Source organism: Mesorhizobium silamurunense (assembly GCF_014843905.1).
GTDB lineage: Bacteria > Pseudomonadota > Alphaproteobacteria > Rhizobiales > Rhizobiaceae > Mesorhizobium > Mesorhizobium silamurunense.
Genome location: NZ_LPVS01000083.1, coordinates 1 through 52,081, shown reverse-complemented (window position 1 = coordinate 52,081; position 52,081 = coordinate 1). Strand labels below are relative to the sequence as shown.

Annotated in this window: 54 protein-coding genes; 27 read left to right on the top strand and 27 right to left on the bottom strand. The window is 64.5% G+C overall.

The window, feature by feature from the left end; translation table 11 throughout:
• Positions 1–170: 170 nt before the first annotated feature.
• The 9 genes from coaA to hisB are packed head-to-tail and all read right to left on the bottom strand — an operon-like array spanning position 171 to position 5,888.
• Positions 171–1,130, bottom strand: a complete 960-nt coding sequence (gene coaA, locus AU465_RS24765) for a type I pantothenate kinase (RefSeq protein ID WP_192254160.1) — start codon at positions 1,128–1,130, stop codon at positions 171–173.
• Between the two features lie 23 nt (positions 1,131–1,153).
• Positions 1,154–1,477 (bottom strand): phosphoribosyl-ATP diphosphatase, encoded by a 324-nt coding sequence (locus AU465_RS24760; RefSeq protein ID WP_192254158.1) that lies wholly within the window; start codon positions 1,475–1,477, stop codon positions 1,154–1,156.
• Positions 1,478–1,486: 9 nt separating this feature from the next.
• The gene (gene hisF / locus AU465_RS24755; RefSeq protein ID WP_192254162.1) at positions 1,487–2,281 is read right to left on the bottom strand and encodes an imidazole glycerol phosphate synthase subunit HisF; all 795 of its coding nucleotides are present in this window, start codon (positions 2,279–2,281) and stop codon (positions 1,487–1,489) included.
• Entirely contained in the window at positions 2,278–3,117 is an 840-nt protein-coding gene (locus AU465_RS24750; RefSeq protein WP_192254156.1) for an arginase family protein, read from the bottom strand. The genes hisF and AU465_RS24750 overlap by 4 nt, the downstream gene beginning before the upstream one ends.
• Positions 3,117–3,860, bottom strand: a complete 744-nt coding sequence (gene hisA / locus AU465_RS24745) for a 1-(5-phosphoribosyl)-5-[(5-phosphoribosylamino)methylideneamino]imidazole-4-carboxamide isomerase (protein WP_192254154.1) — start codon at positions 3,858–3,860, stop codon at positions 3,117–3,119. The genes AU465_RS24750 and hisA overlap by 1 nt, the downstream gene beginning before the upstream one ends.
• Positions 3,861–3,862: 2 nt before the next feature.
• Positions 3,863–4,153, bottom strand: coding sequence for a DUF1330 domain-containing protein (locus AU465_RS24740; protein ID WP_192254152.1), 291 nt, complete (start codon positions 4,151–4,153; stop codon positions 3,863–3,865).
• Between the two features lie 2 nt (positions 4,154–4,155).
• Entirely contained in the window at positions 4,156–4,806 is a 651-nt protein-coding gene (gene hisH / locus AU465_RS24735; RefSeq protein ID WP_192254150.1) for an imidazole glycerol phosphate synthase subunit HisH, read from the bottom strand.
• 1 nt (position 4,807) lies between these two features.
• Positions 4,808–5,284, bottom strand: a complete 477-nt coding sequence (locus AU465_RS24730) for a DUF2628 domain-containing protein (RefSeq protein ID WP_192254148.1) — start codon at positions 5,282–5,284, stop codon at positions 4,808–4,810.
• Positions 5,285–5,288: 4 nt separating this feature from the next.
• Entirely contained in the window at positions 5,289–5,888 is a 600-nt protein-coding gene (hisB, locus tag AU465_RS24725; protein ID WP_192254146.1) for an imidazoleglycerol-phosphate dehydratase HisB, read from the bottom strand.
• Between the two features lie 204 nt (positions 5,889–6,092).
• Here hisB and hslV point away from each other — a divergent pair, with 204 nt between their 5' ends.
• The 5 genes from hslV (at position 6,093) to AU465_RS24700 (ending at position 10,338) form a co-directional block, all read left to right on the top strand.
• The gene (gene hslV, locus AU465_RS24720) at positions 6,093–6,641 is read left to right on the top strand and encodes an ATP-dependent protease subunit HslV (protein WP_192254144.1); all 549 of its coding nucleotides are present in this window, start codon (positions 6,093–6,095) and stop codon (positions 6,639–6,641) included.
• A gap of 50 nt (positions 6,642–6,691) precedes the next feature.
• Entirely contained in the window at positions 6,692–7,216 is a 525-nt protein-coding gene (locus AU465_RS24715) for a GNAT family N-acetyltransferase (protein WP_192254142.1), read from the top strand.
• Positions 7,217–7,220: 4 nt separating this feature from the next.
• On the top strand, positions 7,221–7,820 hold the full coding sequence (locus AU465_RS24710) for a DUF2585 domain-containing protein (RefSeq protein WP_192254140.1): 600 nt from the start codon (positions 7,221–7,223) through the stop codon (positions 7,818–7,820).
• Positions 7,821–7,825: 5 nt separating this feature from the next.
• Complete coding sequence (gene hslU / locus AU465_RS24705; RefSeq protein ID WP_192254138.1) at positions 7,826–9,139, top strand: ATP-dependent protease ATPase subunit HslU; 1,314 nt, start codon at positions 7,826–7,828, stop codon at positions 9,137–9,139.
• A gap of 239 nt (positions 9,140–9,378) precedes the next feature.
• Entirely contained in the window at positions 9,379–10,338 is a 960-nt protein-coding gene (locus AU465_RS24700) for a DUF1402 family protein (RefSeq protein WP_192254136.1), read from the top strand.
• Between the two features lie 18 nt (positions 10,339–10,356).
• Here the strand turns inward: AU465_RS24700 and AU465_RS24695 are convergent, their stop codons facing one another.
• Genes AU465_RS24695 through AU465_RS24680 form a run of 4 tightly spaced genes read right to left on the bottom strand, consistent with a single transcriptional unit; the run spans position 10,357 to position 13,904 of the window.
• Positions 10,357–11,166: a 3-methyl-2-oxobutanoate hydroxymethyltransferase gene (locus AU465_RS24695; RefSeq protein WP_192254134.1), complete on the bottom strand. Its 810-nt coding sequence runs from the start codon at positions 11,164–11,166 to the stop codon at positions 10,357–10,359.
• 36 nt (positions 11,167–11,202) lie between these two features.
• Entirely contained in the window at positions 11,203–12,432 is a 1,230-nt protein-coding gene (locus tag AU465_RS24690; protein WP_192254132.1) for an NAD(P)/FAD-dependent oxidoreductase, read from the bottom strand.
• Positions 12,433–12,437: 5 nt separating this feature from the next.
• On the bottom strand, positions 12,438–12,752 hold the full coding sequence (locus tag AU465_RS24685) for a MocE family 2Fe-2S type ferredoxin (RefSeq protein ID WP_192254130.1): 315 nt from the start codon (positions 12,750–12,752) through the stop codon (positions 12,438–12,440).
• Positions 12,753–12,797: 45 nt separating this feature from the next.
• Positions 12,798–13,904: a fatty acid desaturase family protein gene (locus tag AU465_RS24680; protein ID WP_192254128.1), complete on the bottom strand. Its 1,107-nt coding sequence runs from the start codon at positions 13,902–13,904 to the stop codon at positions 12,798–12,800.
• Between the two features lie 175 nt (positions 13,905–14,079).
• On the opposite strand from AU465_RS24680, the gene AU465_RS24675 reads away from it, so the two are divergent.
• The 7 genes from AU465_RS24675 to AU465_RS24645 all read left to right on the top strand — a co-directional run bounded on the left by AU465_RS24675 (position 14,080) and on the right by AU465_RS24645 (position 21,581).
• Positions 14,080–15,111 (top strand): LacI family DNA-binding transcriptional regulator, encoded by a 1,032-nt coding sequence (locus AU465_RS24675; protein ID WP_192254127.1) that lies wholly within the window; start codon positions 14,080–14,082, stop codon positions 15,109–15,111.
• A gap of 371 nt (positions 15,112–15,482) precedes the next feature.
• Positions 15,483–16,424 carry a sugar ABC transporter substrate-binding protein gene (locus AU465_RS24670; RefSeq protein WP_192254125.1) on the top strand — a complete coding sequence of 314 codons (942 nt, stop codon included), beginning with the start codon at positions 15,483–15,485 and terminating at the stop codon, positions 16,422–16,424.
• 115 nt (positions 16,425–16,539) lie between these two features.
• Complete coding sequence (locus tag AU465_RS24665) at positions 16,540–17,616, top strand: ABC transporter permease (RefSeq protein ID WP_192254123.1); 1,077 nt, start codon at positions 16,540–16,542, stop codon at positions 17,614–17,616.
• A 2-nt stretch (positions 17,617–17,618) separates the two neighbouring features.
• Positions 17,619–18,389 carry an ATP-binding cassette domain-containing protein gene (locus AU465_RS24660; protein WP_192254121.1) on the top strand — a complete coding sequence of 257 codons (771 nt, stop codon included), beginning with the start codon at positions 17,619–17,621 and terminating at the stop codon, positions 18,387–18,389.
• 82 nt (positions 18,390–18,471) lie between these two features.
• Positions 18,472–19,464 (top strand): inositol 2-dehydrogenase, encoded by a 993-nt coding sequence (gene iolG / locus AU465_RS24655; RefSeq protein WP_192254119.1) that lies wholly within the window; start codon positions 18,472–18,474, stop codon positions 19,462–19,464.
• 30 nt (positions 19,465–19,494) lie between these two features.
• A complete protein-coding gene (locus AU465_RS24650) occupies positions 19,495–20,289 on the top strand; it encodes an SDR family oxidoreductase (RefSeq protein ID WP_192254117.1) in 795 nt (264 codons plus the stop codon).
• Positions 20,290–20,489: 200 nt separating this feature from the next.
• On the top strand, positions 20,490–21,581 hold the full coding sequence (locus AU465_RS24645) for a 3-deoxy-7-phosphoheptulonate synthase (protein ID WP_192254115.1): 1,092 nt from the start codon (positions 20,490–20,492) through the stop codon (positions 21,579–21,581).
• 22 nt (positions 21,582–21,603) lie between these two features.
• On the opposite strand, the gene AU465_RS24640 is transcribed toward AU465_RS24645, so the two are convergent.
• Entirely contained in the window at positions 21,604–22,239 is a 636-nt protein-coding gene (locus AU465_RS24640) for a LysE family translocator (protein WP_192254113.1), read from the bottom strand.
• A gap of 126 nt (positions 22,240–22,365) precedes the next feature.
• Here AU465_RS24640 and AU465_RS24635 point away from each other — a divergent pair, with 126 nt between their 5' ends.
• Positions 22,366–23,067 (top strand): helix-turn-helix transcriptional regulator, encoded by a 702-nt coding sequence (locus AU465_RS24635; RefSeq protein WP_192254111.1) that lies wholly within the window; start codon positions 22,366–22,368, stop codon positions 23,065–23,067.
• A gap of 12 nt (positions 23,068–23,079) precedes the next feature.
• Here the strand turns inward: AU465_RS24635 and AU465_RS24630 are convergent, their stop codons facing one another.
• Positions 23,080–24,189, bottom strand: coding sequence for a Gfo/Idh/MocA family protein (locus AU465_RS24630; RefSeq protein WP_192254109.1), 1,110 nt, complete (start codon positions 24,187–24,189; stop codon positions 23,080–23,082).
• A 249-nt stretch (positions 24,190–24,438) separates the two neighbouring features.
• Between AU465_RS24630 and AU465_RS24625 the strand changes: the two genes are divergently transcribed.
• The 9 genes from AU465_RS24625 (at position 24,439) to phnN (ending at position 33,979) form a co-directional block, all read left to right on the top strand.
• Positions 24,439–25,284 carry a MurR/RpiR family transcriptional regulator gene (locus tag AU465_RS24625; RefSeq protein WP_192254107.1) on the top strand — a complete coding sequence of 282 codons (846 nt, stop codon included), beginning with the start codon at positions 24,439–24,441 and terminating at the stop codon, positions 25,282–25,284.
• A gap of 150 nt (positions 25,285–25,434) precedes the next feature.
• Entirely contained in the window at positions 25,435–27,369 is a 1,935-nt protein-coding gene (locus tag AU465_RS24620) for a bifunctional 5-dehydro-2-deoxygluconokinase/5-dehydro-2-deoxyphosphogluconate aldolase (RefSeq protein WP_192254104.1), read from the top strand.
• Between the two features lie 51 nt (positions 27,370–27,420).
• Entirely contained in the window at positions 27,421–29,265 is a 1,845-nt protein-coding gene (iolD, locus tag AU465_RS24615; RefSeq protein WP_192254102.1) for a 3D-(3,5/4)-trihydroxycyclohexane-1,2-dione acylhydrolase (decyclizing), read from the top strand.
• Between the two features lie 42 nt (positions 29,266–29,307).
• Positions 29,308–30,225 (top strand): myo-inosose-2 dehydratase, encoded by a 918-nt coding sequence (gene iolE / locus AU465_RS24610; RefSeq protein WP_192254100.1) that lies wholly within the window; start codon positions 29,308–29,310, stop codon positions 30,223–30,225.
• 64 nt (positions 30,226–30,289) lie between these two features.
• Positions 30,290–30,502, top strand: coding sequence for a DUF3329 domain-containing protein (locus tag AU465_RS24605; RefSeq protein ID WP_192254098.1), 213 nt, complete (start codon positions 30,290–30,292; stop codon positions 30,500–30,502).
• Between the two features lie 15 nt (positions 30,503–30,517).
• Positions 30,518–31,330 carry a 5-deoxy-glucuronate isomerase gene (iolB, locus tag AU465_RS24600; RefSeq protein WP_192254096.1) on the top strand — a complete coding sequence of 271 codons (813 nt, stop codon included), beginning with the start codon at positions 30,518–30,520 and terminating at the stop codon, positions 31,328–31,330.
• Between the two features lie 147 nt (positions 31,331–31,477).
• Positions 31,478–32,185 carry a DUF1045 domain-containing protein gene (locus AU465_RS24595; protein ID WP_192254094.1) on the top strand — a complete coding sequence of 236 codons (708 nt, stop codon included), beginning with the start codon at positions 31,478–31,480 and terminating at the stop codon, positions 32,183–32,185.
• Between the two features lie 31 nt (positions 32,186–32,216).
• A complete protein-coding gene (locus AU465_RS24590; protein WP_192254092.1) occupies positions 32,217–33,356 on the top strand; it encodes an alpha-D-ribose 1-methylphosphonate 5-triphosphate diphosphatase in 1,140 nt (379 codons plus the stop codon).
• Positions 33,353–33,979 (top strand): phosphonate metabolism protein/1,5-bisphosphokinase (PRPP-forming) PhnN, encoded by a 627-nt coding sequence (phnN, locus tag AU465_RS24585; protein ID WP_192254090.1) that lies wholly within the window; start codon positions 33,353–33,355, stop codon positions 33,977–33,979. Before AU465_RS24590 ends, phnN begins: the two co-directional genes overlap by 4 nt.
• A 2-nt stretch (positions 33,980–33,981) precedes the next feature.
• On the opposite strand, the gene AU465_RS24580 is transcribed toward phnN, so the two are convergent.
• The 3 genes from AU465_RS24580 to AU465_RS24570 all read right to left on the bottom strand — a co-directional run bounded on the left by AU465_RS24580 (position 33,982) and on the right by AU465_RS24570 (position 37,614).
• Positions 33,982–34,977 (bottom strand): ABC transporter permease, encoded by a 996-nt coding sequence (locus AU465_RS24580; RefSeq protein WP_192254088.1) that lies wholly within the window; start codon positions 34,975–34,977, stop codon positions 33,982–33,984.
• Entirely contained in the window at positions 34,974–36,545 is a 1,572-nt protein-coding gene (locus tag AU465_RS24575) for a sugar ABC transporter ATP-binding protein (protein ID WP_192254086.1), read from the bottom strand. Before AU465_RS24575 ends, AU465_RS24580 begins: the two co-directional genes overlap by 4 nt.
• A gap of 106 nt (positions 36,546–36,651) precedes the next feature.
• Positions 36,652–37,614 (bottom strand): sugar-binding protein, encoded by a 963-nt coding sequence (locus AU465_RS24570; protein WP_192254084.1) that lies wholly within the window; start codon positions 37,612–37,614, stop codon positions 36,652–36,654.
• Between the two features lie 603 nt (positions 37,615–38,217).
• Between AU465_RS24570 and AU465_RS24565 the strand changes: the two genes are divergently transcribed.
• The 4 genes from AU465_RS24565 (at position 38,218) to AU465_RS24555 (ending at position 41,461) form a co-directional block, all read left to right on the top strand.
• Positions 38,218–39,333 (top strand): LacI family DNA-binding transcriptional regulator, encoded by a 1,116-nt coding sequence (locus tag AU465_RS24565; protein WP_192254082.1) that lies wholly within the window; start codon positions 38,218–38,220, stop codon positions 39,331–39,333.
• A gap of 65 nt (positions 39,334–39,398) precedes the next feature.
• The gene (locus AU465_RS37215) at positions 39,399–39,836 is read left to right on the top strand and encodes an NAD(P)H-dependent flavin oxidoreductase (RefSeq protein WP_281396879.1); all 438 of its coding nucleotides are present in this window, start codon (positions 39,399–39,401) and stop codon (positions 39,834–39,836) included.
• A 14-nt stretch (positions 39,837–39,850) separates the two neighbouring features.
• Positions 39,851–40,477 (top strand): NAD(P)H-dependent flavin oxidoreductase, encoded by a 627-nt coding sequence (locus tag AU465_RS37210; protein ID WP_312891308.1) that lies wholly within the window; start codon positions 39,851–39,853, stop codon positions 40,475–40,477.
• A 183-nt stretch (positions 40,478–40,660) separates the two neighbouring features.
• Positions 40,661–41,461 (top strand): class I SAM-dependent methyltransferase, encoded by an 801-nt coding sequence (locus AU465_RS24555; protein ID WP_192254080.1) that lies wholly within the window; start codon positions 40,661–40,663, stop codon positions 41,459–41,461.
• Between the two features lie 135 nt (positions 41,462–41,596).
• On the opposite strand, the gene AU465_RS24550 is transcribed toward AU465_RS24555, so the two are convergent.
• The 7 genes from AU465_RS24550 to iolE (AU465_RS24520) form a co-directional block, all read right to left on the bottom strand.
• Positions 41,597–42,535: a sugar phosphate isomerase/epimerase family protein gene (locus tag AU465_RS24550; protein ID WP_192254078.1), complete on the bottom strand. Its 939-nt coding sequence runs from the start codon at positions 42,533–42,535 to the stop codon at positions 41,597–41,599.
• 36 nt (positions 42,536–42,571) lie between these two features.
• On the bottom strand, positions 42,572–43,564 hold the full coding sequence (gene iolG, locus AU465_RS24545) for an inositol 2-dehydrogenase (RefSeq protein WP_192254076.1): 993 nt from the start codon (positions 43,562–43,564) through the stop codon (positions 42,572–42,574).
• A gap of 65 nt (positions 43,565–43,629) precedes the next feature.
• Positions 43,630–44,448 carry a carbohydrate ABC transporter permease gene (locus AU465_RS24540; RefSeq protein WP_192254074.1) on the bottom strand — a complete coding sequence of 273 codons (819 nt, stop codon included), beginning with the start codon at positions 44,446–44,448 and terminating at the stop codon, positions 43,630–43,632.
• Positions 44,445–45,350 (bottom strand): carbohydrate ABC transporter permease, encoded by a 906-nt coding sequence (locus AU465_RS24535; RefSeq protein WP_192254072.1) that lies wholly within the window; start codon positions 45,348–45,350, stop codon positions 44,445–44,447. Before AU465_RS24535 ends, AU465_RS24540 begins: the two co-directional genes overlap by 4 nt.
• Positions 45,350–46,663, bottom strand: a complete 1,314-nt coding sequence (locus AU465_RS24530; RefSeq protein WP_192254070.1) for an extracellular solute-binding protein — start codon at positions 46,661–46,663, stop codon at positions 45,350–45,352. Before AU465_RS24530 ends, AU465_RS24535 begins: the two co-directional genes overlap by 1 nt.
• A complete protein-coding gene (locus AU465_RS24525; RefSeq protein WP_192254068.1) occupies positions 46,660–47,757 on the bottom strand; it encodes an ABC transporter ATP-binding protein in 1,098 nt (365 codons plus the stop codon). The genes AU465_RS24530 and AU465_RS24525 overlap by 4 nt, the downstream gene beginning before the upstream one ends.
• Positions 47,758–47,784: 27 nt before the next feature.
• Positions 47,785–48,696, bottom strand: coding sequence for a myo-inosose-2 dehydratase (gene iolE, locus AU465_RS24520; RefSeq protein WP_192254066.1), 912 nt, complete (start codon positions 48,694–48,696; stop codon positions 47,785–47,787).
• A gap of 560 nt (positions 48,697–49,256) precedes the next feature.
• On the opposite strand from iolE (AU465_RS24520), the gene AU465_RS24515 reads away from it, so the two are divergent.
• Positions 49,257–50,852: an aminotransferase-like domain-containing protein gene (locus AU465_RS24515; RefSeq protein WP_192254064.1), complete on the top strand. Its 1,596-nt coding sequence runs from the start codon at positions 49,257–49,259 to the stop codon at positions 50,850–50,852.
• 291 nt (positions 50,853–51,143) lie between these two features.
• Here AU465_RS24515 and AU465_RS24510 read toward each other — a convergent pair whose 3' ends face one another.
• Positions 51,144–51,629: an SRPBCC family protein gene (locus tag AU465_RS24510; protein WP_192254062.1), complete on the bottom strand. Its 486-nt coding sequence runs from the start codon at positions 51,627–51,629 to the stop codon at positions 51,144–51,146.
• The gene (locus AU465_RS24505) at positions 51,626–51,943 is read right to left on the bottom strand and encodes an ArsR/SmtB family transcription factor (protein WP_192254059.1); all 318 of its coding nucleotides are present in this window, start codon (positions 51,941–51,943) and stop codon (positions 51,626–51,628) included. The genes AU465_RS24510 and AU465_RS24505 overlap by 4 nt, the downstream gene beginning before the upstream one ends.
• Between the last annotated feature and the right edge of the window lie 138 nt (positions 51,944–52,081).

Here is a 52,081-nt window from a genome sequence, read left to right as displayed (position 1 = left end):
TACCCCCGAGTCATAACGCCGCGGCCGCCACCGGTTTTGCCCCGGTTACATGTCGCCCAAAAGTGCGCAGCGGTCTTGGGAGAACGACATGCGTCAAAGCAAAGACTTGAAGCACGTCGCCTGAACCGCACCAGCGCGACGCGCCGGTCCGTGGCATTCCACGCCCTCGATCAGAGTTTCCGCAGCGCCACTTCTTCGACCAGGTGGTTGGTGCCTTTGCGCAGGATGAGGTCGGCGCGCGCCCTGGTCGGCAGGATATTCTCGCGCAGGTTCTTCAGGTTGATGTTGCTCCACAGGCCCTCGGCGATGGCGCGGGCGGCATCCTCCGAGAGCTGTGAATAGCGGTGGAAGAAGGAGTCCGGATTGCGGAAGGCGGTTTCGCGCAGGCGCATGAAGCGCTGGATGTACCACTGGTGGATCAGCTTCTCGTCGGCGTCGATATAGATGGCGAAATCGAAGAAGTCGGACAGGAACGGCACGATCTTGCCGTCCTTCGGCAGCTTGCCCGGCTGCAAGACATTGATGCCTTCGAAGATCAATATGTCCGGTCTGTCGATGGTGACGAATTCGCCCGGAATGACGTCATAGGTCAGGTGCGAATAGACCGGCGCCCGGACGTCGCGTTGCGCCGACTTGATGCCGGACAGGAACCTCAACAGCGCGCCGACATCGTAGCTGTCCGGAAAGCCCTTGCGCTCCATCAGGTTGTCGCGGCGCAGGATCTCGTTGGGCAAAAGGAAGCCGTCGGTGGTGATGAGATCGACCTTAGGGCTCGACGGCCAGCGCGCCAGCAATTCCTTGAGCACGCGGGCCGTGGTCGATTTGCCGACCGCGACCGAGCCGGCGATGCCGATGATGAAGGGCGTCTTGACGACATCCTGCGCCTTGAAGAAGGCCTGCCGCTGCCTGAACAGCAGCTGGCTAGCCTCGACATGCGCCGAAAGCAGGCGGGAAAGCGACAAATAGATGCGCTTCACCTCTTCGAGGTCGACCGGGTCGTTGAGCGACCGCAGCCGGTCGATCTCGTCTTCGGTGAGCGTGAGCGGCGTGTCGGCGCGGAATTGCGACCATTGCTCGGCGGAGAAGAAACGAAAGGGGGAGTATTTCTCGGTCGGAGCAAGCTGGTCCATCGAGTCTCCTGCCCTCCTCGCCGTCAGCCCCTGGGCCGGGACGCCTTTTCGGCGATGCCCGAGCGGCTGGTGCGGCCTTCGAGCTCCTTCAGCACGTCGTCCAGCGGGATGCCCGCGATGCCGAGGACGACCAGCCAATGATATAGGAGATCGGCGCTTTCCGAAACGAGGGCCTGCCGGTCGCCGCGAATGGCGGCGATCACGGCTTCGATCGCCTCCTCGCCGAGCTTCTGCGCCGCCTTGTCCATGCCCTTGGCGAACAGCTTCGCCGTCCACGACTCAGGGTCGCCGGAATGGGCGCGCTGATGGATGATCGTTTCCAGCTCGGCGAGGGAAAATTGAGCCATGGCAGCGGTTTAAGTCCGATGGGCGGCCGAGTCCAGCCGCATCGGCAGGCCGGCCTTGGCCATATGCGCCTTGGCCTCGGCGATGGTGTAGGTGCCGAAATGGAAGATCGAGGCGGCAAGCACCGCGCCGGCATGACCGTCGCGAATGCCTTCGACCAAGTGATCGAGCGTGCCGACGCCGCCCGAAGCGATCACCGGCACGCGCACCGCGTCGGCGATGGCGCGGGTGAGCGCGATGTCGTAGCCGGCCTTGGTGCCGTCCCGGTCCATCGAGGTAAGCAGGATCTCGCCGGCGCCGCGATCGACCATCTTCTTGGCGAATTCGACCGCGTCGATGCCGGTCTTCTCGCGCCCGCCATGGGTGAAGATCTCCCAGCGATCGGCCTCGCCGGCCGCCGACACCTTCTTGGCGTCGATCGCCACGACGATGCACTGGTTGCCGAACTTGTCGGCGGCTTCCGCGACGAAGTCCGGGTTCTTCACCGCCGCCGTGTTGATCGACACCTTGTCGGCGCCGGCCAGAAGCAGCTTTCTGATGTCGGCCACCTGGCGCACGCCGCCGCCGACGGTCAGCGGCATGAAGCATTGCTCCGCCGTGCGGCCGACGACGTCGAAGATCGTCTCGCGATTGTCGGACGACGCGGTAATGTCGAGGAAGCAGAGCTCGTCGGCGCCCGCCGCGTCATAGGCCTTGGCGACCTCGACCGGATCGCCGGCATCGACCAGGTCGACGAAATTGACGCCCTTGACGACGCGGCCGTTCTTGACGTCGAGGCAGGGAATGACGCGGGCTTTCAGCATCAGCGGCCCTCCATGGTCGACAGCAGGTCGACCACCAGCTCGCCGACCAGCGGCGGCACGTCGCCCTTCGGGTCGAAGGCCGGATCGTAGGCGGAAATGGTGAGCCCTGCGATGCTGAGCGGGCCGGCCAGGCCGCACATCGCGATGCGCACCTGCTCCGGCACCGGCCCGCCGGGCGTTGTATAGCGATTGGCCTGCAGCTTTTCCGGGTCATGCACGTCGAGGTCGACATGCATATGGATGCGCTCGGCGCCCGTGGCTTTCAGCTTCGCTGCGGCGCCGACCCAGTCAGGACACTCGGTGCGGATGATCGGCAGCTTCTCCAAAAGCTCTTTCTCGGCCGGATCGAGGTCGCGCGCGTTGACCAGCACGCAACGGGCCGGATCGATTGGCTTGAACCCCGGAATCCGCGCCGCCATCCGCCGCCAGCACAGGCCAAGCACCGTCGCCAGCGCCATGCCGTCGAGAAAGCCGGAGGTGGAGGTGTCGGGTGTGTTGAGGTCGCCATGCTGGTCGGCCCAGATGATGGCGTCCGCGCCTTCGCCGGCCACCGCGCCGGCGCTGGTCAGGCAGTTGCCGGCCAGAACGATGGGAAACCGCCCCTTGTCCAGCGCGATGCGGACTTCGCCCGACACGGCGTTGCAGACGGCAAATCCGGTGCCGATCTCGCGCTCCTCTTCATCCTCGACCACCTTGCCGATGTCATGCAGTTCGACTTCGTGGCCGGCGAGCTTTAGAGCTTCGGCCAGCCCGCCGGAAATCAACGCGTCCGGGCCTTGGCCGCAGCCGTCGAGAAAATGCCCGCTGTCATAGGACGCCAGGATGATCGAGATGTTCACTATTCTGCCTCCGCCCCTTCGCCGCGCAGGATCGCCAGCGCTTCCGCCGGGTCGATGCGCCCGTCATAGAGCGCCCGGCCGGAGATCGCGCCTTCGAGCCTCCTGGCGTCGGGCATGGTCATGCGCACGATGTCGGCGATCGAGGCCAGCCCGCCGGACGCGATCACCGGGATCGACACCGCCTCGGCGAGATCGATGGTGGCGTCCCAGTTGATGCCGGAGAGTACGCCGTCGCGGTCGATATCGGTGTAGATGATGGCGGCGACGCCCGCGCCCTCGAACTTCTTCGCCAGCTCGATGACGCCGAGCTCCGAGGCTTCGGCCCAGCCTTCGACGGCGACCTTGCCGCCCTTGGCGTCGATGCCGACGGCTATCCTGCCGGGAAAGGCCTTGCAGGCTTGCTTCACCAGCTCGGGCTCGCGCACCGCGATCGTGCCCAGGATGACGCGCGTCAGGCCACGGTCCAGCCAGTCCTCGATCTGCGCCAGCGTGCGGATGCCGCCGCCGAGCTGCACCGGGTTTTTCGTCGCCTTGAGGATGGCGCCGACCGCGGCGGAATTGACGCTATGGCCCTTGAAGGCGCCGTTGAGGTCGACGACATGCAGCCACTCGAAGCCCTGCTCCTCGAAAGCCTTGGCCTGGGCCGCCGGGTCATCGTTGTAGATGGTGGCGGTCGCCATGTCGCCGTGTTTCAGGCGCACGCATTTGCCGTCCTTGAGGTCGATGGCGGGAAAGAGGATCACGGTCAGGCGCCCTCGACGATGACGAAATGGCCGGTCGACGCCGCCAGCCGGAACTTCAAGGCTTCCTGGTACTCCGGCGACTCGTAGCAGGCGAGCGCCGTTTCGTAGGATGAAAACTCCACCACCACATGGCGGTTCCCCGTTGGCCCCTCCGGATTCTTGTAGCGTCCTGCCCGGACCGGAAACTTGGCGCCATATTTGGCGAAGGCTTTTGCGTTGGCTTCGATGTAGTTCTTGTACGCGCCCGGGTCGCGCACATCGATCATGGCGATCCAATAGCCCTTCTTGCTCATGCCTAGGGCCTCCACTTCAGGAAATTGGTGATCAGCGCCAGGCCGAGCGCCTGGCTTTTCTCGGGGTGGAACTGCGTGCCGGCAAGGTTGTCGCGGGCAACCGCCGCCGTCACCGGGCCGCCATAGTCGGCCGTTGCCAGCACTTCGGCGGGGTTCCTCGCTTCCAGGTGGTAGGAATGGACGAAATAGGCATGTAGCCCTTTCGGGCCTGTCTCGATGCCCGAAAACAGCGGATGCTTGCGCGCAAGCTCGATCGTGTTCCAGCCGATCTGCGGAATCTTCAGCGCCGGATCCTTCGGCGTGATTTCCTTGACGTCGCCGGAAATCCAGCCGAGGCCCCTGGTGATTGTCTTTTCGAGGCCGCGTTCCGACATCAATTGCATGCCGACGCAGATGCCGAGGAAAGGCCGTCCTTTGCGAAGGGCCGCCTCTTCCACCGCTTCCCACATGCCGGCAACGGCATGCAGGCCCGCGGCGCAATCGGCATAGGCGCCGACGCCCGGCAGGACGATGCGGTCGGCGGCGCGGACGCGCTCGGCGTCGGCGGTGAGATCGATGGTGGCCGCGATGCCCGCCTCATGCGCGGCGCGCTCGAAAGCCTTGGTGGCCGAGCGCAGATTGCCCGACCCGTAATCGATGATCGCAACCCGCATGTCAGGGCCTTCCGGGCGTATGGGTCAGACCAAGCGCCATGCCCGTCTGCGCCGGGCGCGCCAGGCTCGTGTCGGGAACGATGCGCGGCATCGGCGTCTGCTCTTCAGTGCGCTCGTCGGCTTCCAGCGCGTGGCGGACCTCGGCATCATCACGCCTGCCGGCCTCGACCACCCCCCATTCCCGCCAGCCGCGGCGGCGCAGCGCCGATATCCGCAGCCCTTGACCTTCGAGCCCGATGTAGAGCGACGCCAATAGCGACAGGGCCGATCCGGCCCATTCGAGGCCGAGCTTTTCGCCGAGCACCGACAGGATCGCCATGACGGCGAAGGTGAGCAGAGCCTCGATCCACAGCCGGTGCCAGGCGAGCCAGACCGGCGAGAACAGGAAGCCGAGCCAGGTGAAGCTGTCGCGCACCAGGGTCGCATTCTCGGCCTTGTTGCCGCCTGTCGGCGGCTCCATCACGACATAGCTGGCCATAGGGTTATCCTTTCAGGGATCCCTTGGTGGACGGCACCGCATCGGGCTGGCGCGGGTCGGACTCCAACGCCGCGCGCAGCGCCCGGGCCACCGCCTTGAAGCAGGTCTCGGCGATATGGTGGTTGTTGGCGCCGTAATGGTTGGTCACATGCAGCGTGACGCCGGCATTCTGCGCCAGCGCCTGGAAGAACTCGCGCACCAGCTCGGTGTCGAACGTGCCGATCTTCGGCGATGAGAAGGAAACGTTCCAGACCAGGAACGGCCGGCCGGAAACATCGATCGCCGCCCGGGTCAGGGTCTCGTCCATGGCGAGCTCGATCGAGGCATAGCGCATGATGCCGCGCCGCTCGCCCAAAGCCTTGCTCAGCGCCTGGCCGATCGCGATGCCGGTATCCTCGACCGTGTGGTGGTCGTCGATGTGCAGATCGCCCTTGGCCTTGATCGTCATGTCGATCAGCGAATGGCGCGACAGCTGGTCGAGCATATGGTCGAAGAAGCCGACCCCCGTCGAAATGTCGGATTTGCCCTTGCCGTCAACATGGACCGACACGGAAATCTCGGTTTCCTTGGTCTTGCGGCTGATTTCTGCGGAACGGGGCGGCATCAGTCTGTCCTGTTTAGAGGCGCGGGCTTGAAAACGAGAGCCTTCTATCAGCATGATCCGACGATTGCCAGTTGCCATTCCGGGCGGAATCGGCCTTACCGGAGGCGGTTTGCAATCACCCGCCACATGCATACATATGGCGTCAAAAGTCACTCGTACCGCGCCAATCGCCTTTCGAAGGGATAGCGCGAATCGGAGCTGGAAATGTCGAATGAACTGACCATGCACGCCACAACCATCGTCAGCGTGCGCAAGGGCAACAAGGTTGTGATCGCTGGCGACGGCCAGGTCAGCCTTGGCCAGACCATCATGAAGGGCAACGCCCGCAAGGTGCGCCGCATCGGCAAGGACGGCAGCGTCATTGCCGGTTTTGCCGGCGCCACCGCCGACGCCTTCACCCTCCTTGAGCGCCTCGAGGCCAAGCTCGAACAATATCCGGACCAGCTGACGCGCGCCTGCGTCGAGCTCGCCAAGGACTGGCGCACCGACCGCTATTTGCGCCGCCTGGAAGCGATGATGCTGGTTGCCGACAAGTCGGTCTCGCTGGCGCTGACCGGCACCGGCGATGTGCTCGAGCCCGAACACGGCGTCATGGCCATCGGCTCCGGCGGTAATTACGCGCTGGCCGCTGCCCGCGCGCTGATGGACACCGACAAGGATGCCGAGGAGATCGCCCGCAAGGCGATGCAGATCGCGGCCGATATTTGCGTCTACACCAACAGCAGCTTCGTCGTCGAAACGCTCGATGCCTGAGGCAGCCGGCCATGATCCCAAAAAGTGGGACCCGGTTTTTGGAAAAGATCATGGTCGAACAGGAAGATAGCTACGATTTTCGGCCGGTCACCGAAAAGGACTTGCCGATGATCGCCCGCTGGCTTGCCGAGCCGCATATCGCCGAATGGTGGGACGATCCGCAAAAGGAGATCGCAGAGATCCGCGGGCATATCGATTCGGTCTCGGTGGAGCCGCTGATTGTCGAGCTGGGCGGCAGGCCGATCGCCTACCTGCAGAGCTACGATCCGCATCTCGAGGACGACCATCCTTACGCCGACCAGCCATTCGGCACGCTGGGCATCGATTTGTCGATCGGCCCGCCGGACCTGGTCGGCATCGGTCATGGCTCGGCCATCGTCCGCCAATTCGTCGAAGCGCTGTTCGAGGAAGGCGCGCCGCGCGTCATCATCGATCCGCATCCCGACAACGGCCGCGCCATCCGCGCCTATGAAAAGGCCGGTTTCATGCCGATCGGCCGCCGGCAATCGGAATATGGGGACGTCTTGCTGATGGCCGTCGATGCGGCCGAAAGCGACGAAGAAGAGGGGGACTGACCGCATGAACACGCTTGGCGAGGACAAGACGCTCTCGGCCTATGAAGACAGCTGGCGCATGGGGCTGCTGCTCGTGCTCGCCTTGCTCATTTTCCAGGCCGGCGCCCTCTACGGCATGGGCCATCCGCCGATCTGCACCTGCGGCTACGTCAAGCTCTGGCATGGCGTGGTGAACAGCTCGGAGAACTCCCAGCACATCGCCGACTGGTACACCTTTTCGCACATCATCCACGGCTTCCTGTTCTATGCGCTGGCCTGGGCGCTGTTCCCGCGCTCGCCGGTCGGGCTGAGGCTCGCCTTCGCTGTCCTCATCGAAGGCGGCTGGGAACTCCTGGAAAACAGCCCCTTCATCATCGACCGCTACCGCGCCGGCACTATCTCTCTCAACTATTACGGCGACAGCGTCATCAACTCGGTGTCCGACACGCTGTTCATGGTGCTGGGATTTGTGATGGCGCGAAAGCTCCCTATATGGGTGATCGTGGCCCTGGCGCTCATTTTCGAGTTCGGCACGGGCTACATCATCCGGGACAATCTGACGCTCAACGTGATCATGCTGCTGCATCCGTTCGAGTCCATCAAGCAGTGGCAAAGTGGAATTTGAGTATTATGAGCACTTTCTCCCCCCGCGAAATCGTTTCGGAACTCGACCGCTTCATCATCGGCCAGAAGGACGCCAAGCGCGCCGTGGCGATCGCCCTGCGCAACCGCTGGCGCCGCCAGCAGCTGGAAGGCCAGATGCGCGAAGAGGTGATGCCGAAGAACATCCTGATGATCGGCCCGACCGGCGTCGGCAAGACCGAGATCTCGCGCCGCCTGGCGCGGCTCGCCGGCGCGCCCTTCGTCAAGGTCGAGGCCACCAAATTCACCGAGGTCGGCTATGTCGGCCGCGACGTCGAGCAGATCGTGCGCGATCTCGTCGAGGTCGCCATCGGCCTGACGCGCGAAAAGATGCGCGAGGACGTCAAGGCCCGCGCCCAGGTCAATGCCGAGGAGCGCGTGCTTGAAGCCCTCGTCGGCAAGACGGCGAGCCCGGCCACCCGCGACTCTTTCCGCAAGAGGCTGCGCGACGGCGAGCTCGACGACAAGGAGATCGAGATCGAGGTGGCCGACACCGGCACCGGCGGCATGCCGGGCTTCGAGATTCCCGGCATGCCTGGCGCCAATATCGGCGTGCTCAACATCAACGACATGCTGTCGAAGGCGATGGGTGGCCGCAGGACCAAGGCCCGCAAGACCACGGTGCGCGATTCCTATGCGCTTCTGGTCAATGACGAGTCCGACAAGCTGCTCGATCAGGACGAGGTGGTACGCCGGGCGCTGGAATCGGCCGAGAACGACGGCATCGTCTTCATCGACGAGATCGACAAGATCGCCTCGCGCGAAGGCGGCATCGGCGCCGGCGTTTCACGTGAAGGCGTGCAGCGCGACCTGCTGCCGCTGGTCGAAGGCACGACGGTTGCGACCAAATACGGGCCGATCAAGACCGACCACATCCTGTTCATCGCCTCGGGCGCATTCCACGTCTCCAAGCCGTCGGACCTGCTGCCCGAGCTGCAGGGCCGCCTGCCGATCCGCGTCGAGTTGCGCGCGCTGGAGAAGCAGGACTTCGTCCGCATCCTCACCGAGACCGAGGCGAGCCTCATCAAGCAGTATATCGCGCTGATGAAGACCGAAGGTGTCGAGTTGACGTTCACCGACGACGCCATCGATTCGCTTGCCGGCATTGCCGTCGATCTCAACGCCAGCGTCGAGAATATCGGTGCCAGACGCCTGCAGACGGTGATGGAGCGAGTGCTGGACGAGATTTCCTACGACGCGCCGGACCGCCACGGCACGGCGGTCACCATCGATGCCGACTACGTGCAGAAGCATGTCGGCGATCTGTCGCGGAACACCGATCTGTCGCGGTTCATCCTTTGAGGGCAAAGCCGGCAATCCGGTGATGTGTGGCCAGATGGTACCATCTGGCCACCTTTTGTTCGGGCGAGGGGCTTGCTTGTCTCGACTCTCCCGCGCGCTTTACCTAGTTTGCCGCCCGACTTAAAGCGTGTCGCGTGAAAGAAGATTCACGCGACCTGCTTTAAGTATTTGATTTCAAGCATGTCTTTGTTCCGAAACCGGTCCCACTTTCGGGAGACATGCTTTAAAGGCGGCGGCGGATGAAGAAACGCATACTTCTTTTTGTTGGCCTGGCATTGGCCGCGGCGCTGGCAACGGCCGATGCCGCAACCATGGTGCCGCCAGGCAATCGCAACGGCGTGCAGCCGGATATCCCCGGCGCCTCCAGCCGGCGCACCCAGGCCACCAACACCACCTTCCAGGCCAAGTATCGCAAGGTCTACGCGCTGCTGCACAATGATGCCGAGCTTCGCGCCAAGATCAGGAAAGTGGCGGCCGCCTATGGCATCGATCCGATGCATATCGTCGGCGCCATCGTCGGCGAACACACCTATAATGTCGACGCCTACGACCGGCTGCAGACCTACTACGTCAAGGCGATGTCGTATCTGTCGAGCAAGCTGACCTTCGCCTATGACGGCGAGGACGTCAGCGATTTCGTCCAGCGGCCGGAATTCAGGAAATGCGCCGCCACGGACGACAGCTACGATCTTTGGGAATGCCGCGAGCAGGTGTGGAACCACTCCTTCCGCGGCAAGACCGTCGGCGGGACCAGCTTCCCCAACGACCGATTCGGCGCCACTTTCTTCCAGCCCTACTATGCCGGCCAGACATTTGGGCTCGGCCAGCTCAACCCGCTGACGGCGCTGCAGATGAGCGATCTCGTGCACAAGGTCTCCGGCCTGCCCGAGCTCGACGTCAACGATCCGAACGCGGTCTACAAGACCATCATGGATCCGGACCTCACGCTGCCTTACGTCGCGGCGACCATCAGGAAGTCGATCGATGCCTACCGGAGTATCGCCGGCTTCGACATCTCGCACAATCCGGGCCTGACCGCCACGCTCTACAATGTCGGCAATCCCGAGCAGCGCGCCTATGCGCTCAAGGCCGAGAACGAGAAGCGCCGCGCCGCCGGGGAACCGGAAAAGCTGCCCGAAGAGAACTATTACGGCTGGCTGGTCAACGACAAGCTCGACGAGCTGAAGGCGCTGTTCTAGCGGGCTGAGCCAGGTCGCTCAGTAGCCTTCCGATGCGAGAAACGCCTCGAACTTGCGCATTTCCTCGGCATCCGCCTCGACCATGTGGCGCGGCTCCGGATAGGCGCCGGACTGGATGTCTTCGGCATATTCGCGAAAGGCGGCGATGCGCTCGCTCTGCAGCCGATCGAATTCGGCCGCGAAGTCGCGGTAGCGCCTGGCATGGCGCGGATAATGGCCGCGATTGCTGCCGAGCACGTCTTCCGAGAACAGATATTGTGCATCGCACCCGGCACCGGCGCCCATCGAAATCATGATCAGCGGCGTGCGCCGTGAGATCGCGCCTGCGACGCTCGCCGGCACCACCTCGATCTCGGCTGCGAAGGCGCCGGCCGCTTCGAGATCCTTTACCTGCTTCCACACGAAGGCAGCGCTCTCGGCCGTCTTGCCGACCGCCTTGAAGCCGCCCGTCCAGGTCGCGTGCGCTGGGATGAGCCCGACATGACCGCAGACCGGAATGTGCTCGTCGCGCAGGCGGCGGATGGTCTGCAGGCTGGCCGAGCAGTACATGGCGTCGGCGCTCGCCGCGCGCAGCTTGACCGCCATGCGCAGGATCTCGTTTGTGGTAGCGCCCAGCTTGATGCGTTCGTCACCGGGAATGGCAAAGCAGGTGGGCGCCGCGTCGCGAAAGCGGGGATCGAACATGAGATCATAGGGGACGGAGATGATGTCGATGCCGGCGCGCTCGGCGGCCTCGGCCTCCTCCAGCGAGAAAACGCGAAGCTTCGAAAGCTGCCGCTTGCCTTTCAGCGCCTGCAGATCGGCGACGGTCGGTCTGTTGCGTGCCATCTTTGTCCCTCACCTTTGACTGGCTGATAGCGCGGCTCAGGCCGCCAGCAGCGACTTCAGCTTGACCGTTTGCGATCCGAGCGCGTCCGGCGCCGGCGTCGCCCGTTTCGCGATCAGCATCTCCGCCAGGCGGATGTCGCGCGCCACCGCATTGCCGGGGCCGATGCCGCTGGCCGCGACCAGCCGTCCGTCCTCGGCCAGATGGAACAGGATGAAGGCGCCGTCGTCGAGGTCGCGCCGCACGATCGAGCGGCCCTCATCGGAAAGCCCGGCGATCTGCAGCGTGAGCCCGTACTGATCCGACCAGAACCACGGCACGGCGGCATGCGCCTCGTTGGCGCCGAGCATGTTCGTCGCCGCAAGCGCGCCCTGCTCCTGCGCGTTGCGCCAGGCTTCCAGCCGTACGCGCCGGCCGCCATAGACGGCGAGCGGGAACGAGCAGCAGTCGCCGGCGGCGAAGATATCAGGGTCCTCGGTGCGCAGCGTGCCGTCGACGGCAATACCGTTGTCGATCGCCAGGCCCGCGTCGGCGGCGAGCGCCGTCACCGGCACGGCGCCGATGCCGATCACCGCGAGATCGGCGACGACTTCCTGCCCGCCGGCAAGCGTGATGCGAACCTCGGCGCCATCGTCGGCAATCGCGGTGATGCCCTGGCCGGTAAGCACGTTCACGCCTTCGGCTTCATGCGCCTTGTGGATGATTTCGGCGATCTCGGCCGGCACGCCGCGCATCAGGATGCGGGGCTGCGCTTCGATGACGGTGACCGTGGCGCCAAGCTTGCGCGCCGAAGCGGCAAGCTCGAGGCCGATGAAGCCCCCGCCGATGATGGCGACGCGGTTCTCAGGCTTGAGATGGGCGCGGATGGCGAGCGCGTCGTTGAAGGTCCTGAGATAAACGCAACGTCCGCCAAGACCCGGCATCGGCAGCTTGCGCGGCAAGGATCCGGTCGCGAGCAGCAGCTTGTCGTAAGAAAGGGAAGAGCTGTCGGAGAGGCTCACCGCATGCCCGGCGCGATCGATCGCAACGGCCCGGACGGAATGGATGTGGCGGATCGACCGTTCGGCCAGAAGCTCGTCGCTGGCGATCGCCTTGATAAGCGGCGCCTCGCCGGTCATCGCCTCTTTCGACAGCGGTGGCCGCTCATAAGGCAGATGCGGCTCGTCGCCCACCAGGGTCACCGGTCCTTCATAGCCGAGATCGCGCAGGGCAAGTGCTGCCCGCCCGCCGCATTCGCCGGCGCCGATGATCACCATTCCGCCCGTCATCGCCTTCACCCGACCTGAATGAGGACTTTGCCGGCGTCGACCTTGACAGGATAGGTCTTGAGGTTGACGCAGACCGGCGCGCCACGCGCGTCGCCGGTCTTGTAGTTGAAGCGGCCATTGTGCTTCGGGCATTCGATGGTGTCGTCCATCACCAGCCCGTCGGCCAGATGCACCTTCTCATGCGAGCACAGGCCGTCGGTCGCGAAATACTCGTCGTCCGGACTGCGGTAGATGGCATAAGTGCGGCCGGCGTGATCGAACCGCATCACGTCCTCTTCGTCGATGTCTCCGGCCGCGCAGGCCTCGACCCAATCGCTCATGTCGTCCTCCAGCGAAGATTTATTGCCAGCTTGCGTTTCGACCGGTCACTCGGCCGCGGCCGCCACCGGATTGTCGCTGTGCAGCTCTTCCCGATAGGGCTTTGCCGTCGGCGGCAGCTCGCGCTTGATGAAATAATCCTCGTTGCGCAGCTGGCGCAGGAAGGTCGGGATCATCTCGCGATAGCCGGCCAGGATCGACGGCGTCGGCGCCGGCAGGTCGTGCTTGATCATCTCGTGCAGCTTCGGCAACGCGTGATAAGGCACCATCGGGAACATGTGGTGCTCCACATGGTAGTTCATATTCCAGTAGATGAACCGGCTTATCGGATTTATCAGCACCGTGCGGCTGTTCAGGCGGTGGTCGATGACATTGTCGGCGAGACCGCCATGCTGCAGCAGGCCAGTCATGACGTGATGCCAGGCGCCGTAGAGACGGGGCAGGCCGACGAGCATCAGCGGCAGCCACGAATGCAGATAGAGCGCCAGCGCGATGGTCGCGACATAGATGGCGAGCCAGATGCGGGCGACGCGGATGGCCTTCGGCTGCTCCTGTTCCGGAATGAAGGTCTTTTCCGCGGCGCTGATGACGCCGGCGGCATTGCGCACCATGTCGACCATCGCGTGCCAGGCGTCGAGGACGCCGAAGAAATTCAGGACCACGCGCACAAGGTCCGGCGGCCGCATGACGGCGATCTCCGGATCGCGTCCGACGATGACGGTGTCGGTGTGGTGGCGCGTGTGGCTCCAGCGCCATGTCACCGGATTGCGCATGATCATGAAGCAGGCGAGCTGGTAGACGGCATCGTTCATCCACTGGGTGCGGAAGGCCGTGCCGTGGCCGCATTCATGCCAGCGAGAATCGGTCGAGGAGCCGTAGAGCGTGCCATAGACGAAGAAGAACGGCACGCACCACCAGCTGTCCCAGAACCAGGCGCTGCCCGCGCCGCTGAGGATCAGCGCGCCGAGCCAGATGATGGTGTCGCGGATCGCCGGCTGGTCGGAGCGCTGCATCAGCTCCTTCATTTGCTTGCGCGGGATATCGGTGTGATACCACTCGGCCGCCGAAAGCCCGTTCTCGATCGCGAGTTTGGCGTCACGGCCGGTCAGGCTGTAGTCGCGTCCGGACAATGCCGGAGACGTGATTGCCGTCATTGCGGGTTCCTCCATCAGCACTTGGCGAATGGCCCTCGGCGGTGCCGGGTTCGCGCATGGCTGGCTTCCACTTCACCATAGCGCTACATCATGATAGTCTCAACGTCACAAAGATAGTTTCTATCATTTCCTATCAGAATGAGCTATCCTGAGTCGGGCAGACGATGGAGCATTCATGGCAAAGCGGCCGACAATCACCGATCTCGCGCGCGTTTCCGGTTTCAGTGTCGCCACCGTCGACAGGGTGCTGAACAACCGCTTGCCGGTACGCGAGGAAACGGCGCGTCGGGTTTACGAGGCCGCGACCGATATCGGCTATCACGCCGCCGGCCTCATCAAGCAGCGCATGCGCCAGGAATTGCCGGAGTATCGCCTCGGTTTCCTGCTGCTGCGGGGCAATGATGTCTTCTACGGCGATTTCGCGCGGGAACTGGAAACGGCAGTTTCGCAGTCGCAGCGCTTCCGCGGCACCGCGACGATCGACTTCGCCGCTTCGCTGGCGCCCGACGAGATCGCCGCCCAGATGCGCAGGCTGGCGGCGAAATCCAGGGCCATCGCCGTCGTCGGCCCGGACCATCCGACGCTGACGGCGGTGGTGGAGGCGCTGAAGGCGAGGGGGCAGCCGGTCTTCTCGCTGCTGTCCGACTTCGCTGCCGGCATTCGCGAGGGCTATGTCGGTCTCGACAACCGCAAGGTCGGGCGCACCGCGGCCTGGATGATCGCCAAGGCGGCCAAGAAGCCCGGCAAGGTCGCGCTGTTCGTCGGCAGCCACCGCTTCCACGGCCATGAGCTGCGCGAGATCGGCTTCCGCTCCTATTTTCGCGAGCATGCGCCGGACTTCAGCGTGATGGAGACGCTGGTCAACCTGGAAGCCAACCAGGTGACGCATGATGCGATGCTCGATCTTCTGGCCCTGCATCCGGACCTTGCCGGCTGCTATGTCGCCGGCGGCGGCATGGAAGGCGCGGTCGCGGCGCTGCGGGCGGCAAAGCCGGCAAACATGCCGGTGGTCATCTGCAACGAGATCAACGCCGAGTCGCGCGCGGCACTTGCCGACAACATCCTCACCATGGTCATCTCGACGCCGCTCACGGCGCTTTGCCGCGAGCTTGTGGCGCTGATGGCGCATGCCATCGAGAGCGGCGCCGCCAATGCGCCTGGCCAGACTTTTCTCCCCTTCGACATCTATCTGCCGGAAAACATTTGAGCCGCCGCCGGCAGGAATGATGTGATCCATCAGACGGATGGAATTCTTTCGCGGCGGGAATTCGCCCAGGATTCCGTCGTGGAACGCTCGCGTGCCCGGCCACGGAGGGTGCCGCACGCCTGTCAGGATCGAAAAACCGGCATGTCCATTCCGAATCTCCCTTGACGGCCACAAGCGAAATGGAATAAATATTTCACCAACTGGGTGTTTTGGTTCTTTCGTTCCGGAACATCTGTTTCAAACAGAGGACCAGGCGTTCCATTCGCGCAGGGAAGACGCCGTCGGAATGGCCATAGGGAGAGATTCCCCGGGAAAATCGGGGATTCCGGTTCAATCGGTGCAGCCGGACACCAAGTGGAGGAGAAACTAAAATGAAGAAACTGCTTTTGGGCGTCGCGCTATCGGCGCTGATGAGTTCGTCCGCGTTCGCCGCCAAGATCGGCGTTTCGATGGCTCTTTTCGACGACAATTTCCTGACCGTGCTGCGCAACGGCATGATCGCACAGGCTAAGACCATGGATGGCGTCCAGCTGCAGGTCGAGGACGCTCAGAACGACGTCGCCAAGCAGCTCGACCAGATCAAGAACTTCGCCGCTTCGGGCGTCGACGCCATCATCGTCAACCCGGTCGACACCTCGGCCACCCAGGCGATGTCGGACGCGGCCGCCGCGGCCAAGATCCCGCTGGTCTATGTCAACCGCGAGCCGGTCAATGTCGACAAGCTGCCCGACAACCAGGCCTTCGTCGCCTCGAACGAAGCCGAATCCGGCACGCTCGAGACCAAGGAAGCCTGCCGCCTGTTCAAGGAAGCCGGCAAGAAGGAAGCCAATGTCTACGTGATCATGGGCGAGCTTTCGAACCAGGCCGCGGTGCAGCGCACCAAGGACATCGAGGAAGTGATCGCAACGCCGGACTGCAACTTCATCAAGATCATCGACAAGCAGACCTCGAACTGGAAGCGTGACGAGGCGCAGAACCTGATGACCAACTGGCTGTCGTCCGGCAAGCCGTTCGACGGCGTCATCGCCAACAACGACGAAAGCGCCATCGGCGCCATCCAGGCGATGAAGGCCGCCAACATCGACATGAAGTCGGTCGTGGTCGGCGGCGTCGACGCCACTCAGGACGCGCTGGCTGCAATGCAGGCGGGCGATCTCGATGTAAGTGTCTTCCAGGACGCTGCCGGCCAGGGCGCCGGTGCCCTCGACGCCGCGCTGAAGCTCGCCAAGGGCGAGAAGGTGGAACACAAGGTCTATATCCCGTTCCAGCTCGTCACCCCGGCGAATATCGACAAGTTCCTGAAGAAGAACTGAGGCCTGCAATACGGTAACGGAGCGGCGCATCAAAGCACAACACAGCGCCGCTCCCTATTTTCCCTCACCGCCCGAGCGGGCGGGAGGGCGAACGCGGCCGACGGAGGAAAAAGACGTGGCACAGACATCTCATGGCGTCGGCGGGCTGACCTACGACGCGAAGAAGCGCGCATGGCCGGCTGAGTTCAACGTTTTCCTGGCGCTGGTCATTCTCGTCGTCATCTTCGAATTGATCGGCCGGGTCTTTCTTGGCGACAGCTTCCTCTTCAACACCCGTGAAAATGTCAGTGGGATCTTCAACGAGGCCCGCCTGCAGATCATCATCCTGCAGGTGTCGATCGTCGGCATTATCGCCATCGGCGTGACGCAAGTCATCATCAGCGGTGGCATCGACCTGTCCTCGGGTTCGATCGTGGGTGCGACCGCGATGATCGCCATGAGCTTTGCCCAGGTAGCGACGGTCAATGGCAACCCCAACCCTAAGGCGATGTTCCTCGCGCAGGGCTGGACCGATCTGCCGGTGATCGTGCCGCTGCTGGTCGCCATCGCCTGCGGCCTCGTCGCCGGCCTAGTCAATGGTGCGCTGATCGCCTACACGCGCATCCCGCCCTTCATCGCCACGCTCGGCATGATGGTCACCGCGCGCGGCATCGCCAAATGGTGGTCGAAGGGCCAGCCGATATCGTTTCCGACCGACAGCTTCGCGGCAATAGGCAAGGGCCTGATGCCGGTCATCATCTTCATTTCCTTGGCGATCCTGTTCCAGCTCATCCTGAGCTACACGAGGTACGGCAAGCACTGCTACGCCATTGGCTCCAACGAGGACGCCGCGCGCATGTCCGGCATCAAGATCGCCAACCACAAGGTGCTGGTCTATGTCATCGCCGGCATCCTCGCCTCGATCGCCGCCGTGGTGCTCTCCTCCAAGAACCTTACCGCCCAGGCCGGCATGGGCGTGATGTACGAACTCGACGCCATCGCCATGGCTGTCATCGGCGGCGTCTCGCTCTCGGGCGGCCGCGGGTCTATCATCGGCACCGTGATCGGCTCGCTGATCTTCGGCGTCATCATCTCCGGCTTCACCTTCCTGCGCCTCGACGCCTACTACCAGGAGATGGTCAAGGGCGTCATCATCGTCGGCGCAGTCGTTCTCGATCAATGGCGCCAGCGCCGCCGGGCGATAGGAGCTTGACCATGTCCGACATCGTTCTGAAGACCGAAAACCTCACCAAGCACTATGGCGGCGTGCACGCGCTGCAGGAGGCGAATTTCGAGCTGCGCAAGGGCGAGCATGTCGCCATCATGGGCGACAACGGCGCCGGCAAGTCGACCTTCGTGCGCCAGATCACCGGCGTCGAGCAGCGCACCGACGGCAAGATCTGGTTCGACGGCAAGGAAGTGAACTTCGCCGGGCCGATCGAGGCGCGCGAGGCGGGCATCGAAACCGTGTTCCAGAACCTCGCTCTGGCCGACGACCTCGATGTGCCGTCGAACCTCTTCCTCGGCCGCGAGAAGGTGCTGTTCAACCTCGGCCCGTTCTCGATCCTCGACCGCAAGGCCATGCGCAAGGCGACCGAGGCAGCACTTGTCCGCACGGCGGTGAAGATCCCCAACTTGTCCAGTACCATCCGCCACATGTCCGGCGGCCAGCGCCAGTGCGTGGCGATCGCCAGGACCGCGACCTTCGCCTCCAAGCTCATCATCATGGACGAGCCGACGGCGGCGCTCGGCGTGCAGGAAACCGCGCAGGTCGAGAACATTATCCGCACGCTGAAGGAGAACGGCGAGCCGCTGATCCTGATCAGCCACAACATGCGCCAGGTGTTCGACCTGGTCGATCGCATCGTCGTCTTCAGGCGCGGCCGTATCGTCGCCAATTTGCTCAAGCAGGACACCGACGGCAACGACATCGTCGCCTACATCACCGGCGCCAAGACCGGGCAGGCGGAGCTCCAGGCCGCCTGACGGGCGTCACGACGGGACCAACCAAAATCGTCCGCGCCGGGAGGCGCGGACATGTCTTAGAACCACCCTCAAAGGACATTCCATGACTCTCCGCTTCGCTCTTCTCGGCGCCGGCCGTATCGGCAAGGTGCATGCCCGCGCCGTCGCCTCCAACCCGCAGGCCAAGCTGGTGGCCGTGGCCGATGCCTTCGAGAAAGCGGCGACGGAACTCGCCTCCGCCTACGGCGCCGAGGTGCGCACGATCGACGCCATCGAGCAGGCCAAGGACATCGACGCCGTCATCATCTGCACCCCGACCGACACCCATGCCGATCTCATCGAACGCTTCGCCAAGGCCGGCAAGGCGATCTTCTGCGAGAAGCCGATCGACCTCGACGTCAAGCGCGTCGAGCAGTGCCTGGCCGTGGTCGAGAAGGCCAATGCGACGCTGATGGTCGGCTTCAACCGCCGCTTCGATCCGCATTTCGCCGCCGTCCGCAAGGCGATCGACGACGGCGCCATCGGCGCGGTCGAGATGGTCACCATCACGTCCCGCGATCCCGGCGCCCCGCCGCTCGACTACATCGCCCGCTCCGGCGGCATCTTTCGCGACATGACCATCCACGACTTCGACATGGCTCGCTTCCTGCTCGGCGAGGAGCCGGTTGCTGTGAGCGCCCATGCCTCGGTGCTGGTCGACAAGAAGATCGGCGATGCCGGCGATTTCGACTCGGTCAGCGTTATCCTCGAAACCGCGTCCGGTAAGCAGGCCGTCATCTCCAACTCGCGCCGCGCCACCTATGGCTACGACCAGCGCATCGAGGTGCATGGCTCGAAAGGCATGGTCGCGGCCGAGAACCAGCGGCCGGTGTCGATCGAGCTCGCCAACGACAAGGGCTACACGCGCCCGCCGCTGCACGACTTCTTCATGACCCGCTACATCGACGCCTATGCCAACGAGATCGCGGCTTTCATCGCTGCTGCAACCGCGGGCAAGAAGGCGGCGCCGAGCGGCAAGGATGGTCTCGTTGCGCTGAAGCTTGCGGACGCCGCGCTCCAATCGGCCAAGACCGGCAAGACCGTTCGCGTCGATTGAACGTTTGAATTCGATTACAGGAGCAGAGCGATGAACGGTTTGGCCGGTCGCAATTCAGAAACGCGCGCCATCGTCACCGGCGGCGCGCAAGGCATCGGCTTCGCGGTCGCTGAAGCCTTGGCCGATGAGGGCTGCCGCGCGCTGGCGCTCGTCGGCCGCTCGCAGGAGAAGGGCGACAAGGCTGTCGCAGCGCTCAAGAAGAGCGGCGTCGACGCCATCTTCATCAGCGCCGACGTCGCCAAGGTCGCCGACTGCAAGCGCGCCGTCGCAACGGCACTCGCGCATTTCGGCACCTTGAACGCGCTGGTCAACGCCGCCGCCACCTCGGCGCGCGGCTCGCTGGTCGAAACCACCGAGGAGCTGTTCGACCAGATCTTCGACACCAACGTGCGCGGCCCGTTCTTCCTGATGCAGGGCCTGGTCGCGCATCTTCTGGAGCGCAAGGCGCCGGGCTCGATCGTCAACGTGCTGTCGATGTCGGCGCATTCCGGCCAGTCCTTCCTCACGCCCTATTCGACCAGCAAGGGCGCGCTGATGACGCTGACCAAGAATGTCGCCAGCTCTTATCGGCGAAACCGCATCCGCTGCAACGCCGTGCTGCCCGGCTGGATGGACACCGAAGGCGAGGCGATCGTGCAGAAGAAGTGGCACGACGCACCGGACGACTGGCTGGAAAAGGCCGAGGCCGCGCAGCCGATGGGCCAGCTGGTCAAGCCGGCCCAGCTTGCCCGGCTGATCACCTATATGCTGAGCCCGCAGGCCGGCGTCATGACCGGCTCGCTGGTCGACTACGACCAGAACATCGCTGGGGTCATCGGCGAGTAGTGACAAGAGCCTCGGCATCGACTATATGAGCCGCATGATCCACCTGACCGCCTCGTTTTGGTACTTTTATTACGACAGCTCGCTGGCGGCGGGAGGATTGCGCTCGATCTGAAGATTGCAGCATCTAAATCCGAAAAGCCGCCAGACCTGGCGGCTTTTTCGTTTCAGCCGGCAGGTCTCCTAACCAGGAGCAGAAAGCCGTGTTGACCACCACAGACGACCTTCGGGTCAAGGAACTCAAAGTCCTGAGCACGCCGGACGAGGTGATGCGCGAGATACCGCGCTCGCTGACGGCGACGCGCACCGTTGCCGCCTCGCGCAACGCCATCCATTCCATCCTGTCGGGGGCCGACGATCGACTGGTAGTCATCGTCGGCCCTTGTTCCATCCACGATCCGGTCGCCGCCGTGGACTACGCCAGCCGTCTGGCGGCGCTGCGCGAGGCCCTGGCCGACCGGCTCGAGATCGTCATGCGCGTCTATTTTGAAAAGCCGCGCACCACGGTCGGCTGGAAGGGCCTGATCAACGATCCTGACCTCGACGGCAGCTTCAACATCGACAAGGGCTTGCGCATGGCGCGCAACGTGCTCTCCGCCGTCAACAATCTCGGCCTGCCGGCGGCGACCGAGTTCCTCGACATGACGACGCCGCAATACATCGCCGACCTCGTCGCCTGGGGTGCGATCGGCGCGCGCACGACCGAAAGCCAGATCCACCGCGAGCTGGCGTCGGGCCTCTCCTGTCCGGTCGGCTTCAAGAACGGCACCGACGGCAATCTCAGGATCGCCGCCGAGGCGGTGAAGTCGGCCGCCCAGCCGCATCATTTCATGGCGGTGACCAAGGGCGGCCGCAGCGCCATTGCCGCGACCACCGGCAACGAGGACTGCCACGTTATCCTGCGCGGCGGCGTCGTGCCCAACTTCGATGCGGACAGTGTCGCGGCCGCCGCTGCGGAGCTCGCTCGCATCGGCGTCGCGCCGCGGCTGATGATCGATGTCAGCCACGCCAACAGCGGCAAGAAGCCTGAGAACCAGCTGAGGGTCGCGCATGATGTGGCGGGGCAGGTTGCGGCGGGCGACGAGCGCATTATCGGCGTCATGATCGAGAGCAATCTCGTTGCCGGCCGCCAGGACGTCGTCCCCGGCAAGCCGCTCACCTACGGCCAGAGCATCACCGACGGCTGCATCGACTGGGCGACCACCGAGACCGTGCTGCACGGCCTTGCCGGCGCAGTCGAGTGGCGCCGGTCGGTGAAGCGCGAAATGCTCGCCAGCCGTCAGGGCGCCGCCTGACAGCTATGGCTGGGGGCGGCGTTTACGCCGCCCTCAACCCCTCCCACGCGGTGAACACCGAGACCGCGAACAGCAGCAATCCGGCTGCCCTGCCGGCAAGGATGGTCGCTTGCGGATTGTCGATCAGCAGCGCCCGGCTGCGGCCGGCGGTGATGGCGAGCCCGCCATAGATTCCTGCCTGGGTGGCGACCGTCAGCAGTCCCATGACCGTCGCCTGCATCCAGATCGGACCGTAAGCCGGCTTCAGGAACTGCGGATAGACGGCCAGGATGAAGAGATAGGCCTTGGGATTGATCAGGCAGATGACCAGTCCTTGGCGAAAAGCCTTCCAGGCGGAGCGGCTGCCAGCGGGCCCGTCATGGCCGACGGTGATCGAGCTGCGCATCAGCGAAACGCCGATATAGGCCATGCAAGCGGCGCCGGCGATCAGCAGCGGCTTGAACAGGACCGGCACGAAATGCATCAGCAGCCCGACGCCGATCGCGCCGTTCAGCGTATGCACTGCGCCGCCCAGCATGATGCCGCCGGTCGCCGCAAGCCCTCTGTCGCGTCCGCCGGTCAGCGCATTGGCCAGCACGAACAGCATGTCCATGCCCGGAACGGCGATGATGCCGAACAGCAGGACGAAGAAAAGCCAAAGGTTTTCGGTGTAACTCATGTCAGTTGCCTGTCATCCTGTCGGTCAAACCGCCAAGGAATCTGTTGATTTTCAAGCGGGTAGGCGGCCCTATAGGTCATCCCAACTGACGAGGGTGTGTCAGTTGCGTTTCAGCCGGGTGAGGAAATGCGCAAGGCCTCGCGCCTGTTCGAGATCATCCAGATCCTGCGGCTGGCCAAAAAACCGGTGACCGCGGCGACGATCGCCGAGCGGCTGGAAGTGACGGTGCGCTCGGTCTATCGCGACATCGCGGCACTTCAGGCGATGCGCGTGCCGATCGAGGGCGGGCGCGGCATCGGCTATATCCTGCGCCCCGGTTTCGACCTGCCGCCGCTGATGTTTTCCATCGAGGAGATGGAGGCGATCGTGCTGTCGCTGGCGCTGCTCGAGCGCACCGGCGACGACGAGCTCAAGCAGGCGGCAAAACGCGTCGGCGCCAAGATCGCCGGCGCGGTGCCGCCGCCCTTGCGGCAGACGCTCGACGCCAACGCGCTCCATGCCTGGGGTTTTGCGGCACCCTCTGCCTCGGCGGTCGATCTCGCGTTGGTGCGGCGCGCCATCCGCGACGAGGAGAAGCTCGACCTTTCCTATCGCGACGAGGCTGGTCGGGCCACGCAGCGCATCATCCGCCCGGTGGCTCTGATCTATTACGCCGAGACCGCCAACATCGTCGCCTGGTGCGAGCTGCGCCAGGCCATCCGCAATTTCCGCAGCGACCGGATCGAGGATTGCCGACCGGCAGGCCTATGGTTCAAGGGCGAAGGTGACCGATTGCGGCAGCTTTGGGTAGAAGGCTGGGAGATCAACGCATCGACCGCCGGCACCTGACGACAGCCCGATTTACCTCACATCCACCCAGCGCTGTTCTTGGAATGAGCGCGCCATCGCATGCACGGTGCGTTCGATCTCCAGCCCTTCTTCGAAGTCGATGATTCGTGCCGGCTTGCCGGCGATCCGCATCAGCAATTCGCGGCATTCGATCATCTTGAGGTCGTTGAAGCCGAGGCCGTGGCCAGGCGCCGGCAAGAAGGAATCGTAGGGCTTGTGGTGCGGCGCCACCAGGATCGTGCGGTAGCCCTGCTCGGTCGGCCGGTCGGCGGTGAGGTAAAGCTGGAACTCGTTCATCCGCTCCTGGTCGTAGAGGATCGAGCCTTTCGAGCCAAAGATCTGGATGGCGATGCGGCCCTTGCGGCCCCAGGCCGAGCGGTTGACCAGCAGCGTGCCGGCGACGCCGTTTTCGAGATGCATCAGCACGCTGGCGATATCGTAGGTCTCAACCGCGCGGCGGCCGCCGCTCGCGACCTTGCGGTCGGCATAGGGTTTCGCCATGTCGCACATGACGCGGGCGACGCGGCCGAACAGCACCTTGATCAGCGACAGCGGATGCACGGCGAAATCGTCGAGCGCGCCATAGCCCGAAGACGCCTCATGCTTCCAGAAGAACAGCGCGTCGGGGTCGGCCATGAAATCCTCGTCCATCTCGATGCGCACGAGATTGACGTCGCCGATGATCTTTTCCTCGAGCAGCGCGCCGATATGGCGGATGGCCGGGTTCTGGATGTAGTTGTAGCCGAGCACGGCGGCCTTGCCGGACTTCTTGGCAGCCTTCGCCATGGCCTCGGCCTCGACAAAACTCGGCGCCATCGGCTTCTCGCACCATAGATGCTTGCCGGCTTCGAGGACGGCGATCGCCATTTCCGGATGGAACTGGTTGGGCGTGGTCAGCGAGACGACATCGACCTCCGGATCGTTGACGACGGCGCGCCAGTCGCCCGAGCCTCGAGCGAAGCCGAACTCGCCGGCCTTGCGCCTGGCCAACTCGTCATTGACCTCGCCGAGATGCACAAGCTTCGGCTTGTCCACATCGGGAAAGACGGTGCCGACCGCGTTCCAGGCGATGGCGTGGCACTTGCCCATGAAGCCCGTGCCGATGAGGCCCACTCCGACCATGTCGATTGTCTCCGCGCTAGAGCAATTCCAGGAAAAGTGCGAAGCGGTTTTCCGTCCGGAATTGCGTCGATAAACAGATAGAACGGTTCCGCGAAACGCGGAACCGTGATGGGAAGAGGTTCGTATGGACGAATTAATCCATTTCGCCTGAGAATGGAACGTCCAAATCATTTTTTATGGTGTTCTTGCGTGAACTCGCTATGATGAGGCAGGAGAGAGAACCTCAATATGGCCGTGGGCGGAGCGACGATGGACGAACGGGTGCCTCGCGATTTCGAGACGTTGCGCACGACGATCCTGGAGCGGCGCGCGAGCCTGCCCAAACGGATCGCCCAGATCGCCGCCTACGCGCTCGACAACCCCGACGACATCGCTTTCGGCACCGCTGCCAGCATCGCCGCCTCGGCCGGCGTCCAGCCCTCGACGCTGATCCGCTTTGCCCAGCAGCTCGGCTTCGACGGCTTCACCAGCCTGCAGCAGGTTTTTCGCGAGCGCCTGCGCGAGCGCAATTCCTCTTATGACGAGCGATTGGCGGCACTGCGCGCCAAGGCCGAGGAAGGGGGCGGCTACCGGGCGATCTTCGACGGCTTCGTCGCCGCCGCCAGCACCTCGCTGAGCGACATTTCGCGCGCCTTGAACGATGCGCATTTCGAGCAAGCGGTCACGCTTCTGGCCAAGGCCGAGACCATCTATGTGCTGGCCAAGCGCCGCTCCTACCCGGTCGCGTCCTACATCGCCTACGCGCTAGGCAAGCTCAAGATCCGCAACCAGCTGGTGGAATCGGCCGCGGGCTTGAATGCGGAGATGATCGGCTTTGCCACGCCGCGCGATGCCGTCATCGCCATCAGCTTCTCGCCTTACGCGCCCGCGACCATCGAGGAGACGCGCTCGATCGCCGAGCAAGGCGTGCCGATCGTCGCCATCACCGACAGTTCGTTCTCGCCGCTCGCCCAGTTCGCCAAGATCTGGTTCGAGGTCGCCGAGGCCGATTTCGGCGGCTTCCGCTCGATCTCGGCGACGATGGCGCTTGCCATGGCGTTGACCGTCGCCGTCGGCGAGAAGCGGCGTGACGCAAGCCGCAGGCGCAAGGCCTGAGCTGTCTCGCACCGGTGGTTTTTCCATCCGGGAACACTCATTCCATATTGACTATGGATTGGAATTATTATTTCATATTGACGGCACCACGCCGCTCGCGCGTGCTGCCCAAAACGTTGCTCTGCACAACAAGGCCGATGGGAGGTTCGAATGGGCGAAGCCGTGGAAGCGAAATATCCGCCGCTCGACGTCATCACGATCGGCCGCGCCTCGGTCGATCTCTACGGCCAGCAGATCGGCTCGCGGCTGGAAGACATCACCTCCTTCGCCAAATCGGTCGGCGGCTGCCCGGCCAATATTTCCGTCGGCACGGCGAGGCTCGGCCTGCGCTCGGCGCTGCTCACCCGCGTCGGCGACGAGCAGATGGGCCGCTTCATCCGCGAGCAGCTCAAGCGTGAAGGCGTCTCGGTCGACGGCTTGAAGACCGACAAGGAGCGGCTGACGGCGCTGGTGCTGCTTTCCGTCGAGGACGAAGGCGTCTCGCCGATGATCTTCTACCGTTCCGACTGCGCCGACATGGCGCTCGCGGAAGAGGACATCGACGAAGCGTTTATTGCCTCGGCCCGCGCGGTCGTCGTTACCGGCACGCATTTCTCCCGCCCCAACACCGATGCCGCGCAGCGCAAGGCGATCCGTTTGATGAAGGCCAAGGGCGGCAAGGTGGTGTTCGACATCGACTACCGCCCGAACCTCTGGGGCCTTGCCGGTCATGCCGAGGGCTTCGAGCGCTATGTCAAGTCCGACCGCGTCTCGGCGCAGCTGAAGACGGTGCTGCCCGATTGCGACCTCATCGTCGGCACCGAGGAGGAGATCATGATCGCCTCCGGCGCCGACGATTGCCTGAGCGCGCTGAAAGCGATCCGCTCGCTGTCGCCGGCCACCATCGTCTTGAAGCGCGGCGCCAAGGGCTGCATCGTCTATGACGGGCCGATCAGCGACGATCTCGAGGGCGGCGTCGTCGGCAAGGGTTTTCCGATCGAGATCTACAATGTGCTCGGCGCCGGCGACGCCTTCATGTCGGGCTTCCTGCGCGGCTGGCTCGGCGGCGAAAGTTTTGCGACGGCCGCGACCTGGGCCAATGCCTGCGGCGCCTTCGCCGTGTCGCGCCTGCTCTGCGCGCCGGAATATCCGACCTTCGAGGAATTGCAGTTCTTCCTCAAGCACGGCAGCAAGCATCTGGCGCTGCGCAAGGATGAGGCGATCAACCACATCCATTGGGCGACGACGCGCCGGCGCGACATCCCTTCGCTGATGGCGCTCGCCTGCGATCATCGCGTCCAGCTGGAGGACGTCGCTGCCAGGGTCGGCGCCGATGCCTCGCTCATCCCGGACTTCAAGGTGCTCACCGTCAAGGCGGCGGCCAAGGTCGCCGCTGGCCGCGACGGCTACGGCATGCTGATCGACGAGAAATATGGCCGCGACGCCATGTTCGAATTCGCCCGCCACCCCTTCGCCTGGCTCGGCCGCCCGGTCGAATTGCCCGGATCGCGGCCGCTCCGCTTCGAATTCTCGCAGGACATCGGCTCACAGCTCATCGGCTGGCCCGTCGACCACTGCATCAAATGCCTGTGCTTCTATCATCCGGATGACCCGGAAGCGCTGAAGGTCGAGCAGCAGCAGAAGCTGCGGGCGCTGTTCGAGGCCGCGCGGAAAGTCGGCAGGGAACTTCTGGTCGAGATCATCGCCGGCAAGCATGGCAAGCTCGACGACAACACCATTCCGCGCGCGCTGGAGGAGCTCTATGCGCTGGGCATCAAGCCCGACTGGTGGAAGCTCGAGCCGCAGGCTTCGGCCAACGCCTGGGCAAAGATCGAACAGGTGATCGTCAAGAACGACCCATGGTGCCGCGGCGTCGTGCTGCTCGGCCTGGAAGCGCCGCAGGACGAGCTGGTGGCTGCCTTTGCCGCCACGGCGGATGCGCCCATCGTCAAGGGATTTGCCGTTGGTCGCACCATCTTCATCAACGCAGCCGAACAATGGCTGGCCGGCCGGATGTCGGATGACGAGGCTATCGCCGACATGGCCTCGCGCTTCGAGCAACTCACCGAGGCATGGCTTGCCGCGCGTGGCCGCAAAGCAGCATAAGAAGGCGGCAGCATAACAAGACGGCACAAGGAAAGCCGGAGGAAACGACCAATGAGCAAGACCGTTCGCCTGACCATGGCGCAGGCGCTGACCCGCTTTCTGTCGCGACAGATGACCGAGATCGACGGCAGACAAGTGCCGATCTTCGGCGGCGTCTGGGCGATCTTCGGCCACGGCAATGTCGCCGGCATCGGCGAGGCGCTCTATCAGGTCCGCGATGAATTGCCGACCTTCCGCGCCCATAACGAGCAGGCGATGGCGCATGCGGCGATCGCCTATGGCAAAGCCAATTTCCGCCGTCGCTTCATGGCCGCGACCACCTCGATCGGCCCCGGCGCGCTGAACATGGTGACGGCTGCCGCGCTCGCTCACGTCAACCGGCTGCCGGTGCTGCTGCTGCCCGGCGACGTCTTCGCCAACCGCTTGCCGGACCCGGTGCTGCAGCAGGCCGAGGATTTTTCCGACGGCACGGCAAGCGTCAATGACTGCTTCCGCCCGGTGTCGCGCTATTTCGACCGCATCACGCGGCCGGAGCAGATCATCCCGGCGCTGAACCGCGCCATGCAGGTGCTGACCGATCCGGCCGAATGCGGCCCGGTCACGCTCTCGCTCTGCCAGGACGTGCAGGCCGAGGCTTATGATTATCCCGAAAGCCTGTTTGCCGAACGCGTCTGGACGCCGCGCAGGGTTCGCCCCGACCGCCACGAACTGGCGGCCGCCGTCGCGGCGCTGAAGGGCGCCAAGAAGCCGCTGGTGATCGCCGGCGGCGGCGTCCTTTATTCGCAGGCGTCAGGCGAACTGGCGAAGCTGGCGCAGGGCGCCGGCATCCCGGTTTGCGAAACGCAAGGCGGCAAATCTTCGCTCCCCGACGATCATCCGCTCAACATGGCCGCGGTCGGCGTCACCGGCACCTCCGCCGCCAACCGGTTGGCGGAAGAGGCGGATGTCGTGCTTGCCGTCGGCACCAGACTGCAAGATTTCACCACCGGGTCCTGGGCGCTGTTCAAGAATGCCGGCCGCACCATCATCGGGCTCAACACGCAAGTCTTCGACGCCGGCAAGCATTGGGCCCTGCCGCTGGTCGCCGACGCGAACGAGGGCCTGGCAGAGCTTTCCGCCGCACTGAAAGGCTGGAAGGCGCCGGCCGCCTGGACCGACAATGCGCTGAAGGGCAAGAACGAATGGCAGGCCGCGGCCGCCAAGGTGACGGCATCGACCAACACCGCCTATCCATCCGATGCGCAAGTGATCGGCGCTGTGCAGCGCGCGATGGGCTCCGGCGTGACCCTGCTGCATGCCGCCGGCGGCCTGCCGGGCGAACTGCACAAGCTTTGGCAGGCCGGCGCGCCCGGCTCCTATCACGCCGAATACGGGTTTTCGACCATGGGCTACGAGATCGCCGGCGGTCTCGGCGTCAAGATGGCGAAGCCCGACCAGGAGGTCGTCGTCATGGTCGGCGACGGCTCTTACCTGATGCTCAACTCCGAGATCGCCACCTCGGTGATGCTCGGCCTGAAGCTCACCATCGTGCTGCTCGACAACCGCGGCTATGGCTGCATCAACCGGCTGCAGATGGCGACCGGCGGCGCCAACTTCAACAATCTCTTGAAGGACGCGCGCCACGAGGTGATGCCCGACGTCGACTTCGCCGCGCATGCGGCGAGCCTCGGCGCCGTCGCCGAGAAGGTTGCGTCTATTGCCGAACTGGAGACGGCGCTCGCCAAGGCGAAAGGCAACAATAAGACCACCGTGCTGGTCATCGACACCGATCCGCTGGTCTCGACCGAAGCCGGCGGCCATTGGTGGGACGTCGCGGTGCCGGAAGTCTCGTCGCGACGCGAAGTCAACGCCGCACGCAAGAAATATGAGGAAGCCGTGGGCAGCCGTCAGGGCTGAGCCGCGTCTGCCTCGCAACGAACCTGACATTGGAGTGACGACTTGAAAGCCAAACTGGGCATGTCCCCCATCGCGTGGTGGAACGACGATCTCGCGGAATTGAGCGATGACGTGTCGCTGGAGGAATGTTTGCGCCAGTCGCGCTCGGCCGGCTTCACCGGCATGGAGATGGGCCGTCGCTTCCCCAACGATCCGAAGGTGATGTTGCCGATCCTGAAGGAAGCCGACGTCACGCTTTGCGGCGGCTGGTTCTCCGGCACGCTGGTCGACGAGGACATCTCCAAGAACAAGGATCGCATCCAGCCGATGATCGACCTGTTCAAGGCGGTCAACGCGCCCTGCATCGTCTATGGCGAGGTCGGCCGCTCCATCCAGGGCGACCGCTCCAAGCCTTTGGCCACCAAGCCGAAGCTTTCCGGCGACGAGATGAAGGCCTATGGCCGGCGCGTCACCGAATTCGGCGAGTGGTGCGCCGACCAGGGCATGCCGCTCTCCTACCATCACCATATGGCGGCGGTGATCGAGACCGAGCCGGAGCTCGACGCCTTCATGCGCCATTCCGGCGAAGGCATCCCGCTGCTGCTCGATGCCGGCCATCTCGCTTTTGCCGGTGGCGATGTGCTGCGCGCCATCGACAATCACCACAAGCGCATCAACCACGTCCATGTGAAGGATGTGCGCATGGGCGTGATCGACGGTCTCGACCGCACCAAGCAGTCCTTCCTCGATGCGGTGGCACTCGGCGCCTTCACCGTGCCGGGCGACGGCTCGCTCGACTTCGGCGCAATCGTGCAGAGGTTTGCCGATTATGGTTATGAAGGCTGGTTCGTCGTCGAGGCCGAGCAGGATCCGAAGAAGAACCCGCCGCTGAAAATGGCTGAGGTCGGTCACAAGGAGCTGATGCGAGTGATGACAGCCGCCGGCTACACGGTGGAGACGCAAGGTTTTCCGAATGCCTGAACGGTGGATTAGCTTGGGCGCTCGGTCTATCTGATGCGTGCTGGGCAAATCCTGGATTGGCGCGATGAAAGACTATGAGCATCCCTTCTTCCGGCCGCTGTGGCGACGCATCGCCGTGGTCGCGGTCTGCCTTGTCTGGTCGGTGATCGAGTTCGCCTCCGGCACACCGTTCTGGGGCGTCATCGCGCTCGGCTTCGCCGGTTACGCCGTGTGGCAGTTCTTCTACCTCTACAAGCCGGTTGAGGAGGCCAAGCCTCCGGCCGAGCCGAAGGAATGATCTAAGGAGCTCCCAATGTCGAAACTGCTCGTCAAGGCCGACAAGGGCCACGGCCGCGTCGCTCACGTTACCCCGAAAAGCGCCGGCTGGACCTATGTCGGCTTCGATCTCCATCGGCTCAAGCCCGGCGAGACGGCGTCCGGCTCAACTGGCGACCGCGAGGTCTGCCTGGTGTTCGTTACCGGCAAGGGCAAGGCGTCGACCGGCGGCAGGGACCTCGGCCTGCTTGGCGAGCGCATGTCGCCCTTCGAGGGCAAGCCCTGGTCGGTCTATGTTCCGCAAGGCTCCGACTGGTCGATAACCGCCGATACCGAACTGGAGCTCGCCGTCTGCTCGGCGCCGGGCCTTGGCGGCGGCCTGCCCGCCCGCGTCATTGCACCTGACGATCTCGGCCAGGAGGTGCGCGGCAAGGGCACCAACACGCGCTACGTCACCAATATCCTGCCTGAGGGCAAGCCGGCCGATTCGCTGCTGGTGGTCGAGGTCATCACGCCTGGCGGCCATACCTCCAGCTATCCGCCGCACAAGCACGACCAGGACAATCTCCCCGTCGAATCCTATCTCGAGGAGACCTATTACCATCGCCTCAACCCGCCGCAGGGCTTCGCCTTCCAGCGCGTCTATACGGACGCCGGCAAGAACGGCGAGCGCGAGCTGGACGAGGCGATGGCGATCGAGGACGGCGATGTCGTGCTGGTGCCGAAGGGCTATCACCCCTGCGCGGCCTGCCACGGCTATGATCTCTACTATCTCAACGTCATGGCCGGCCCCAAGCGGACGTGGAAATTCCACAACGCGGCCGAGCATGAGTGGCTGATGAAGGCCTGAGATTTTTCATAGCGCTCAACCTGTTGGTCCAGTTCGGAAAAATCGTCGGCTAAGGACCGCCAGGGTCTGTTTGCCTTCGAAAACCCATGAAAGCTTCGTCAATCCGTCATGGAAATCACCTATGGCGGGGTCTGACGAGGACGTTTCATGCGCTACGCCATCTATTTCACCCCACGGCAGGACGAGCCGCTGGCGCGCATCGCCGCCAATTGGCTTGGCCGCGACCCGTTCGGCGCGGCGACGCGGCCGGTCGAGGCCGTGGCTGATCTGTCAGCGGCGGAAGTTGCCTTCCACACCGCATCGGCCAGGCGCTACGGGTTTCACGCGACGCTGAAGGCGCCCTTCCGGCTGGCGTCGAACGAGACGGAGGCTTCGCTCCGCAAAGCGCTCGACGATTTCGCCGAGGCGACGCTGTCGGTCGTCATCCCGCGCCTTGTCGTCGGCCAGATCGACGGTTTTTTCGCGCTGGTGCCGGAAACCCCGTTCGACCCACTCAACAGTTTCGCCAGCGAGGTGGTGCGCGCTTTCGATCGCTTCCGCGCGCCGCTGACCGAAGCCGAAATCGAGCGACGCAGCCCCGACTCGCTGAAGCCGCAGGAATTCCGCAATCTGTGCCAGTGGGGCTATCCTTACGTTTTTGAAACGTTCCGCTTCCACATGACTTTGTCCGGTCGCGTGGGGCCACAGGAAAGCCCCCGTCTTCGTGCAGCAATCGACAGCCTGTTCGCGGATGTGCTGCAGCACCCGGTGCCGGTGGATGCGCTGACGCTGTTCGTCGAGACCGAACCGGGCGCCCCTTTCATGGCGCTTTCCCACCATGAACTTGGCCGCCGCCCGGTCAGAAAGACCGCCTGATGCTATTGCCTGAGACCAAGGACCGCCTGAAATGACCGCCGAGACCGTTCTGAACAATGCTCGCATCGTGCTGCCCGACGAGATCGTTGAGGGCTCGCTGCTGCTGCGCGATGGCCTGATTGCCGCGATTGAGCCGGGCGCCACGCGCGCCGGCGAGGATATGGGCGGCGATTACATCATCCCGGGCCTTGTCGAGCTGCACACCGACCATCTCGAAGGCCACTACGCGCCGCGCCCGAAAGTGCGCTGGAACCCGATCGCCGCCGTGCTTGCCCATGACGCGCAGGTCGCGACCGCCGGCATCACCACGGTGCTCGATGCCTTGCGTGTCGGCATGGATGAGGACGCCGACCTGAAATCCGACGACGTTCGCAAGCTAGCCGACGCGATCGAGGACAGCGTCAGACAGGATCGGCTCAGGGCCGACCATTTCATCCACCTGCGCTGTGAGGTCTCGGCGCCGGACTGTCTCGAGGCCTTCGCCAATTTCGAGACCGACGACAGGGTGAAGCTCGCCTCGCTGATGGACCATGCGCCTGGACAGCGCCAGTTCGTCAATCTCGAGACCTATGCCTATTACTACCAGCGCAAGCTGAAGCTGACCGACCGCGACTTCCAGAAATTCTGCGAGAAGCGGATGGCCGAATCGGCAAGGAATTCCGGCCCGAACCGCGTCTTCATCTCCGCCGCCTGCCAGGAGCGCGGCGTCGTGCTCGCCAGCCATGACGATGCGACGGCCGGCCATGTCGACGAGGCGGTGGAGCAGGGCGTGCGCGTCGCCGAATTCCCGACCACCGAGGAGGCGGCAAGGGCCTCGAAGGCGGCCGGCCTCGGCGTTCTGATGGGCGCGCCCAACGTCATGCGCGGCTCCTCGCATTCAGGCAACGTCTCGGCCAGGGCGCTCGCCGGCGACGGCCTGCTCGACATCCTGTCGTCCGACTACATCCCTTTCAGCCTGATCCAGGCGGCCTTCTTCCTCGGCGATGTCGTCGAAGGCATCTCGCTGCCGCAGGCGGTCGCCATGGTGTCGAAGAATCCGGCCGACGCCGTCGGCCTCACCGACCGCGGCGTCGTCGAGCCGGACCGGCGCGCCGATCTCGTGCGTGTGCGCGTCGACGAGCATGTGCCGGTGGTGCGCACCGTCTGGCGCCAGGGGAGGCGTGTCGCATGATGGTTTCGGCGTCGATCGAACGCGAGCTCACCGAAACGCTCCCGATCCGCAACGGCGTCTTCGTCGCGGTCGTCGGCCCGAGCGGTGCCGGCAAGGACACGGTGATCGGCTACGCCAAGGCGCGTTTTGCCGACGAGAGCCGGCTGGAATTCGTGCGCCGCGTCATCACCCGGCCGAGCGACTCCGCCAGCGAGGACCACGACACGCTGGCCGATGCCGCCTTCGCCGAGGCGGAGGCAGATGGCGCCTTCGCCATCTGCTGGGACGCGCATGGCCTGCGCTATGGCTTGCCCGCCGACGTCGACTGGGCAGTCGCCAACGGCCACGTGGCCGTGGCCAATGTCTCTCGCGCCGTCATCCCGGCGTTGCGCGAGCGCTATGCCAATCTGACGGTGGTCGAGATCACCGCGGCGCCCGAAATCCTCGCCGAGCGGCTGGCGGCGCGCGGCCGTGAATCGCGCGGCGAGGTGCTGGCGCGCCTGGCGCGCAGCACCAGCGTGACGCTTTCCGGACCGGACGTGACCTCGATCGACAACAGCGGCGCGAAAGACATCGCCGGCGAGCGTTTCGCCGAGGTGCTGCGCAAGGCGATGGCGTTTTCGGACCTGTCCGACCTTATCTAAGGCTATTCCGCCGGTGCGCCGGCGACGTCCCGGCGCGCGGCCTCTATCATCCGGCGCCGGGCGCGGAACACGCCCCATTGCTGGTCGACCAGCACGCCAATCAGGATCACCCCGCCCATCACCGCGAAGTTGAGCGATGAAGGGATGCCGAGCAGATTGACCAGGTTCTGCAGTTCCTGCAGCAGCACCGTGCCGAGGATGACGCCCACAAGCGAACCCTCGCCGCCGCGCAGCGAGAAGCCGCCGAGCACCGCCGCGGCGATGGCGTAGAGCTCGTAGAACTGGCCGTGGCTGGCCGGCGAGATCGAGCGTGTGTACATGGCGAAATAGATCGCCGACAGCGCCGTCAGCACGCCGCAGATGACATAGGCCGCGATCACCACGCGCCCGGTGCGGATGCCCGAATATTTCGCCGCTTCCTCGTTCTTGCCGATGGCGTAGAGGTAGCGCCCGAACACCGAGCGGTGCAGCACCACCCACATGACGATGGCGATCACGATCAGCGCGATAAAGCTGTTTGGCAAGCCGCCGGAGCGACCCGCAGTCAGATATTCGAGCGTTGGAAAATTCTGCCCGAAGGCGAAACCGGCGGTGCCGTCGGCGGTGTAGAAGCGCGCTACGCCGCGATAGATCAACAGGCCGCAGAGCGTCACCACGAAAGGCTGCAATTTCAGCCGCGTGATCAGCCAGCCATGCACGAAGCCGATGATGGCGCCGAGCACGATGATCAGCACGAAGGCCAGCGGCCAATCCATCTCGCGCACGGCGATGAAGTCGATGAACAGCGTGCCGAGCAGCGCCACCAGCGAACCGACCGAAAGCTCGATGCCGCCGGTGATGATGACGAAGGCTTGGCCGATCGAAAGGATGCCGAATAGCGCGACCAGGTTGGAGGTGTTGGCGAGATTGATCGTCGATAGGAAGCGCGGGTTGATTGCCGTCACCACCGCGCCGACCACCAGGATGAGGACCAGCAGGCCGAGATCTTTCTTGCTCATTGCGCTCCTCCAGCGGCATGCGCCAGCTTCGGCTTCTTGCCCACCGCCAGCAAAAGCACGTTCTCCTGGCTGAAATCGTCCCGGTCGAGAATGCCTGAGATCTGCCCCTCATGCATGACCGCGATACGGTCCGAGACGCCGATCACCTCTTCCATGTCGCTGGAGATCATCAGCACCGCGACGCCGGCGTCGGCCAGCGCTCGCATCAGCCCGTAGATCTCGGCCTTGGCGCCGATGTCGATGCCGCGCGTCGGTTCGTCGAGGATCATCACCTTGGGGTTCATCGCCAGCCATTTGGCCAAAACCACCTTCTGTTGGTTGCCGCCCGAGAGCGTGCCGGTGCGGGTCAGGACCGACGGCGCCTTGATGCCGAGGTCCTTCTTCTGCTTCTCGGCGGTGGCGATCTCGGCGCCGGTCGAGACCAGCGAGCGCTTCGCATGCGCCGGCAAATTGGGCAACGAAATGTTTTCAGCAATCGAGAGGTCGAGCAGGATGCCGGTGAGCTTGCGGTCCTCAGGCACGAGGAAGATGCCGCTCGCCACAGCGTCGGCGGCGGATCGGACATTGAGCGTCTTGCCCTCCAGCGTGACGCTGCCGCCGAGGCGTTCGTCGATGCCGAACAGCACGCGCGCAAGTTCTGTGCGCCCCGAGCCCACCAGCCCGGCAAGGCCGAGGATCTCGCCGCGCCGGACTTCGAGATCGACCGGGCGGTCGGGATAGGCGCTAGTGCGCACCGCATCCGCCGAGAGCGCGACGCGCCCCGGCGCGCGCCCCGCTTCCGAGGCCTTCTCGCGCTCCTTCAGCATGCGTCCGATCATCAGCTTGACCATCTGGTCGTGATTGATCTGGTCCTTCGGCAGCGTGCCGGCGAGCATGCCGTCGCGCAGCACCACGACGCGGTCGGCGACGCGCTCGACCTCGTGCAGGCGGTGCGAGATGAAGATGACGCTGATGCCTTCCGCCTTCAGCCCCTTGATCACGTCGAGGAGCTTTTCGGTCTCGGCGATCGGCAGGCTGGAAGTCGGCTCGTCGAGGATAACCAGCCGCGCCCTGATCGACAGCGCCTTGGCGATCTCGACCATCTGCTGCTGGGCGAGCGAGAGCGATGCGACCGGCGCGTCGGCCGAGAAATTGGCGCCGACGCGCTTCAAGAGTGGGGCCACCATCTCGCGCAATTTCGCGCGGTCGACCAGCCTCAGCGGCCCGGCCTTCAGCGGCTCGCGGCCGAAGAAGATGTTGGCGGCGACATCGAGGTTTTCGAAGAGATTGAGCTCCTGATGCACGAAGGCAATGCCGGAGCCGATACTGCCCTCGACCGTCAGCCCCTCGTGCGCGACGCCATCGACGGTGACCGTGCCGCTGTCCGGTCGCGTCACGCCGCCGAGGATCTTCATCAGGGTCGATTTGCCGGCGCCGTTTTCGCCGACCAGGCCGATCACCTCGCCCGGCCTGACCTCCATGGAGAACCCGTCCAGCGCCACGACGCCGGGATAGGTCTTGCGCACGGCCTCGAGGCTCAGGAACGGAGCGGTCGTCGATTGAGCGAAGGATGTCTCGGAGTAATTCATCACGCCTGATAGCAGCCGGTGGGCTACAGACTGACGGGCTAGCCAAGGCCCGTCAATACGGACGCCGGCTCAAGGCGGACCTTGAGCCGGCGCAACTGTTTATCGATTATTTGCCGGCCATCGCCTTCAGGTTCGCGGCGTAGGCGTCGACGTCGTCCTTGCCGATGATCTTGGTCGGCACGATGATCAGACCGTTCTCCGGAATGCCCGACTTGTCGCCCTTGAGGTAGGAGGCCATCAGCTTCATGCCCTGATAGGCCCATTCGAACGGCTGCTGCACGACGGTCGCTGCAACGGTGCCTTCCTTGACGCCGCCCAGCGTGATCGGATCATCGTCGAAGCCGACGACGGTGATCTGGCCGAGCTTGCCGGCGTCGCGCAGCGCTTCGTAGATGCGCGGCGTGTTGTAGGAGTAGAAGCCAACCATGCAGGTGATGTCGGGGCTGGCGACCAGCGCGTCCTCGACATTCTTCTTGGCGCGCGCCTGGTCGATGTCGTCGCCGCGCACGTCGACCAGCTCGATCTTGCTGCCGGCGAGCCCGTCCTTCATGCCCTGGATGCGCTCCTTAGCGTTGTCGGCGCCGAGCAGGCCGACGAAGCCGAGGCACTTGCCGCCGTCGGGCATCGCCTTCTTGGCGATCTCGGCCGCCTGCTTGCCGGCGTCGACGTTGGACGAGCCGATATAGGCGACGCGCTTGGTCTGCGGGGCATCGCTGTCGGTGGTGAACAGTGCTGTCTCGGATGCGATCTTGTTCAGCCCGTCGGTCGAGGTCTTGGGGTCGACGGCGGACACCATGATGCCCTTGACGCCGGCCGTCACCAGATCGTCCATCAGCCGCTGCTGGATGGCGACCGACGATTGCTCCGGATATTTGAGCTCGAGAGTATAGTCGGGCAGTTCGCCCTGCGCTTTCTTCACGCCGGCTTCCGCCGCTTTCCAGAAGTCGGACGCGCCGTTGACGACGAAGGCAAGCGTCGGCTTGTCGTCGGCGCGAGCGATCGCGCTCGCCGACAGGCCGAGCAACAGGGCCGCCGCGGCGACCGATGCGTTACGGATCACAGATTTCATATTCAACCTCCCTTTTGAAACTCATCGCTGATGTCTCGGCTGCGGCCTGGACGCCCTCCTCCTCAAGGGGCTTGCCCAAGGTCTGGCAACTTAAGAACGGCGCCAATCCAGCCGCGACCAAGACACTAGACACAGATTTGGCGTTCGTAAATAGTCCGATTTGTCTGACATTTTCGTGAAAACGAGGCTGCCCTTCCGGCGACATTCCCTCCGTCTGGCGCACGCTCGCTCCACTGCCGCTATTGGCCGGAAGGCTCCAGCCAAGTTGCGAACGAGTTGACAGTAGAACGCTTACCGATATTAGTAAAGAGTATTAGTTATGGCACCCAGGCGCGCATTTTCACGGGGGTGCGAAGAGACAAGCCGCTAGTTGGCAGGGGAGGAATGGCAGCGGCGGTCATCATGCCAAATCTGGCGGGATCGTCAGCTTCGCTGACCTTTTTCAGCTTGTTTCGTCGACAGGTGGGATGTGGCTGGCGCCGAAGGTGTCGGATATGATAATAGTTATAACCAAGGCGCGATTCCCATAAATACGCCGCGCCGGAGCATCTTGCCGTTGCCGCCGGCCTTTGCTTAACAGCCGGCAGGGTTTGGGAAACGACCATGAGTGAACCGACGGAATTGCGCGATCCTCCGGAAACGTCCAGGCGCCGCAAGCCGTCCGCCAAGCCCAAGGGCCGTGTCACCATGACCGACATCGCGCGCGCGGCCGGCTGCTCGCAGGCGACGGTCTCCTTCGTGCTCAACAATTCGCCGGGCATCAGGCTGTCGCAGCAGACGCGCGACCGGGTGATCGAGGCCGCCAGAGCGCTCGGCTATTCGCCGCCAGTCTTCTCCGCCCTGCGCCCGCCGGTGATGCCTTTCGAAGGGCTGGATGGCATCATCGGCTTTGCCGTAGATCAGCTCGCCACCAGCCCCGAGGCGGTGGTCGCCATCGAGGGCGCGCGCCAGGCCTCGTGGAACGCAGGCAACGTTCTCCTGGTGGCGCAGACCATGGGCGATGCCGAGATGGAGCCGCGCGCTATTTCAGCGCTGACGCGAGGCGGCATCTCGGCGCTGATCTACATGACCATCTTCACCCGCGAGATCACGGCGCCCGAGTTTCTCTACAGTCTCGATATCCCGGTCATTCTGCTCAACTGCTACACCGCCGACTATGCTTTCCCGGCCGTGGTGCCCTCAGAGATCGCGGGCGGCCAGAGCTCCACCCGGCATCTGATCAGCCATGGCCACCGCCGCATCGCCACCATCACCGGCGAGCCCTGGATGCAGGCGGCGCAAGACCGGTTGAAAGGCTATCGCCGCGCGCTCGCCACCGCCGACATCCCCTTCGATCCGGAGCTGGTGGTCGAGGGCGACTGGTCGGCCAGCGCCGGCTATGCCGCGACCGTCAAGTTGCTTGCCCTGAAGGACCGCCCGACCGCGATCTTCTGCCAGAACGACCGCACCGCGATCGGCTGCTACGAGGCGCTGAAGGAAGCCGGCCTGCACATCCCGCAGGACATTTCCGTGGTCGGCTATGACGACGAGGAGATCGCCCGCCACCTCTTCCCGCCGCTGACCACGTCGATCCTGCCGCATCTGGCCATGGGCCACTGGGCGATCGAGCAGCTGGAGACGCCGCCGACTCCAGGTCACGGCCGCTACCCCATTACCAAGCTGGAATGCCCGCTGGTGGAGCGGGAGAGCGTGGGGAGCGTGCCCGCACAATTCCGGTGACCGGGCCCTGAGCAGGCCTATGCTGGGTGGGCGTATGCCCCTTCCTCGACACAGGAAAGACGCTCATGTGGCCGAACCGCCGTCTCTGCGATCTGCTGAAGATCGAGCATCCCATCATCCAGGCTCCGATGGCCGGCTCGGCAACGCCGGAACTCGCCGCGGCGGTGAGCAATGCCGGCGGGTTGGGATCGCTCGGCTGCGCGTCGATGCTGCCGGACGGCCTGCGCAACGTTGCACGCCAGATGCGCGTCTCGACCGAGCGTTCGTTCAATCTCAATTTCTTCGTCTACCCGAAACCCAGCACCAGCGATGCCGTATTGGCGCGGGCCATCGACAGATTGCGGCTATACTACAGGGAGCTTTCCCTCGGCGAGCCGCCGGCAAGGCTTCCGCCGATCGGGCCGGGTTTCGACGACGAAAAGCTTGACCTGGTGCTCGAGATCCGCCCGCCGGTCGTGAGCTTCCATTTCGGTATACCGGACGGGCCAAGGTCGCCAGGCTGAAGCAGGCTGGGATCGTGATCATCAGCACCGCGACGAACGTCGCCGAGGCGCGCAAGCTTGCCGACTGTGGAGCCGATGCTGTCATTGCCCAGGGATGGGAGGCTGGAGGCCACCGCGGCTCTCACGTCCCGAGCGGTCCGGGTGACGGCGTAGGAACGATGGCGCTGGTTCCCCAAATCGTCGACGCCGTCAAGCTCCCGATCATTGCCGCGGGAGGCATTGCCGACGGCCGAGGCATAGCGGCTGCTTTCGCTCTTGGCGCCAGCGGCGTGCAGATCGGCACCGGCTTTCTGTCCTGCGACGAAGCCGGCACGGACGCACCGCGCCGCGCCCTGATCCGCTCCGCGACGGATACGGACACGATGGTCACCGATGCTTTCTCGGGCCGTGCCGCGCGGGCGAAACGCACGCGCTACGCCCTGGAGATGGAGGAGAGCCGGACGCCCCTTCCGGATTTCCCGCAAATGTACGCTCTAACCGCTCCGCTCGGCGATGCCGATCATGCAAGGTTAGATTTCGCGTTTCATCTCTACGGACAGGCGGCAGCGTTGAACCGAGAGCTTCCTGCGGGAGAGCTGATGCATGCGCTTGTCGCCGAGGCGAAGGGGATATTCGATACGCTCTCGGCGTCATCGGCGTGAAGACATCCGTTCGCAAAAACCCACCGCTAAGCTGGAATGTCTGCGACCGCGTGACGACCGTGAAGTCGTCCACATAAGCGCTGGTCCGCGCCGCGGTATCCTCACTGCCGGCGACGCCGATTGCGTGCGCCTATGCAGCGCTTGCGTCGAGGTTTAGCTTGAGCTCATCAATGGGAGGTTCCGATGGCGTCGATCTTTACCGTTCACGAAGCGTCCGGCTATGAGCAGCTCATGGGGCGCTGGAGCCGCAGGCTGGCGCCCAAGTTCATCGACTTCGCTGGCGTGGCCGGCGGCGAAAAGATCCTCGACGTCGGCTGCGGCACCGGCAGCCTGACCTTCGAGCTGGTGAAATCCGCCGATCTTGCCGAGATCCAGGCCATCGACTTCTCGCCGGTCTTCGTCCAGGCGGCGAAGGAGCGCAACACCGATCCGCGCATCACCTTCCAGCAGGCCGACGCCACGGCGCTGCCTTTCGCGGACGACATGTTCGACCGTGCACTGGCGCTGCTGGTGCTTCACTTCGTGCCGGACACCGGCAAGGCGGTGGCCGAGATGCGCCGCGTGGTGCGGCCGGGCGGCGTGGTCGCGGCCGTGGTGTGGGATCATCTCGGCGGCATGCCGGGCATGCGCATGATGATCGACACGGTGGCGGCGCTGAGCGAAAGCGGCCGCCAGATGCGCAATCGCTACTGCTTTCAGCCGATGATGCAGCCCGGCGAGATGAAGCGGACGTTTGTCGAACAAGGGCTGGCCGACGTCACCGAGACCGAGCTGATGATCCGGATGGATTATGAGAATTTCAACGATTACTGGGCGCCGATCGGTGCCGGCGAAGGGCCGCTCGGCAAATACATGACCACGCTCGACGCGGCCGAGCGGCAGCGCGTCGAAGCTGCCGTCCGCGACGCCTATCAGGCCGGCCGTTCCGACGGCCCGAGGTCGTTCGCCAATGTCGCCTGGGCCTGCCGGGGGATTGTGCCCTGATTTTTTAGCGCGATCTGAGCTGAGCGCGCACCGCATCGCGAACGCTGCGGAAGCTGGGAATCCGATAAGCGCAAGTAGCCTGATGAGCCGCGGGCGGCCCGGCGGCCCGTCGCCGAGCGCTTTGCATCCCCCCCTTCAAGCCAGATTGATGGCGACGTTGCGCAGCAACGCCACGGATTTGCGCATGCCCTCCATCGGCGACAGCATCATGTCCTCGTGCTCGATGGAGAGCACGTCGTCGTAGCCGACCTGCTTCAGCGCGGTGCAGAACTGCCGCCACCAGGTCTCGCCATGGCCGTAGCCCAACGTGATGTAGTTCCAGGCCCGTTCCGCATAGTGGTCTGGCGGACGCGCATCGAGCACACCGTCGATGGCCGCCGGTATCGGTTCGATGCGCGTATCCTTGGCGTGGACATAGTAGATTGCCGAGCCAAGCTTGCGCACGGCGGCAATAGGGTCGGCGCCCATCCAGAGCGGATGGCTCGGATCATAGTTCGCGCCGACCGTTTCGCCGACGGCCTCGCGCAGCCTGAACAACATCTGGACATTGTAGACGGCCTGATGGCCGTGCAGTTCCAGGCAAAGCTTCCTAATGCCGAGATTGTTCGAAAACTTCACCAGATCGCGCCAGTAGGGAATGATGCAATCGTCCCACTGGTAGCGCAGGATGTCGGCGCATTCGGGCGGCCAGTCGGTGATGATCCAGTTGGGGTTGGCATCGCCCGGGCCGCCGGGCAACCCGGACATCATCACCACGCGATCGATCCCCATCAGGCTCGCAAGCCGGATCGTATCCTCGGTCACCTGATGGTGCTGCTTGCCTTGCGGCCCTGGATGCAGCGGATTGCCGGAGCAGTTGAGCGCTACGATCGTCAGCCCGTGATCCCTGACCTTGGCTGCGAATTCCGTGCGCGTGGAAGCACTGTCCAGCATCGCCTGCAGATCGATGTGCGGCGCCGACGACCAGTTGCCGCAGGCGAACTCCAGCGTCTCCAGGCCAAGCTCGACCGAGGCACGCAGCATCTCGTCAAAGGAAAGGTTGCCCAGGCTGTCGGTGATCATGCCAATCTTCATGGGGAAGGCTCCTGGTCCTCAATGGAAACCGTTCAGTCAGAGCCCGACGGGCTCGAACCTGCCTGACTTGGCGGAAGCAAGCGCTGCATCGCAAAGGATCATCGCCTTGCGACCGTCGCTCGCGGTCACGTCGGGCTTGCGGCCCGTCTCCACGCACGTGATGAAGTGGTCGATCTCGGCGGCGTAGGATTCTGCGTAGCGTTCGACGAAGAAGTAGTAGGGCTTGTCGCGCGATATGCCTCCGGCGCCGGACATCTCGACCGATGTCGGCAGCCGGTTGCCGGCCTGCAGCATGCCGTCCGCGCCATGCACCTCGATGCGCTGGTCGTAGCCATAGGCGGCCCTGACGCTGTTGTTGATGTGGCACTGGCGGCCGGACGCGGTGCGCAAGATGAACATCGCCGTGTCGTAGTCGCCGAGCTTCTTGTATTGCGGCGCCACCAGCGAGGATCCGGTTGCAAAGAGCTCGGTCGGCTCCTCGCCGAGCAGATTGCGCGCCATGTCGAAGTCGTGGATGGTCATCTCGCGAAAGACGCCCCCGCCCCCGGCCAGAGCTTCCTCGGTTTCGGGTTCGGGGTCGCGGCTGGTGATGATGACCTGCTCGACGGCGCCGATCTCGCCGGCGGCAAGGCGCTCCTTCAGCGCCCGGAAGCTCGGATCGAAGCGGCGGTTGAAGCCGATCTGGAACGGCACGCCCGCTTTCTCGACCGCGGCCAGGCACTCGTCCGTGCGCTTGAGGTCGAGATCGATCGGTTTCTCGCAGAAGATCGCCTTGCCGTGCGCCGCGGCGGCCATGGCGAGCTCGGCATGCGTGCGCGTCGCCGAAGCGATGAACACCATCTTCACCGACGGATCGTTCATCACGGCCTCGGTCTCGGCGATCTCAGCGCCGGTAACGGCAGCGACCTTGGCGGCCGCTTCGCGACTGGGGTCGACGATGTAGCGCAGCCGCACCCTTGGATGACGCGCGAGATTGCCCGCGTGCACACGGCCGATCAGCCCCACTCCGAACAGACAAACATCCATCATGCGTTCGACTTTCCTGTCAGGTCGCGCGTTCGCGGAACGGCCGGTTCATGTTGCCTGAGCGGCATTCATTTCACCGCGCCCATGGTGAGACCGCGCACCAGATGGCGCTGCACCAAGAGCGCGAAGAAGACGATCGGCAGCGCGCCGATGACACCGGCTGCCGCCATCGAGGCCCAGTCGGTATCGATGCGGCCGATCAGCGTCGCGGTGCCGCGCGGCATGGTCATGGCGCGCGGCGTCGCCGTCAGCGCCAGCGCGAAGAGGAACTCGTTGAAGGTGACCAGCACCGCGAAGATGGCGGTTGCCGCGAGCCCGGGCGCCGCGAGCGGCAGTGTGATGCGGCGGAAGGCGCCGAATCGCGAATCGCCGTCGACCATCGCGGCCTCCTCGAGATCGACGGGGATTTCGCGGAAGAAGCTTTCCATCATCCAGACGCAGAAGGTGACGTTGAAGGCCGTGTAGGTGGCGATCAGTCCGAGCCAGGTGTCGAGCAGGCCGAGACTGAGCATCAGCAGGTAGACCGGGATCAGGATGACGACCGGCGGGATGATGCGCAGCGTCAGAAGGAACAGGCCGACCTTGCTCTCCATCGCGAAAGGCAGGCGGAAGCGGACGATCGCGTAGGCGCCCATGGCGCCGGCCACCAGCGCGATCGCGACGGAGAAAAAGGTCACCACCAACGAGTTGGTGAGATAGGAGCCGAACTGCTTTTCGGTGAACAGCCTGACGTAATTGTCGAGCGTCGGCACGTGCGGGTAGAGCGTGCCTTCCTGCGTGATCTCGCGGTTGGACTTGAGCGAGGTCGAGACCAGCCAGTAGATCGGCAAAAGCACCACGGCCAGCACGAAGATCGTCGTCAGGATGCGTGCCAGACGGGTGTTCATGACGCATCGACCCTTCGCAACAGCCGGATGGCGCTGAAGGCGAGCGCCAGCACGACGAGGCCGATGGTCACGAACAGCGCCGCCGCATAGCCGGTCTGCTGGAACTTGAAGGCGGTGTCATAGCCGTAGATCGAAACCAGCCTGGTCGCCTCGCCCGGCCCGCCGCGCGTCAGCACGAAGACCTGGTCGAAGGTGCCGAAGGCGTCGATGGTCCTGAGCACGATGGCGACTGCAAGCACCGGCCGCATCATCGGGAAGGTGAGGTCGGCAAACACCCGCCAGGCGCCGGCGCCGTCGACGCGCGCCGCCTCGAACGGCTCGTGCGGCAGCGACTGCAGCCCGGCGAGCAATATCAGGAACATCAGCGGCGTCCATTCCCAGACGTCGAGAACGACGAGGCCGATGAAGGCGTTGACGGGGTTGCCGAGGATCTGCACCGCGCCGCCGCCCATGGCCTCGGAGAGCGCCGTCAGCATGCCGGCGTCGCTGGCGTAGATCAGCCTGAAGACGATGGCGACGACGACCGGCGTGACCACCATCGGAATGATCAGCACGGTCCTGAGCAGGCGGATGCCCTGAAACTCCCGCAGACAGAACAAGGCCAGCGCAAAGCCTAGCACCGCTTCGATCGACACCGACAGCGCGACGAACTTCACGGTGACCCAGAGCGAATTCAGGAACTGTGCGTCGCTCCACAGACGCACATAGTTCTGCAGGCCGACATCGGAGATCGGCGAGCCGTAGCGGTAGGCCCTGGTGGTGGCCCTGAGTCCGTCCCAGAGCGGATAGACCAGCACGCCGAGCACGATCATCAGGCCCGGCGCCAGCATGAGATATGGCAGGGCGAGGTCGAGCCCCGCCCCCTGCAGGCGATATTTGCGTGCCTGCGTTGCGCCGCGCATCAGTAGTAACCGGCCGTGGTCAGGTAGTCCTTGACCTGCTTGGCGGCGTTGTCCAACGCGGCACCGCCGCCGGAACCGGCCTGCAGCGCCTTGTTGAGCTCGATGCCGAGCAGTTCCTCGACCTTCGCCCAGTCCGGCGTGCGGGGCCTCGGCAGCGCGCCGGCGTCGAGCTGCTGCAGGGCGACCGGGATCAGCCTGTTGCCCGGCTTGGCGACGCCGAAGGCGGTGCGCTTGACCGGGATCGAGCCCGCTTCCGCAAGCTTCGCCTGCGTTTCGGCGCTGACGTACCACCTCAGGAACTCGATCGCGTTCGCCTTGTTGGGCGCCGATTTCGGCACGCCGGCGATAAAGATGCCCATCTGGGCGATCGCCGACTGCTGCTTCGGCACGACGCCGAAATCGAGCTTGCCGGCCACCTTGGTCTGGGCGGGATCGTCGGCCTTCAATGCGTTGCCGGAATACTGGATGATGGCGCCGGCATCGCCGCCGAGGATCGCGGCGCCCTCCTGGTCGGAGTCGAACTCGACCACGCCGCTCGGCGCGTTCTGCTTCATCGTTCCGACGAAGAAATCGGCCGATGCTTTGCCTTCCGCCGAATTGAAGATCGGGTTCCACTTGTCGTCGAAGAAGGAGCCGCCGAACGACAGGAAGATCGGATACCAACTGGTGACGATCGGATTGCCCGAAACGCCGCGGAAGACGACCGGATATTTGATCTTGCCGGCCGCGACGCCTTCCTTGCCCTTGGCGATCACCTCGTCCCAGGTCTTCGGCGCGCCGCCGGTGAAGACGTCGTTGCGGTAGGTAAGCGTCTGCAGGTCGCCGACGAAAGGCACGCAGATCAGTGTCGGCTTGGCGCTTTCGAAGCCCTTGACGCGCGGCCCCTTCTGCGGCGGCCAGTAACCCATGTCGATCATCGAGCCGATCCAGTCCTTGTCGGAGCCGTCGATGCCGCCGGCGCCGAGATCCTCGAGCACGTTGGCGGCGCCGAACTGCGGCACCCAGGGATCGTCGAGCAGATAGAGGTCATACTGGCCGGCGCCGCTCTGGGCGTCGGCGAACCATTTTTCGAGCGTGACACCGTATTCGTCCTCGAGGAACTCGATGTCGAAGCCGGCTTCCTTGGCCTGCGGGATGATCTTCTGCTTGAACGGCGTCAGACCGCCATCGGCGAAGGCGCCGATGATGACCTTCTTGCCGGCTGCCCGTGCCGGCATCGGCAGGCCGAGCGTGGTGAGGGCCGTGGTGGCCAAAGCCAGGCCGAGCCCGCCCTTGATGACGGAGCGGCGAGTAAGTCTGCTGGAATGCATCATTTCTCTCTCCCATTGCAGTGGACCCTGTGGACGGCGGTGGAGCCGGCCGAATTGAAGAAACAGGCGTTCGCCGGGTCGAAGGCGACGCCGATGCTTTCGCCGACCGCGCCCCTGAAATCGCGGCCGGCCCGTACCGAGACGTTGCCGCCTTCGAGGCGGACATTGACCACCGTCTCGTTGCCCATCGGCTCGACGACATAGATCTCACCGGGCAGCGCGCCCGGTTCGCCGGGTTGGGCGACGCTGCAGTCTTCCGGGCGCAACCCGATCTCGACGATCTCGGCCAGGCGGCATGCGGTGAGCCGCGTCCGCTCCAGCGCCACGATCTTTCCGCCAGCCATCACGCCTTGCTCGGAGAGCGTGACCGGCAGGATGTTCATCGGCGGGTTGCCGACGAAGGTGGCCACGAAGCGGTTTGCCGGACGGTCGTAGATGTCGATAGGCGGCGCCATCTGCTGCAGCTCGCCGCCATGCATGACGGCGACGAGGTCCGCCATCGTCAAGGCCTCGACCTGGTCGTGGGTGACGTAGATGGTTGTGGCGCCGAGGCGCTGGCAGAGCCGCTTGATCTCGCCGCGCATGGTGAGCCGCAGCCGCGCGTCGAGATTGGACAGCGGCTCGTCCATGAGGAAGGCCGCCGGGTCGCGCACGATGGCGCGGGCCAGCGCCACGCGCTGGCGCTGGCCCCCAGAGAGCTGCCGCGGCCGGCGATCGAGCAGATGGCCGATTTCGAGGATGGCGGCGACCTCGCCGATCTTGGCCTTTCGCCCGGCCTGCGGCGTGCCGCGGATCCAAAGCGGATAGCCGATGTTTTCGGCGACCGTCATCTGCGGATAGAGCGCGTAGCTCTGGAAGACCATGGCGATGTCGCGGTCGCGCGGCTGCAGCCGGGTGACGTCGCGCTCGCCGATGAAGACCTTGCCGGCGGTCGGCATGTCGAGCCCGGCCAGGATGCGCAGCGCCGTCGTCTTGCCGCAGCCCGACGGGCCGAGGAGCGCGAGGAACCTGTGGTCCGGCACAGCGAGGTCGAGCGATCGCAGCACGTTGAGCGCGCCGAAATTCTTGACCACGCTTCTGTACAGGACCGAACTCATCGCCTTCCCCGGCGCCCCATTCTGCCTTCAGCCCTTCCGCTCGTCGACCGTGAACCCGGCCTTTCGGGCGAGGTCGCGCAGGTTGCGATAGCCCATCGTCGCGTAGGTCAGCGGATGGGCCTTGGCCGGATCCTGCTCGGCCTCCACCACCAGCCAACCGGCATAGCCGTGGTCCGCCAGCACTTTCAGCAGCGTCGCATAGTCGATCGCGCCGTCGCCGGGCACGGTGAAGATGCCTTCCATCACCGCGCCCATGAAGCTCATGTCGTTGTCACGTGCCTTCTTCAGCACCGCCGGTCGCACATCCTTGCAATGGACATGGACGACGCGGCCGACATGCCGGCGCAGCAGCTTTTCCGGGTCGCCGCCGGAGAAGGCTGAGTGGCCGGTGTCGTAGAGCAGCCCGACCGCCTCGCCGGTGGTCTTCATAAGCCTGTCGATCTCTTCGTCGGTCTCGACGATGGTGCCCATATGATGATGGAAGGCCATGCCGACGCCGAAGTCTGCAAAACGTTCGGCCAGCCGCGTGATCTTTTCGCCGTAGGGCTTCCACTCATCGGCCGAGAGCTTCGGCCGCTGCGAGATTGGATCGTGGATGGCGCCATGGCGGCCGCGCGAGGTGTCGGCATAGACGACATGTCTGGCGCCGAGGTCGAGCAGCAGCGTCAGATGCGGGCGGATCGCCTCGAACTCTTCGTTCACCTCCCGCTCGCAGATGCGGCCGTCATACCAGCCGGAGACCAGCGCCAGCCCGTAATGGTCGAGGATCGGGCCGAGCGTGCGAGCCTCGCGCGGAAACTTGCCGCCAAGCTCGGTGCCGGCATAGCCCGCGTCCGCGGTTTCGCTGAGGCAGGTCTCGAGCGGCGTGTCGCCGCCGAGCTCCGGCACGTCGTCGTTGGTCCAGGTGATCGGGTTGATGCCAAGTCGGACTGTCGTCATTGCTCGCTTTCCGCCCGCGGCCGAAAAGGCTGCAGGGTGTTCGCTTTCGGGAGGGAAATGGCTTCGGGGCGGGCGATGCAAAGCCCTGCCGTTTTCGTTTGGCGAGACGCCCTCCCAGGCCTTGCCTAAACATGTCTTGCCTCGACGTCTTACCCCCAACGTCATACGGGCAAGTCTACGCCGCTCTGTCTCCATCGCGAGGGCCAGTTTTGCGGAAAATGAAGGAACCAGTTGTGTCCGCCGGCGGCTGTGGCAGGATGGGGGACGAGATGGAAATCTGGAAAACATTGATCGTCGGCGCGAGGCACCCCCCTCTGCCCTGCCGGACATCTCCCCCTCAAGGGGGGAGATCGGACGTCGCGCCGGCTTTCGCCAATCGCAAACATTGCAAGGAGGAGCGAGGCGCCTGGTTCGCCAATCGCAAACATTGCAAGGAGGAGCGAGGCGCCTGAGCTGCCAATCTCCCCCCTTGAGGGGGAGATGTCCGGCAGGACAGAGGGGGGCGCGAAAGAACTCGACCTGGAAGGCGAGCGTGCTCGACATGCGATTGAGGTAGAAACATGCGACTCCACCCCAAACCCCAGGCCTTCCCGCTCGACATGCTGGCGGTGAACCGGGCGAGCGGCGAGCATCTGTCGCGCCAGCTCTACCATGGCCTCGTCGCCATCATCCGCAACCGCGCGCTGGCGCCGGGCTCGGAGCTGCCTTCGACGCGGGCTTTAGCCGCCGAGCTCGGCCTTGGCCGCAACACCATCGTCTCGGCCTACGACCAGCTCGTCACCGAAGGCTACCTCGCCAACCGCCAGGGCGCCCGCCCGGTGATCGTCGACCTGCCCGATGGCCCGCGCGAGGCGCCGGCGGAAGTGCCGCCCGTGCCGCTGCGCGCGCCCTCCCGGCGCGGCGAGGCGTTGCTTAGCCAGCCCTGCCACCACGGCAGGCCGGGGCAAGTTGCCTTCCACCCCGGCATGCCGGATGCGACGAGCTTTCCCTTCGGCGTCTGGGGCCGGCTGGTCGCGCGCCGCGCCAGCCATGGCGGCGAAACCCTGTTCGGCACCTATGACGTCACCGGCCACCCAGCGCTGAAGGAGGCGATCGCCGGCTATTTGTTCTCCGCGCGCGGCGTGCGCTGCCGGCCGGAGCAGATCGTGATCACCACCGGCGCGCAGGCCGCCTTCGATCTTCTCGCCCGCCTGCTGCTCGATCCCGGCGACACGGTGTGGATGGAGGAGCCCGGCTATTACGGCGCCAAGGCCGCCTTCACCGTGGCCGGCGCCCTGATCCTGCCCATCCCGGTCGACCAGGAGCGCGGTTGGCGCTTAGAGCATGATCCCGAACCGAAGGTCAGCGAAAGCAAAAAGTGGGAACCGGTTTTCGGAGAAAGATCATGCTCCAACAAAGAGTTAGACCGTGATGGCGATTCAACGAAACGCCATCACGGTCTAGACGCGCCGGACTTTTCGCCCCGCCTCATCTATGTGACGCCGGCCTGCCAGCATCCGCTCGGCATCACCATGCGCATGGAGGAGCGGCTGCGCCTGCTCGACATCGCCGAGACCGCTAACAGCTGGGTGATCGAGGACGATTTCGACGGCGAATACCGGTTTCAAGGCCGGCCGGTGCCGGCGATCCAGAGCATGGACCGCTCCGGCCGCGTCATCTATGTCGGCACCTTCGCCAAGCTATTGTTCCCGGCGCTGCGCATCGGCTTCATGGTGCTGCCCATCGAGCTTGCGGGCCGCATCGTCAACGCGCTCTCCACCACCGGCCAGTTCGCGCCGCTGCTGCTGCAGGCAGCGCTCGCCGACTTCATCACCGAAGGCCACATGAACCGTCACCTGAAGCGCATGCGCCGCATCTACGCCCAGCGCCGCCAGCTTTTCCGCGAGATCGTGACCGAACGCCTGCGCGACGAGATCACGCTCTCCCCAGCCGAAGCCGGCATCCAGGTGGTGGGGTATCTCAAGGAGGGCATCGACGACATCAAGGTCAGCCAAGCCGCCGCGAAGAGGGCCATCAACGTTTCGCCGCTGTCGAAATATTTCCAGAACACGGCGGCGACGCAGGGGCTGGTGCTGGGCTACGCGGCCTGTGATGCGGCGCAGACGCGGGAAGGCGTGGAGCGGCTGGCGGCGGCGATACGCGAGACGCTGGGGTGAGCGATCGCCTACGGCAGCGCCACCCCCTCTCCGGCCGCTGCTTTGGGTGGAAAGAGACCCAATCGTCGATCGTCGGCGGGACAGCGCCCCCCTCTGCCCTACCGGGCATCTCCCCCACTTGGGGGGAGATCACGCGCTCGGATGTTTTCGCCAATCTCCAACGTTGCAAACGGAGAGCCGGCGCCGAAGCTGCCAATCTCCCCCCAAGCGAGGGAGATGTCCGGCAGGACAGAGGGGGGCGCGAAGGAACTCGACCGTGCAAGCCCAAGCTCCCTCGATCGCCAGGCTGCCTCACGCCTGCCGCGCCACCACCTCGGCATAGCGCTCCAGATAGAGCGGCCAGCCCTGATCGCCGTCGACGCCGTCGCGCACGCTTTCCCAGCCCTGGCCGTGGCGCTCGAGATTGCGGTGCTCAAGCTCGACGCGGGTGCGCTCCGTGGTTTCGGCGATGAACCGCACTTCCCATTCGCTGGTCTTGGCCGGATCAGTCTCGATCCGCCATTGCGGGCTGATATCCCAGCTGAGCAGCACGCGGTTGGGCGGCTCATAGGCCAGCACGCGGGCCCAGCGGCACTCGCTGCCGTCGACGCCACGGTCATAAACATGGCCGCCGACCCGCGGCTCGAACACCGTCTCGGCGATCTTGACCGGCAGCAGATTGTGCTCGGCCGGTTTGAAGCTGCCGAAGCCTTCAGTGAAAACCTTGAAGGCGCGCTCGATCGGCGCCTCGACCACGACGGATTTTTTCACGGACGCAATGGGGACTCGGGTGTTCATGATGACTCCTCTGGTGGGGTCTCGACGGCCAGCTTGTAGGCCGCGAGCGTCTTGCTCCAGAACCGGTCGAGCCAGGCGCGCATCTGGCCAAGCCCGTGCGGGTCGATGTGGTAGACGTTGCTGGCGCCCTTCGGCTCCGCGCGCACCAGCCGCGAATCCCTGAGCACCTTCAGATGCTGCGACACCGCCGACTGCGACACGGCGACCTGCCGCGTGATCTCCACCACCGAACTCGGCCGCTCCGCGATCAGCTCGAAAATCTGCCTGCGGGTGGTGTCGCCCAGGGCCGCGAGTTGTGCGCTATCAACAGTCATGACTTATGATTAGTCTGGACTGATGATGGAGTCAAGCGGTGGAGCGAGGGCGGCAGCCGCGTCCCGGTCAGAGAGCTAGAAAAAATTTGCCCTTCCCGAGAGATGGGTGACAGTTCATTCCGGATAGATGGGTTACAC

Bases quoted from the DNA above. Each gene is read 5' to 3' on its own strand.
- coaA (WP_192254160.1), bottom strand. From the start codon at position 1,130: ATGGACCAGCTTGCTCCGACCGAGAAATACTCCCCCTTTCGTTTCTTC.
- AU465_RS24760 (WP_192254158.1), bottom strand. From the start codon at position 1,477: ATGGCTCAATTTTCCCTCGCCGAGCTGGAAACGATCATCCATCAGCGC.
- AU465_RS24740 (WP_192254152.1), bottom strand. From the start codon at position 4,153: ATGAGCAAGAAGGGCTATTGGATCGCCATGATCGATGTGCGCGACCCG.
- hisH (WP_192254150.1), bottom strand. From the start codon at position 4,806: ATGCGGGTTGCGATCATCGATTACGGGTCGGGCAATCTGCGCTCGGCC.
- AU465_RS24730 (WP_192254148.1), bottom strand. From the start codon at position 5,284: ATGGCCAGCTATGTCGTGATGGAGCCGCCGACAGGCGGCAACAAGGCC.
- hisB (WP_192254146.1), bottom strand. From the start codon at position 5,888: ATGCCGCCCCGTTCCGCAGAAATCAGCCGCAAGACCAAGGAAACCGAG.
- hslV (WP_192254144.1), top strand. From the start codon at position 6,093: ATGTCGAATGAACTGACCATGCACGCCACAACCATCGTCAGCGTGCGC.
- AU465_RS24715 (WP_192254142.1), top strand. From the start codon at position 6,692: ATGGTCGAACAGGAAGATAGCTACGATTTTCGGCCGGTCACCGAAAAG.
- AU465_RS24710 (WP_192254140.1), top strand. From the start codon at position 7,221: ATGAACACGCTTGGCGAGGACAAGACGCTCTCGGCCTATGAAGACAGC.
- hslU (WP_192254138.1), top strand. From the start codon at position 7,826: ATGAGCACTTTCTCCCCCCGCGAAATCGTTTCGGAACTCGACCGCTTC.
- AU465_RS24700 (WP_192254136.1), top strand. From the start codon at position 9,379: ATGAAGAAACGCATACTTCTTTTTGTTGGCCTGGCATTGGCCGCGGCG.
- AU465_RS24695 (WP_192254134.1), bottom strand. From the start codon at position 11,166: ATGGCACGCAACAGACCGACCGTCGCCGATCTGCAGGCGCTGAAAGGC.
- AU465_RS24690 (WP_192254132.1), bottom strand. From the start codon at position 12,432: ATGACGGGCGGAATGGTGATCATCGGCGCCGGCGAATGCGGCGGGCGG.
- AU465_RS24685 (WP_192254130.1), bottom strand. From the start codon at position 12,752: ATGAGCGATTGGGTCGAGGCCTGCGCGGCCGGAGACATCGACGAAGAG.
- AU465_RS24680 (WP_192254128.1), bottom strand. From the start codon at position 13,904: ATGACGGCAATCACGTCTCCGGCATTGTCCGGACGCGACTACAGCCTG.
- AU465_RS24675 (WP_192254127.1), top strand. From the start codon at position 14,080: ATGGCAAAGCGGCCGACAATCACCGATCTCGCGCGCGTTTCCGGTTTC.
- AU465_RS24670 (WP_192254125.1), top strand. From the start codon at position 15,483: ATGAAGAAACTGCTTTTGGGCGTCGCGCTATCGGCGCTGATGAGTTCG.
- AU465_RS24660 (WP_192254121.1), top strand. From the start codon at position 17,619: ATGTCCGACATCGTTCTGAAGACCGAAAACCTCACCAAGCACTATGGC.
- iolG (WP_192254119.1), top strand. From the start codon at position 18,472: ATGACTCTCCGCTTCGCTCTTCTCGGCGCCGGCCGTATCGGCAAGGTG.
- AU465_RS24650 (WP_192254117.1), top strand. From the start codon at position 19,495: ATGAACGGTTTGGCCGGTCGCAATTCAGAAACGCGCGCCATCGTCACC.
- AU465_RS24640 (WP_192254113.1), bottom strand. From the start codon at position 22,239: ATGAGTTACACCGAAAACCTTTGGCTTTTCTTCGTCCTGCTGTTCGGC.
- AU465_RS24635 (WP_192254111.1), top strand. From the start codon at position 22,366: ATGCGCAAGGCCTCGCGCCTGTTCGAGATCATCCAGATCCTGCGGCTG.
- AU465_RS24630 (WP_192254109.1), bottom strand. From the start codon at position 24,189: ATGGTCGGAGTGGGCCTCATCGGCACGGGCTTCATGGGCAAGTGCCAC.
- AU465_RS24625 (WP_192254107.1), top strand. From the start codon at position 24,439: ATGGACGAACGGGTGCCTCGCGATTTCGAGACGTTGCGCACGACGATC.
- AU465_RS24620 (WP_192254104.1), top strand. From the start codon at position 25,435: ATGGGCGAAGCCGTGGAAGCGAAATATCCGCCGCTCGACGTCATCACG.
- iolD (WP_192254102.1), top strand. From the start codon at position 27,421: ATGAGCAAGACCGTTCGCCTGACCATGGCGCAGGCGCTGACCCGCTTT.
- AU465_RS24605 (WP_192254098.1), top strand. From the start codon at position 30,290: ATGAAAGACTATGAGCATCCCTTCTTCCGGCCGCTGTGGCGACGCATC.
- iolB (WP_192254096.1), top strand. From the start codon at position 30,518: ATGTCGAAACTGCTCGTCAAGGCCGACAAGGGCCACGGCCGCGTCGCT.
- AU465_RS24595 (WP_192254094.1), top strand. From the start codon at position 31,478: ATGCGCTACGCCATCTATTTCACCCCACGGCAGGACGAGCCGCTGGCG.
- AU465_RS24590 (WP_192254092.1), top strand. From the start codon at position 32,217: ATGACCGCCGAGACCGTTCTGAACAATGCTCGCATCGTGCTGCCCGAC.
- phnN (WP_192254090.1), top strand. From the start codon at position 33,353: ATGATGGTTTCGGCGTCGATCGAACGCGAGCTCACCGAAACGCTCCCG.
- AU465_RS24580 (WP_192254088.1), bottom strand. From the start codon at position 34,977: ATGAGCAAGAAAGATCTCGGCCTGCTGGTCCTCATCCTGGTGGTCGGC.
- AU465_RS24575 (WP_192254086.1), bottom strand. From the start codon at position 36,545: ATGAATTACTCCGAGACATCCTTCGCTCAATCGACGACCGCTCCGTTC.
- AU465_RS24570 (WP_192254084.1), bottom strand. From the start codon at position 37,614: ATGAAATCTGTGATCCGTAACGCATCGGTCGCCGCGGCGGCCCTGTTG.
- AU465_RS24565 (WP_192254082.1), top strand. From the start codon at position 38,218: ATGAGTGAACCGACGGAATTGCGCGATCCTCCGGAAACGTCCAGGCGC.
- AU465_RS37215 (WP_281396879.1), top strand. From the start codon at position 39,399: ATGTGGCCGAACCGCCGTCTCTGCGATCTGCTGAAGATCGAGCATCCC.
- AU465_RS24555 (WP_192254080.1), top strand. From the start codon at position 40,661: ATGGCGTCGATCTTTACCGTTCACGAAGCGTCCGGCTATGAGCAGCTC.
- AU465_RS24550 (WP_192254078.1), bottom strand. From the start codon at position 42,535: ATGAAGATTGGCATGATCACCGACAGCCTGGGCAACCTTTCCTTTGAC.
- iolG (WP_192254076.1), bottom strand. From the start codon at position 43,564: ATGATGGATGTTTGTCTGTTCGGAGTGGGGCTGATCGGCCGTGTGCAC.
- AU465_RS24540 (WP_192254074.1), bottom strand. From the start codon at position 44,448: ATGAACACCCGTCTGGCACGCATCCTGACGACGATCTTCGTGCTGGCC.
- AU465_RS24535 (WP_192254072.1), bottom strand. From the start codon at position 45,350: ATGCGCGGCGCAACGCAGGCACGCAAATATCGCCTGCAGGGGGCGGGG.
- AU465_RS24530 (WP_192254070.1), bottom strand. From the start codon at position 46,663: ATGATGCATTCCAGCAGACTTACTCGCCGCTCCGTCATCAAGGGCGGG.
- AU465_RS24525 (WP_192254068.1), bottom strand. From the start codon at position 47,757: ATGAGTTCGGTCCTGTACAGAAGCGTGGTCAAGAATTTCGGCGCGCTC.
- iolE (WP_192254066.1), bottom strand. From the start codon at position 48,696: ATGACGACAGTCCGACTTGGCATCAACCCGATCACCTGGACCAACGAC.
- AU465_RS24515 (WP_192254064.1), top strand. From the start codon at position 49,257: ATGCGACTCCACCCCAAACCCCAGGCCTTCCCGCTCGACATGCTGGCG.
- AU465_RS24510 (WP_192254062.1), bottom strand. From the start codon at position 51,629: ATGAACACCCGAGTCCCCATTGCGTCCGTGAAAAAATCCGTCGTGGTC.
- AU465_RS24505 (WP_192254059.1), bottom strand. From the start codon at position 51,943: ATGACTGTTGATAGCGCACAACTCGCGGCCCTGGGCGACACCACCCGC.